The organism is Blautia sp. AM29-29 (genome assembly GCF_003480555.1).
Lineage (GTDB): Bacteria > Bacillota > Clostridia > Lachnospirales > Lachnospiraceae > Fusicatenibacter > Fusicatenibacter saccharivorans.
Window position 1 is genome coordinate 115,343 of the sequence record NZ_QUJD01000004.1, and the last position, 57,401, is coordinate 172,743.

Here is a 57,401-nt window from a genome sequence, read left to right on the forward strand (position 1 = left end):
CTGATGAATCATTTTCCATTACTTTTTACAGTTTTGTTACATAACCTTTCTCTATTATACACAAACCGTAAAAATAGTCCAGTCCTGTTTTCTTATGATTTTCTGAACTTTTTTGCAATTTCACATAGTTCTGAATAGTTACACAAAGCTGTGGAAGATTTCACCTTCTGGTTTTACGGTAAACGAAAGCCGTTTGCCTGTCCGCGGATGCTTCAGCTCGAGATGATGCGCGCACAGCGCCAGAGATCCTTTCTCCTTCGCCCCATATTTTGCATCACCCGCCAGCGGATATCCCGCATGGGAAAACTGGACGCGGATCTGGTGGTGGCGGCCCGTTCCGAGGTGGATCTGCACCAGGGTTCGGTTCTCCTGTGTCCTTATCACTTCATATTCCAGCACCGCTTTTTTCGCTCCGGCGGTGCCTGGCTGTACGACGCGGGATGTGTTGCTCCGTCCGTCTTTTACAAGGAAATCCTCAAACTTCTGCACGCCCTGTTTTTCGATTTTTCCCTCACAGACGGCGAGATACTCTTTCTTCATCGTCCCGTCCTTCACCTGCCGTCCCAGTTTTCCTGCGGCGTCTTTGTTTTTCGCAAACACCAGCACGCCCTCAACCGGCTGATCGAGCCGGTGAACGACCGCCAGATATGGAATCTGAGTCCGCGCCTGACCCGGTGTTTCCGCCCTTGCCTGCTTCGCCAAATAATTCAGCAGCGCATGCTCCAGATCCATCTGTCCCATCCGCGCATTCTGCACTGCCATACCCGCGTGCTTGTGAACAACAAGAATATCGTTATCTTCCATTAAAATATCTTCTCTGCAAAATCCAGCCACTTTCTTCTCCTGTCCTGACTTCTTATTTTCGATACACGGATTTCTCCGCTGTTATGCTTTAAGAAGTATGCACCATTTCCGCCGCATCTGTCAAGAAAAACATGCCCGGCGGACGAATTACACAACACAGAAAGCGATCGCCATACCAATCATTTTTTCTGATACAGCGACCGCTTTTTCTTTATTTTCCATATTCAGTTTTTTCTCTACTTTCAAGGATTTTCACTGGTTTTCTTTCTTTACCGATCTGTGATCTTTGTTTTCGCTTTCGTTTGATATTTCAAAGATCGTTTCTCTTCCATTTCCCTGTTGTAGATTTTCTTTTTTTCGGGAAGATGTTCTTTTTCAGAGGCTTTTCCTTTGCGGTTAAGATTTCCACTCCGAAAATCTTTTCCTTAGGATTTCCTAAGATCTGCTCTGATCTCATGTTTATCAAAAGGTTTTCTTTCGAACTTCTTTTGTATGGATCTTTATCTCAGGTTTTCTTTCCTTTCGGAAGTCTCTCATCTTAAGAACATCTTCCTTTTCCCTTTTTTTCCATTCTTCTATAGAAGATTTCTCGTCTCTTTCTATGAAAATGGTTTGTTCTCTTGAAAAGGGGGTCCCAAGTCTTTCTCTTTGTACCTCTTGGTTAGGTTTTTGTTTTCTTGTTTCTTTGTGATTTTAATATAACAGATTCGCCAGCATTTGTCAACACATTTTTAAAATATTTTTACTGTTTTTTTATATCGCTTTTCCTTTTCTTAATTATTGTGTTTATTTTCTGAATTTTATATTGTTTTCTGATATTTTATTTCAAATAAGTGCGCAGAAAAAGAGCTATGAAACAGACTTTTCTCCTGCCACACAGCTCTTTCTCAAATACTTATCCTCTATAATAGTTGATCAGGCATCCCTTGCGGATGATTTCTCTCTCATCATCGGTCAGCGCGCCTAACGTCATCTCGAACGGAACAAGTGCTCCGTCTTTTACAACGTACGCTTTGATCACATCGGCTTTCTCTTCCACTGCCTTGCGGATCTCCGGTACAAAGATGTAATCTCCGTTTGTAAACGGCAGATCTCTCTCCGGGATCAGGAATGGAAGCATGCCCCAGTTGATCAGGTTGGAGCGGTAGCGCTTCGTTGCATACTCGTTGGCGATGTTTGCCCAGCCGCCTAATACCTTCTGGCAGGAAGCTGCCTGCTCACGCGCAGAGCCGTCGCCCGGTTTTACAGCGAAGATGGTGGATCCGACACCGACGTTTGTCTTGTCGATATCCGGGTACTGGGTATGGATGGCTGCGAAGACCGGTTTCAGTTCCGGAAGTGCCTCTGCCGGGCAGTTTCCTTCCTGGATGGCTTTCTCTGCGACCTGTACTTCTTTTGCACGTCCCACGTAAGCCGGATCTTTTCTTGACAGGGTGAACTCTGCCAGTCCGAGCGGGTTGGAACGGAAGGAAGAAGTCTCGCCGGATGGAATCAGCTCGTCGGTTGTCGTAACCGGATCGTGGATCTCGGAAACAACCTTCAGAATCAGGTTCTCGGCAAGCTGCGGCATAGCCGGCCAGTCTTTGATGTTCGGTCCGAACTGGATTTCTACAGACGGATCTGCCACACCCTTGCTGTCGAAGACACGGTTCTCGTAAATCTTCTTGTCGAAATGGTATGCCGGTTTCGTGTATGTTCCGGTGAACTCGTCTGCTGCGGTCAGGAATCCCTTGTTTGCTGCGGTTGCTGCAATGGAACGTGCATCCATCAGGGCAACGGAAGAAATCTGACCGTTCTGGATCTTGGATCCCTCGCGGTTCGGGAAGTTTCTGGTGGAGTGACGGATTGAGAACGCATTGTTTGCCGGAGTATCGCCTGCGCCGAAGCACGGTCCGCAGAATGCGGTTTTTACGATCGCACCGGTTTCCAAAAGGTCTGCCAGTTTTCCGTTTCTTGCCAGCTCCATATAGATCGGGGTACTTGCCGGGTAAACACTTAAGGTGAACGCATCGTCGCCAATGCTGTGGCCTTTCAGGATATCGGCTGCGTCGCAGATGTTCTCAAATCCGCCGCCGGCGCATCCTGCGATGATTCCCTGGTCTACCAGGAGTTTTCCGTCGTGTACTTTATTTTTCAGAGTGAACGGAACTTTTCCGTCGAGGCTGATGGCTGCTTTCTTCTCTACATCGTTCAGGATGTCATCGAGGTTTGCTTTCAGCTCTTCAATGGTATAAACATTGCTCGGATGGAACGGCATCGCGATCATCGGTTTGATCTTGTCGAGTTCTACTTTTACAACGCCGTCATAGTAAGCAACCGCGCCAGGATTCAGCTCTTTGTAATCTGCGCTTCTGCCGTGGATCTGATAGAACTCGCTGATCTTCTCATCGGTTCTCCAGATGGAGGACAGACACGTTGTCTCGGTTGTCATAACGTCCACACCGATCCGGTAATCTGCGCTTAAGGAAGATACGCCAGGTCCTACGAACTCCATAACTTTGTTCTTTACGTAACCATTTGCAAAGACTGCACCGATGATGGCAAGTGCAATATCCTGCGGTCCTACGCCCGGCTGCGGTGCGCCTGTCATGTAAATTGCGATCACTCCCGGCATAGCGATATCATATGTTTTGGAGAGAAGCTGTTTTACCAGTTCCGGTCCGCCCTCGCCCATGGCCATGGTTCCGAGTGCACCGTAACGGGTGTGGGAGTCGGATCCGAGGATCATTTTTCCGCCGCCGGCAAGCATCTCGCGGGCAAACTGATGAATTACTGCCTGATGAGGCGGTACATAGACGCCGCCGTACTTTTTCGCACAGGTAAGACCAAACATGTGGTCATCTTCGTTGATGGTTCCGCCGACTGCGCAAAGGGAGTTGTGGCAGTTGGTCAGCACGTACGGTACCGGGAATTTTTCCAGTCCTGACGCGCGCGCGGTCTGAATGATTCCAACAAAAGTAATGTCATGCGATGTAAGTTTGTCAAATTTGATCTGCAGATTTTCCATGTTGCCGGAAACATTGTGGTCTTTTAAGATTCCATAGGCAATGGTTTCTTTTGCAGCATCCGCTGGACACGGCACAGCGCCGGTACGCGCTTTGAGTTCCGCGCGGCCTTCTTCTGTATCCGGGATGATGTCGATTCCGTTGACAAGGTATGCACCTGTGTTCAGTAATTCAATCATGTCGTTCCTCTCCTCTTGTTGTTGATAAAATGTCAGGGTCAAAAAGTCTTTTGACCCCTTCGATACCCGGATTGCTCCGTGCTTTGCACTCCCGCAATCCTGTACGGCTCTGAACGGTTTTACAGATTTTCGCTGTTGTTCATATACGTCATGTAGCTTACGACCATCATGGCAATTTTAAAGGTCAGCGCATCGTCAAATTTACGAATGTCGAGTCCTGTGCTCTTCTCGAGCTTCTCCAGACGGTACACCAGAGTATTTCTGTGTACATAGAGCTGACGGGATGTCTCGGACACATTCAGGTTATTTTCAAAAAATTTATTGATTGTGGTCAGTGTTTCCTCATCGAACGTATCCGGCAGATTTTCGCCGAAGACTTCGGTCATAAACATTTCGCACAGCGGAATCGGGAGCTGATAGATCAGACGGCCGATGCCGAGGTTGTTGTATGGTACCACGTTTTTGTCTGCGTAGAAAATTTTTCCTACCTCAAGCGCCATCTTCGCTTCTTTGTAGGAACGCGAAACACTCTTAATCTCGCTGACCGGATTTCCGTAAGAAACACGTACCTGGGACATTGCCTCTGCATTCAGCATATCAACCAGCATTCTTGCGGTCTGGTTCATATCCTCGAAGGTGTCGGTATCCTTCAGTTCTTTTACAATGATAATGCTCTTCTCATCGACTGCGGTGATGAAATCTCTCGGTCTTGAAGCAAAGAGGCTCTTTACTGTCTCCTGTGCGCTGATGTCTTTTTCCAGCTTCGTCTCTACCATGTAAACAACGCGGCGCACATCTGTGTCGATGCGAAGCTTTTTCGCGCGGTTGTAGACATCCACCAGAAGAAGATTGTCGAGAAGAAGGTTCTGGATAAAGTTGTTTTTGTCCAGACGCTCTTTGTATGCAATGATAAGATTCTGAATCTCACATACGGCAACCTTTCCGATCATATATGCATCGTCGCTACTTCCTTTAGAAATCAGAATATACTCCACATTCTGGTTGTCATATACTTTAAAATAATGATATTCCTGTACAATCTGGCTGTCCGCAGCGGATAATACAAAAGAACGGATGCTTTCTGCATCAATCGCGGTTTCCGGGAATGTGGTCACCAGCAGAACACCATCCGTATTCGTCACACATAAATCAATTCTCGTAATATTTCTTAATTCATCAAGGGTTTTCTGTAATACCTGACTTGATACCAAATCTGCCACTTCCTTTCTCCTGGCGTATTTTACTCCAGGGTGCGTCTTATCTATAACTATAGCTTATTTTTTTCTCATTGGCAACTATTTTTTGCTTCGCAAAAGGAGGGCGGTGCATATGCAAAAAGGACCGGCATCCGAACGGATGCCGATCCTTTTCTCTATGTTTGCGCATACGCGCTGATGTTCATATGGATTAGTTGGTAATGGTGATCTCTGTCTCTTTGTCGAACAGATGAACTTTCTCCATATCCAGAGCAAATTTAACGGTATCACCGCTTCTTGCAGTTGTACGAGGATCTACGCGGGCTGTCATTGGGAAGCCTTCGCAATCGAAGTACAGGTAAACTTCTGCACCTAACAGCTCGTATACGTTGATCTTGCACTCAACTACGCTGTCTTTGGAAGTTTCGATGAACATCTGAGAATCATGTACGTTCTCAGGACGGATACCCATAACAACGGTCTTTCCGTCATATCCGCCGTCGATAACAGCTTTTGCTTTGGAAGCCGGCAGTTTCATGTTGTATTTACCAACAGTAAGAGTAACGTCGTTTCCGTTAACTTTTACTTTTGCATCCAGGAAGTTCATCTGCGGAGATCCGATGAATCCTGCAACGAACAGGTTGCCCGGTGCGTTGTACAGGTTCTGCGGGGTATCTACCTGCTGAACAACTCCGTCTTTCATAACAACGATTCTGGTACCAAGTGTCATAGCCTCGGTCTGGTCATGTGTTACGTAGATGATGGTAGCGCCCAGTCTCTCATGCAGTTTGGAAATCTCGGTACGCATCTGTACACGAAGTTTTGCATCCAGGTTTGACAGAGGCTCGTCCATAAGGAATACTTTAGGATCACGTACGATTGCACGTCCCATAGCAACACGCTGTCTCTGACCACCGGAAAGAGCTTTCGGTTTACGGTCAAGCAGTTTCTCCAGGTCAAGGATTTTAGCTGCTTCTTTAACCTGTTTGTCGATCTGATCTTTCGGAACTTTTCTCAGTTTCAGACCGAATGCCATGTTATCATATACGGTCATGTGTGGATACAGAGCGTAGTTCTGGAATACCATTGCGATATCACGGTCTTTCGGCTCTACATCGTTTACTACTTTATCGTCAATTTTCAGAGTACCATCGGAGATCTCCTCAAGACCTGCGATCATACGAAGTGTTGTAGATTTACCACATCCAGATGGTCCTACGAAGATGATAAACTCTTTGTCAGCGATTTCCAGGTTGAAGTCTTTTACTGCTTCAAAACCGTTCGGATATCTTTTTGTAATGTGCTGTAAAGATAAACTTGCCATTTTTGAATCCTCCCTAAATGAACATCATGCGTTTTATTATGAGTTTTGCATTTGCATCTCTCTTGCTTATGGGATTAGTATACCTTTTCTACCCGCATTCGACCATGCCACAATTACACAAACTTTCCTCCGGCAGATTGGCAATTCTGCTTTCGGATTTTCTCGAACCGTTCTCTTCTGTCCACTTTGCACAAACAAAATGTTCACTCTTATACAAAATGACGAAACGAAAAGTTTATATTCTCTTCATTGCATTTTTCTGAAAAATTCGCTATACTTTTCTATGATGTCTGCCAGCCGGAACGTTAATCGGCGGCACACTTAATTCAACAGAAAAGAGGAACAAATTATGAGTTTTTTCAGCCTGGACAGTAAGTTCTCGCAGATTATGGGCCGTGTCTTCGACCTGATGATGCTGAACATTATTTTCCTTATTATGTGTATCCCGATTGTGACAATCGGCGCCAATTTCACAGCAATGTACTACGTCACGCTGAAGATGATCAAAAATGAGGAGACGTATATCTTCCGTACCTACTGGAAATCCTTCCGCGAAAACTTCAAGCAGGCAACTGCCATCTGGCTCATCCTGCTGGCGGTTCTGATTGTTCTGATTCTTGATCTTCTGCTGGTCATGAGAATGCCGGGTACCATCACCTACCTGCGTTTTGTTTTCCTGGTACTGATCTTTTTCGAGGCCATGGTACTTTCCTATGTATTTCCGGTACTGAGCCGCTTTGACAATACTGTAAAAAACACGATCAAGAACTCCATCCTGATGGCAATCCGCCACCTGCCGTGGACCATCATGATCCTGCTCGTCAATCTCTGTCCGCTGCTGATCTATGTATTCTCCACGACAAAGATTGTCAGCTATCTGATTCTTCTGATGTTCCTTCTGGGCTTTTCCACGGTAGCGCTTGGATGCTCCTGGTTCTTCGTAAACAAAATCTTCCCATTCTATATGCCTGAGGAAGAAAACGAGGTTCTGACACCGGAAGAAGAATCCTTACGGGCACTCGAAGCAATGGACAGACCAAGCCCGCTGACTGAACGTTCCGATGACGCTGCTCCGGCTGAAACTACCGATGCTGCAGAAACTGCTTCGGAAGAGGAATCTGCAAGCCCGGCTGAACAGACAGAAACAGACGAAACAAACGAATAAATAAACTGCATTTCATAAACAACTCCCCGCCGGGAACCGCATCTGCTGCGTGTTTCCCGGCGGGGAGTTGTCGTTTTCTATTCTCTTTTATTTTTCAACACTTCTCAGGCATCCTGCTGTGCTTCCTCCTGTACCGCTTCCGGTACGATCATCGGAGGCATCGGTTTTTTCTCCTTTACAGCTTCATCAAACGTAATCGTAACCTTGAACAGGTCGCCGTCCAGATAAATGTTGAAGCTTCCATGCTGCAATACCGTTAGGTTCTTTGCGATTGAAAGACCCAGGCCGCTGCCCTCGGTGCTCCGGCTGACATCGCCGCGGATAAAACGCTCCGTCAGTTCATCTGCCTGGAAGTTCAGCGGGTTCTCGGAAATGTTCTTAATCGAGAGCTGAATCTTTCCGTCTTTTTTGATGGCATCCACATAAACCCGTGTTCCCGGCATGGCATATTTGCAGACATTTACGTACAGGTTCTCAAGCACGCGCCAGATGCGGCGGCTGTCCGCACGGATCAGAAGCGGTTCCGGCTGGAGAATACAGATCAGGTCGAGATTGCGGCCTTCGAACCGCTCCGCAAATTCTCCGTTCACCTGCTGTACCAGTTCATTCAGGTTCAGGTTCATGAATTCCAGTTTAATATTTCCGGAGCTGATCTTCGATGCCTCGACAAGGTCCTCCGTCAGCTGTTTCAGGCGCTGTGATTTTTCGTCGAGTACGCGGATATAATCTTTCGCTTTCTCGTTTTCAATATTTTCCCGTTTCAGCAGATCGACATAATTAATAATAGAAGTAAGCGGTGTCTTGATATCGTGGGATACGTTGGTGATCAGATCCGCTTTTAAGCGCTCGCTCTTCATCTGCTCCTGCACTGCCGCTTTCATTCCCTCTCCGAGCGAATTGACAATTCCGGCAAGCTGAAGGTTGTCTTCCCCCTGCAGCTCCGTCAGGTCAATCTTGTAATCCAGATCGCCCGCAGCAATCTCTTTTAAGCCATGTTCAATCTGTTTTCTTCCGGATGCCTCGCGCAGCAGAAGAAGCAGCACTGCGGCATCCATCACCAGGGTAAGGAATACGCCGAACATTCCGAAGCCGCAGCAGAGAATGATCTGCACGCCGCAGAAAACGCAGAACATAAGGATCGTTCGCTCCGACTCCTGTCTGCCTTCATAGAAGGTTCTTCCGGCAGACACGATCCGGTGGCCGACGCAGTACAAAAACGACTGTTTCCAGACGTTGCGTGCTTTGATCCGGCGCACCAGTGAGCAGTACGGAATCAGTGTGATCAGAAATCCGGCGAGGATGCCCGATGCGGCCACCAGGCTTCGCCATGTATCTGCTTCATTTCCATAGGATCCGCTGTAGATGTAGTTTCCGTCAAAATTCTGGATATAATGAACGCCGCCGTAGGAAAGTTCGATGCAGACAGCAACGATTCCAACTGCTCCCATCACAATCAGGATGGCGGCTGCAGCTGCGATTTCCGTGTACCACTGATCGAAAAAGTAAAGGCGGATTTCTTTGTTTTTTCCATTTCTTCCTGCCTGCAGTGTGAACAGGACCAGGCAGACCAGCGTTCCGATTCCGCCAACTGCAATCATCAGAAGAAGGAGCTGCATTTTCGGAAGCCACTGGCTGTAGATCTCACTGTACTGGGAGAAATAGTCGCTTGCTGCCAGATCCGGATCCAGTGCAACAAAGATCTTCTGATAATTATCTGCAATCTGATTGTTCAGTAGATAGCTTCTCGCTGCTTCCACGGCCGGGCTGTTTTTTCTTGTTGCATAAGAACGGACTTTGTCGGCACCGCCGGTCCGGTCAACAGCAAAGGCGAACGGATAGGGCGATTTCTGCGCAATGGCTGTTGTGTAACCATTTTTCCAGGAATCCACATTCGTATAGATATTTCCTTCTTTATCCTCCAGACAGTACCAGAGATTGGCATCGTCCGCATCGACGCTGATGCCGCTCTCCTGGTTTTTAAAAGCAGCAACTTCTTCCGTGACCCCGGAAAGTGTCATATACAGATCGCGGATGGATACCTTTTTCAGATTTGCCGCCGCGTACTCATAGAGGTACGTTCCCGCTTTCGTTTTCTGCGTTTCCAGGCTCATTCCCTGATCGTATAGATACAAAAACTGGGAGGAAACATCAGCAGGATCAATTTTTTTCTCTTTCAGGCTTTTCACTGCATTATCGGAAGGAAAGTAGACCTCGCCGTCCGGGGAAAAGCTGTCAAACGTCTCTGCATCTGCCGCGCTCACTTCTTCGGTGAGTGCGGCTACATCCGTCTCTTCTGTTTCCTGGCTCACGTCAGTTCCATCTTCGTATGCAAGATAGGCTTCTTTGTCAATTCCGGCATCGTTCGTCGCATAATTGTCCGCAGTATACGCTGCCACCTCATTGAGGTCTGCGCTGCTGCCGTCATCGTACATCTTGACAAGCTGGTCAATGGTGTACGTTGTACTTATCCCGCCGCTTCCCTCTCCATCGGTTGCAAAGGCACGGTAATCAATCTCTTTTGTTCCGTCGTATCGACCGTTTGTGCCGAATTTACTCATATCATTATAGTAGCTCATGACGTTATGAAGCTGCCGCTGCACCAGTGTGCCGCATGCGGTGGTTTCTTCAAACGCATACTTTTTTGCTGCCGCATTCGGCGTCAGGCCGACGCTGGAAAGCATCAGTGTCTGAATGCCCCCGAACAGCGCACTGGCGGCAAAAACGATCAGCAGAAGAAAAACGATCAGCTTCCCCGTCAGGCTGTAGAGTTTTCGTTCTTTCACAATTATTCACTCCTTATTATTGTTTCTCAATCTTATACCCAATTCCCCATACAACTTTCAGATAGCGCGGCTCCTTCGGGTTGATTTCGATTTTCTCACGGATGTGACGAATGTGGACCGCAACGGTGTTGTCCGCACCGATCGCCTCCTCGTTCCAGATGCTCTCGTAGATCTGTTCAATCGAAAATACCTTGCCTGGATTTTTTACCAGCAGCAGGAGAATGTTATATTCGATCGGGGTCAGTTTGACTGGTTCACCCTCGACGCTGACTTCTTTTAAATCGTCATTGACGAGAAGCCCGCCGACCTGATACACATTTTCTCCGTCGTCCGCCGGAAGATTTCCAAGTTTCGTGTAGCGCCGCAGCTGAGATTTCACCCTCGCCACCAGCTCGAGCGGGTTAAACGGCTTCGTCACGTAATCATCCGCGCCGATGTTCAGTCCCAGAATTTTGTCCACATCCTCTGATTTTGCGGACAGAATAATGATCGGAATACTGCTCTTTTCCCTGATTTTCAGCGTCGCACGGATGCCGTCCAGTTTCGGCATCATGACGTCGATAATCAGCAGCTGAATCTCCTCCCTCTCGAGCATCTGGATGGCCTGCATGCCGTCATATGCTTTCAGCACATGATAGCCCTCCTGGGTCAGATAAATCTCAATGGCGTCTACAATCTCTCTATCATCATCACATACTAAAATGTTGTACATTTCTTCTTTCTCCACCTTTCATTTTTTCTTTTCCGGCACTTTTTTTCCGCGCCGGACCTCCCACATGATTCAAAGATGATTGTACCGCAAATTCCCTCAAGTTGCCAGATGTCTTTTGTTTTCATCCTTACTGTACCAAAGGAATCTTTAGGTCCGCAAAGGAAAATCTTAAGTTTCTATAAAGTTTTGTCTGTGAATTCAGAGCTCAAACATTTTTTAGACAATTGCAATTATTTTCTTAGCACATCCTGCTTGCCGTCTATGCGGATCTCAATAATTTAAAGATCATCAACGACCGATACGGGCATGAAGAAAGGGACTTCTCCATCCGCCTTGTCGGACAGTTTCTGCAGGATTCCATCGGCAAACGCGGTGTCTGCGGACGCATCGGCGGCGATGAATTCGCATATCTTGTTCCGTGTTCCGACGAAACAATGTCCAGGGATCTGTACCGGACGCTGCACTCCGCATTCGACATTTTTAATAGAACGAACGAAAAAGCATATAATATTACCGTTTCCACCGGCTTTTATCTGCTTCCGAAAGACATGGATTCCACACTTCCGGAGATGCTCGCGCATGCGGATGCAATGCTTTACGAGGAGAAACAGAAACGAGATAAGAATGTTGCGAAAATTTTACCAAAATAGGAATTGATTTTTTTCTGGAAAGCAGTTAGAATACTTGAGGGATGATTTTTGAATCCCGTATTTCAAGCGAAACAGACCGGCAAAAACGGCTGTTTGATCAAAAAATTTCTAAAAAAAAGGCAGGTGAACAGAATGGATAGTTGTGATTCTCATGGGCGAAGTACCAGCATAGGACGGGAACCGGAAAATATGCAGGATGACGGCCATCCTTCTGTCCTGCTTTAATCTTAAATATTTTCCCTTCTTATCCTATGAAAACCCGAAGTAAGACACATGATCCAAACCAGTTTTGAAACGTAATTCTCTGGTTCTTTTTTCGTGTGCTTTTACTGCCCTGTGAGGGTTCCAACATGCTTTTTCGCACCGACAGCACGCATGTTTTTTTCTGCTGTCAAAAAAAAGAATGGAGGATAACGAAAAAATGGAAAAACGAGTACAGGATTATACCCAGGAGATCCTGGATACAATCCGCAGTAACTCTTCTCCGGCTGTCATGGGCAGCCGCCTGGAAGATTACCACGAAAATGACCTGGCAGATGTTCTGCCGCTTTTAACGGTTCCGGAGCGATGCAAACTGTACCGCATTCTGGACACGGACATGCTGTCCGATATTTTTGAGTATGCTGAATCCGACAACGTAGCCGAGTACCTCGAAGAGATGGATGTCAAAAAAGCCGCTTCCATCCTCTCCAAAATGGAGACCGATGCACTGGCCGAGGTTCTGCAGAAACTCGACAAAGCAAAGAAAAAACTTCTGATCGAACTGCTCGATCCGGAAGTACGCCACGATATTGAGATGATCGCCTCCTTCGATGAAGATGAAATCGGTAGCCGCATGACGACAAACTGCATCATCATCCGCGAGGATCTGAATGTCAAACAGGCGATGAGCAGCCTGATCGATCAGGCCGCAAAGAACGACAACATCTCTACCATCTTTGTTGTCAATGCGCAGCAGAAATTTTACGGAGCGATCGATCTGAAAAACCTGATCATCGCAAGACGCGACGAGACGCTCGAGGATCTGACCGTAACTTCTTACCCGTACGTATATGCAGAGGAGCCGATCAACGAGTGTATCGAAGAACTGAAGGATTATTCCGAGGATTCTATTCCGGTCCTCGACAATGACAACCGCCTGCTCGGTGTCATCACATCATCAAACATCATCGACCTGGTTGATGATGAGATGGGTGAGGACTACGCGATGTTCGCAGGTCTGACCGCAGAGGAGGATTTAAAAGAGCCGTTAAAAGACAGTATGAAAAAACGTCTTCCATGGCTGATCATCCTGCTCGGTCTTGGCATGCTGGTTTCTTCTGTAGTCGGTATTTTCGAACAGGTTGTCACAACCCTTCCGATCATCATGACCTTCCAGTCCCTGATCCTTGACATGGCCGGAAACGTTGGTACCCAGTCCCTGGCTGTTACCATCCGTGTCCTGATGGATGAGTCCCTGACCGGAAAACAGAAATTACAGCTTGTTTTCAAGGAAATGCGCATCGGTTTCTGCAATGGTCTTCTGCTTGGTGTTCTGTCCTTTGCTGTCATCGGACTTTTCATCTTCTTATTCAAAGGAAAGACCATGATGTTCGCATTTTCTGTTTCCGCCTGCATCGGTATCGCGCTGCTGCTGGCTATGCTGATTTCCAGTGCCGTCGGCACCTGCATTCCGCTGTTCTTTAAAAAGATCCACATCGATCCGGCGGTTGCTTCCGGCCCGCTGATCACAACGGTCAACGACCTTGTCGCTGTCGTTACATTCTATGGCCTGAGCTGGCTGTTCCTGATCGAGATGCTGCATCTCGCAGGCTGATCTTTTGATACGACTGAAAAATTTTTAAGAGGCAGATATCAACTTTTTCTGGTTTCGGAAAAAGCTGATATTTGCCTCTTATCTTTTCTCTTCCCTTCTTTACATTCCAAACAGAAACCGATATAATAGCAGGTAACGGTGCTTTTATGCTTTGACGTTTCACAGTGCCGCAAATATTTTGAAATGAGGGTTTTTGAAAACATGATTGTCAATCTCATCACCACAGTCTACAACTTTCTCTGGGGCGATCTTTTTACGATTCCGCTCCCGGGCGGCGGCAGTCTCGGAATCTCCCTTCTGATTCTTCTGCTGATCCCAACCGGCATCTATTTTACGATCCGGACACGTTTTCTTCCTATCCGTCTGTTCCCGGACATGATCCGTGCCCTGTCGGAAAAGAAAAATGAAAAAAGCAGCCTTTCTTCTTTTCAGACACTGATCGTTTCCACCGCAACGCGTGTCGGTATGGGAAATCTGGTCGGCGTTGTCGCTGCAGTCTCCGCCGGAGGCGCAGGTGCTGTGTTCTGGATGTGGGTGACGGCTATCATCGGCTCGTCTACCGCGTTTATCGAAGCTACGCTCGCACAGCTTCACAAAGAAGAAGATCCTCTGTACGGCGGCTACCGCGGCGGTCCTGCCTACTACATTCACGATCTGGTTGAAGACCACCTCAAGAAGAAAAAACGATACGTTCTGCCGGCTGTTCTGTTTGCCATTGCCGGTCTGATCTGCTGGTGCGGTATCAGTCAGGTAATCAGCAACTCCGTGGCTTCTTCTTTTAAAAATGCATTTTCCATTCCGCCGCTTTACACCAGTATCATGCTGGTGATTCTTTCTGCAATCATCGTACTGCGGAAAAATGCAACCGTAAAGGTGCTGGATTTTATAGTTCCTGTCATGGCAGTCTGCTATTTCTTTATCACACTGTTTATCATCGCAGTCAACCTCCGTCAGATTCCTTCTGTGTTTGCACGCATTTTTGAGGAAGCCTTCGGACTTCGTCAGATGGCAGCCGGCGGTTTTGGTGCTGTTCTGATGAACGGTGTAAAGCGTGGTCTGTTTTCGAATGAAGCCGGTTCCGGCTCCGCTCCATGCGCCGCTGCCGCCGCAGAATGTGACCGCCCGGCCAAAGCAGGCCTTGTACAGGCGCTCGGCGTTTTTGTTGACACAATCGTCATCTGCAGCTGCACCGCAATGATTATGCTGCTTGCACCAAAGGATCTGATTAATGGCCTTTCCGGCATGGATCTCTTGCAGACCGCCATGCAGTATCATCTGGGAAAATTCGGTGTGATTTTTATCGCACTTACGCTGTTTTTGTTCAGCTTTTCCACGTTCCTCGGCATTTTGTTCTATGCAAGAAGCAACGTTGCCTACCTGTTCGGTGACAAGTGGTGTTTCCAGACCGCTTACAAGGTTCTTGCACTTGTAATGCTGTTTATCGGCGGTATTGCCGCATACACTTTTGTGTGGGATCTTGGTGATGTCGGCATCGGGCTGATGACAATTTTCAACATTATTGCACTGTATCCACTTGCAGGTGAGGCGCTTTCCGAGTTAAAATCATATGAGGAGTCGAAGAAATTGTAAATCCTGTGGATTGCTGTTTCGGACCGAAAAAGGGGTTTTAGAAAAAGGAGGTTTTTACACATGATCATTGAACCATCAAACTACACGTATGAGACAATGCCGGACTACACGGACGCGGTAGACGGCGCCGTGGAAATTCCGGTGACCGGAGAGGAAATGGAGATCCGCTATGCGCATGAAGTTGTCTACGACGAGGCGCACAATCTTCATCTGGAAATTTTCACACCATTCCAGATGGCGCACCCGGAGCGCACCTGGCCGTGCATCACATTTATTCAGGGATCCGCCTGGATGAAACAGTATGTCTACCAGAAGGTCGGCATGATCGCCCGTCTGGCGCAGCGCGGCTACGTTGTTGCAATCGTCGAATACCGTCACAGCGGAATCGCACATTTCCCAGCGCAGATCATCGACGCAAAAAATGCGGTACGTTTTCTGCGTGCGCATGCGGAGGAATACAAGCTGAATCCATCGCAGATGTTCCTAATGGGAGATTCTTCCGGCGGACAGGTTTCTTCCGTTGCCGGCATGACCGCAAAGAGCGGAAAACTTGACGAGCCGATCAATGAGGAAAGCTGCGAGGTATGCGGTATTATCGATCTGTACGGAGCTGTTGATGTGACACTGCCGTACGGCTATCCGATAACGCTGAACCATCAGAAACCGGACAGCCCGGAGGGCATGCTGATGGGCTATGACATTACCGAGCATCTTGAGGAGGCTAAGGCAGCCTGCTCCAAAACATACGTGAACGAGGATTTCCCGCCGATGCTGATCGCACACGGCACCAAGGACACGATGGTGTTCTGCCAGCAGAGTGTCGATCTCTACCACGCATTAAAGGATGCCGGAAAAGATGTACAGCTGTATCTTCTTCGCGGCGCAGACCACGGCGGTGCAGCATTCTGGACCGAGGAAATGATTACCGTTTACGATAACTTCTTCAAAAAATGTTTGGGTGAATAACATGAGGATTGCTTACTGCGAAGATGAACCGGCGCAGCGTTCCCGGATGGAACTGCTGCTCCACACCTTTGCGGAGCGAAAAAGGCTTCCTCTTACCGTGGAAGCCTTTTCAGACTCCGCTGCTTTTCTGTTCCACTACCCTGACTCGTATCCGTTCGATCTCATCTTTCTCGATATTGATCTCGGCGGAATGGACGGCATGGCGCTGGCGCGGAAAATCCGTGAGACGGACAGCGAGGTGCCGATTCTCTTTCTGACGAACCACAGAGAATACGTTTTCGAAGGGTATGAGGTGCAGGCGTTCCGGTATCTCTTAAAGCCGGTGACGGAAGACACACTGTTTCCGCTGCTCGACGAACTGCAGACGATGCGCGGACAGGAAAAGCCGCATCTGCTGCTTTCACTTGGCGGGGAGACGCAGAAGCTGTTCCTCTCGGATCTGCTTTTTGTGGAGTCCGATAATCATTATCTGACGCTGCATACGGCCGCCGGCACGGAAACGTTTAAGAAAAATCTGTCGGAGTTCCGCGAAGAGCTTTCCGCCGCATGGCAGGCTTCTGGTGGGACAGGAGAATGTTTTGCGGCAGCACACCGGAGTTATCTTGTGAATCTCGCTCATGTGGAGCGGATCACGCGGACGGAATGTCTCTTGTCGGACGGAACAAAAATTCCGGTCAGCCGCGGATGCTATGCATCACTCAACCAGGTGTTCCTGCAGTTTTACCGGCCGAATGCGTTTTAAAGGTTTTGCATTTTTTAATTTCCAATTCCGAACGAACCGAGGTGATGTTTCATGGCGCACATTCCATTTTTATCCCATTATCTGGAACGCAAAAATATCGAATACCAGAACCAGCTTCTCGCCCGCCAGGTCGAGGAAGTGCAGAATATCTATCTGACAATGCGCGGCTGGCGTCATGATTACCACAATCATCTGCAGTCAATGAAGGCATATGTTGAGATGGGACAGTATGATAAGCTGCAGGAATATCTCGGGCTGCTCGAAAATGATCTCGATCAGGTCAACCAGCTCTGCGACTCGGGGAATGTGAATCTCGATGCGATTTTAAATTCCAAAATTTCACTCGCCGAAAAGAACGGCATCCGCGTGGATTACAAGGCAGCCTGCCCGGCCAATCTTACGGTGAGTGATATTGATCTCTGCGCGCTGATCGGAAATCTGATTGACAATGCGGTGGAAGCATGCGAGGGCCTTGCGGATCCCTATATCCGGCTTTATATTGGTGTGCTGAAAAACCAGCTGTATATTTCCGTTACGAATGCAACAAAGGATACTGTGCGGAAGCTGGACAGCGAGTATATCACCACGAAGCGCGGAAATCACGGGCATGGGCTGAAACGGATCAATCTTGTTGTGGAAAAGTACGAAGGATATATCAACCGGCAGAACGAGCCCGGCGTTTTCGTGACGGAGATTATGCTGCCGCTGTAAAAAGCTCTTTCCAGAATTTTTTGATTTTGTCCGATGATTCTACAGAAAAATTTTGCAGAACGTGAACACTTTTTTTGCTGTTCGCGTTCTTTTTTGTTCCATTTACGTACTTTTCCCCCGTGTTTTGCATGAATATGGTAGGATAACTACAGTTCACGAAAGACATGTGACAGAGGAGGTCTTTATGTATTCATTATGGTCTAACTACATTTATATTCATCGGGAGCTGTGGCATTACAGCAAAAAGCCGTTTCTCTTTCAGGCACTCGAAATCGTCTCACAGGTGCTCACCGGCTTTTTCGGGATTCTGCTTCCTGCCGGGATTCTCCTGTTTCTGGAACAGAGCAGCGGCTTTTCCGGATTTGCACTTGGAACGCTCGTTCTCTTTCTTTGCTATGCCGTTGTTTTTGTCAGCCACACCTTTCTGCAATCGCGGAACGCCTGGCAGTATACCGAATTCCGGACCGGCTTTTTTACGCGCCGCCTTCTCTGTCATTTCATGCAGATAGATTATGCGGTTCTGACAGAACCAAAAACGCTGCAGCTCGCCGAAAAAGCCGTCGGAGCCACCTGCAGCAACTGGGTCGGCGTGGAAGGCATGTTCCGATACGATGTCACAATTTATTCTTCGTTTCTTGGGCTGATTCTCTACGCAGGACTGATCGGAACCGTCCATCCGGCTATCATTCTTCTGCTGCTTGTGCTCTCGGTTCTGCAGTTTCTCAGCTACCGCCGCGCGGCTTCTTACGAAGTCCGCCGCAGAGACGATCTGTCTGAAATTGAAGTATCGCAGCGCTATTTCCAGAAACAGTCGTACAACACATCCGCCGGAAAGGATATCCGTCTGTATCAGCTGAACGGATGGCTCGATGGTGTTTATCGCCAGCTCAACAAGCGGTATCAGAAAATTCTGTTCCGCATCCGCAGCGCCTACTTTGCAAATGATCTGCTGACACTTACACTACAGCTTCTGCGCGACGGAATCTGCTATGGCTTTCTGATTTACCGTCTATCCCACGGCACGATGACCGTATCCGGCTTTGTGCTTGCGCTCGGTGCCGTCTCCGGTTTTTCTTCATATTTTAACGAGATCACCGCCGCGCTCTCCAAATCCGTGCTCTGTCTCGAGCAGATCCGCTGGCTGCGGGAATTCTTCGATCTCCCGTTCCCTGCAGGCCACACGCTGCCGTTCCGGCCGGAACTTGCGGAAGAAAAACCGCTGGAAATCTGCTTTTCCCACGTCTCGTTTTCCCATCCGGGCGGCGATAAAAGGATCCTCGATGATGTCAGTTTTACACTCCATGCGGGCGAGCATACGGCACTTGTCGGCATCAACGGCGCCGGAAAATCCACCATTGTCAAGCTGATCTGCGGGCTATATCAGCCAACGGAAGGGAATATCACCATCAACGGCATTCCCCTTGGCAGTCTGAATCCGGCACAGTATTACAAAGCAATCGCGGCGGTCTTTCAGGACCCGTTTGCACTCTCGTTTTCGATTGCAGAAAATGTGAGCTGCTCCCCACTGGAAGAGACCGATCGTAACCGTTGCCGAGAAGCACTCATCCGCGCCGGACTCTGGGAAAAAATTGCAAGTCTGCCGCAGAAAGAAGAAACCTATCTTGGCAAGGATATGGCGGACGACGGCATTACGCTTTCCGGCGGTGAAATGCAAAAACTGATGATGGCGCGGGCACTCTATAAAAATTGCCATCTGCTCCTGCTCGATGAGCCGACGGCTGCGCTCGATGCAATCTCGGAAAATAAAATGTACGAAATCTACAGCACACTGCTGAAAAATAAGACTGCGCTTTTCATCTCGCATCGTCTTGCATCGACACGCTTCTGCGATACGATCCTGTTTCTCGAAAACGGAAAGATCAAAGAATGCGGAACCCACGATGAGCTGATTGCCCTCGGCGGATCGTATGCGCATATGTTTGAGGTGCAGAGCCAGTATTATCAGGAAACGGAGGAAGATATCTGATGAAAATGAAAGAACGGTTTCATGCCATCTGCCGCTTTTTAACTATGGTGAGCCAGGGCAATCACCGCGTGCTGTTCTGGCTTCTCGGAAGCGCTTTTGCAGCTGCAACGCTGCCGTATCTCTCCTTGTTTTTCTCGGCGCGAATTTTGAATTTACTGCTTGCAAAGTCGTACCGCGCCTGTCTGTATACTGTTGTCGTCTTTCTGCTTACGCAGTATGGGCTGGGATTGTTTGAAAAAATCTGCCGTCAGTATCTCGACGGCCAAAAAGAACTCTGTCTTGCACGCACGGAACAGAAAATCACCGCAAAGGCGCTGGAGCTGGAGTTTGAGAAATTCGAAAAAACAGAGACGATGGATGCCATCCGGCGCACCAACGTCTCCTCCATGGGATCGGGAAATGTGGGTGACCAGCTCATTGTCATTCATACGCTGATCACTTCCCTGCTCTCGGTTCTCTATGCCCTGTTTTTCCTGCTCCGTCTGTTTCTTCTGTCCGACAGCAGCAGGAATAACTTTTTCACCTCGTCGTTTTCGATGCTTGCACTGCTCCTGCTCTGTGGTGTGCAGCTTGCACTTTCCTCCCGCATCAACCGCAGGAGTACGCAGAAAAAGATAGAGCTGAACCAGGGCAACGACCATTCCAACTCGGTTGCCAATTATCTCGTTAATGTGATGCTTGAAGAACGGCGCGCGGACGATATCCGCATCGGTCATCTCGATCATTTTCTCGACGTACAGTTTGGAAAAGCCATGGAACACTTTCTGCCGATGTACCTCGACTTCGCCCGCTTCTCCGCCATCACAGACGGAAAAAACGCGCTGCTTTCGCTCCTTTCCAATTTCGCTGCGTACCTTGTGATCGGCGCCAGGGCTCTGTACGGCGTTCTCCCCATTGGGGATGTTCTTCTGTATGCCGGTTCCGTGACACGCGCCATGAGTGATCTTCAGACATTTCTCGCAACCGGATCGGAGTTCGACTATATCAATTCCTATCTCTCGACCTATGAGGATTTCATTGCGCAGCCGTCTATGGCCTACGACGGTACACTGCCGATTGAGAAACGCGACGACGGCCAGTACGAATTTGCATTCCACGATGTCTCATTCTCTTATCCCGGTACGAATATTCCGGTACTCGAACATGTGACACTGTCCTTTGCCGTCGGCGAAAAAACCGCCCTCGTTGGCCGTAACGGAGCCGGAAAGACAACACTCATCAAGCTGCTCTGCCGCCTGTATGAGCCAACTTCAGGTTACATCACCCTGAATGGCATTGACATCCGCAAATATAGCTACAAAGAGTACACGCAGGCATTCTCCGTCGTTTTCCAGGATTTCCACCTGTTTTCCCTCCCGCTCGACGAAAACATCGCCGCCGGAACCGAGATTGATGAAGCTGCTTTGCAATCCTCTCTTGCAAAAGTCGGTCTCACCGACCGTGTACAGCAACTCCCGCAGGGCGTCCGCACCCGCCTTTACAACAACAACGGCTCCGGTGTCGACCTTTCCGGCGGCGAGGCCCAGCGCACCGCCATCGCCCGCGCCCTCTACAAGGATGCCCCGTTCGTCATCCTCGACGAGCCGACCGCAGCCCTCGACCCGATCGCTGAGGCCGAAATCTACAAACAGTTCAGCCAGATGACCGCCGGTAAAACGGCTGTCTACATCTCCCACCGCATGAGCAGCTGCAAATTCTGCGACCGCATCATCGTCCTCGACCACGGCCGCATCGCCGAAGACGGAACCCACGACACCCTCCTCGCAAACCACGGCATCTACGCCAATCTTTACGAAACCCAGGCCCAATACTACACCTGAGTCCTCACCCTCCCGTCCCCCACAACGTAAATGGGAGTCAGAAAAACACAACCCCTGGCAGTTCGTGCTAAGAACTTCCAGGGGTTGTGTTTTTCTGGCTCCCCTCCACTTATTTCAGGAATGCAAACGGCTCCTCATCATGAATAAAATGCATCAGATGATAAGAACACATAATTGCTACATTTTCTTCCTTTAAGATTCTCTTTGCCTCCTCGCGGTCAGCAAGGACAACTTCGATCACTTCGCTCTCTTCGAGGTATTTGCGGCTGATCTCGCCCTCGCACCAGCCGTAAACGGCAGAGCATGCTTCATCGGTCAGGCCGATTGTGGTGAAGAACGGTTTCTCGTAGCAGGGATCTACTTTCAACGGGTGAAACGTAAGACCGGTCTCCTCATGCATCTCGCGCACGGCAGCCTCATGGAACTCCTCGCCCGGTTCCACCAGGCCTGCCGGGAATTCGTAGATGTAGTCATCAATGGAAACGCGGTACTGGCGCACCAGGACAATTTTGTCGCGTTTTTCCCCGTACAGACTGTACATCAGCACACCGTCCGGCGTATTTTTCCTTGTTTTAATCTTCATCTGCTCGATGGATTTTGCGCGGGAAGCCACGTAATAGCGGAAGTGATGGTTTACTTTGTTTGTCCCTTCCACCAGGTAAAGATTTACGAACGGATTTTCCGTCTGTTTTGTGATTTTTTCAACATTCGGCATAAGTAACAACCTCTTTCTTTTCTCTTTTACTGGTCAAAATCAGCCTCAAACACGCCCTCCGGGGTGCGCATCGTCAGCACGCCGAGGTTGAATTCATCATCCATCACCGTGATGTGGTACTCGAAAATCACATCATCATCAAATTTCGATAATACCACATAGGAACCGTTCTCTTTTCCCTCGATCTGGTCGCAGATGTCATCGTAAACATCGCTTCCCGAAATCGGCCGCGGATAGCCGGATTCTTTAATTTTCTTTTCAATCATTTCATATAATTCGTTCATGTTCTGCCCTCGTTTTTCTTTTTATCGGTTATGTTTCATTGTACCACGAAAAGACCCGCGGGGACAATCCATTGCGGCGATTCACCGTGAACTTTTTTTATTTTCATACATCTTCTGGTCCGCCTGTTTCATGATGACGGATTCCGAGATTTCCATGTTTTCCCGGACCATTCCGCCGACGGTGCCGTTGATTCTGTTGTACGCCGTCATGATGCCCTCTGCACCGCTCTCCTCAATACATCTGCGGAACGGCTCGAGATACAGCTCATATTTATTCCGCGGGTCAATCGAAGAGTTCTTCCAGCCGCGGCCGACCTCGGTGTTGTTTCCATAGAAGTGTTTCAGGGTTGATGCACAGCGCAGATATTTTGGATCGTCGCCCTGCATTCCCTCGATGTAAGCGCCGGCCATTTTTCCGGTCAGCACAGGGTTCTCGCCGTAGCACTCCTCGTTTCTTCCCCATCTCGGATCACGCTCGAGGTCAACGGTCGGTGCCCAGCGGCTGCGGGAAGGATGTCGTCACGTCCGGCTTTCCTTTACGATCTCAACCGCCTCTTTCACCAGCTCTTCAATGCGGTCGAATTCGTTGTTTTCAATCATCGTATTTTTTACCATCCAGCTTCCGCCGCATGCTGCGATGCGGTCGTATGCCAGGTATTCTCTTACATTCTGCGGGTTGATGCCGCCGGTCGGCATGAATTTCATCATGGTGTACGGTGCTGCGATGGCACGGATGTATTTCAGTCCGCCTGCCGGTTCTGCCGGAAAGAATTTCACCATGGTGAGCCCAAGACCGATTGCCTGCGCCATCTCAGTCGGGGTCACGATGCCCGGGATCACTGGTACTTCGTGTGCCTGGCACCATTTTACTACCTCCGGGTTGAGGCCCGGGCTGACGATAAATTTTGCTCCGGCTTTCACGGCGCGGTCCGCCTGCTCGGTTGTGAGCACAGTTCCGGCTCCCACCAGCATCTCCGGGAATTTTTCGCTCATAATGCGGATGGATTCTTCTGCCGCATCGGTGCGGAAGGTCACCTCGGCGCAGGCAAGTCCGCCCTTGCAGAGAGCTTTGGCAAGCGGCTCTGCTTTTGCTGCATCCTGTAAAACGACAACCGGCACAATGCCGTATGTTCCAAGCTGTTCGAGAATCTGATTCATGATAGCTGTTCCTCCGTTTTGATCTTTATCTGAAATTTATTCTGCATTCTGTTTTTATTTTATTCCCTTGTATCATAACCGGACAAGTTGTTTTTTTCTATTGTGCGAATTGCCGAATACATTGTAAAACTTGCTGTTTTGTGATATGCTGGGAATTGTTGTTATGGTTCAAAAATATCATTTTTTTGCAAGGATGCTTTTATTATGAAAGAAAAACTGCAGACGAAATTTGCCACCCGGCAGTACATGATTTCGGATACGTTTGAGTTATACTATTACAGCACCGACGATGTGCCCGGCGTAAAAGAACATACGCATACGCATTATGAGTTCTATCTCTTTCTCGAAGGGGCGATCTCACTGGAAATCGACGGAGTGCTCTACACACCGACGCCCGGCGATCTTCTTCTGATTCCGCCCGGCGTGCCGCATCATCTGGTGATGCACGACCTGTCTGTGCCGTACCGCCGCTTTGTTTTCTGGGTCAGCGCCGCTTTTGCAGAGCAGCTCTGCGCCCGTTCCGCCGACTACGTTTACCTGATGGAATACGCTGCCGAAAATCAGAAATATCTGTTCCCTCTCGATTCCGTCGAGTTCAACACGATCCAGTACCGCACCATCCGCCTGATTGAGGAAATGCGGTCCGATCATTTTGGAAAAGAGACGCAGATTTTTCTCTACGTCAGCGACCTGCTGATGCAGATCAACCGAACGGTGTATGAGCAGCATCACCCGCTCACCCGGAAAGCACAGCTCTCGCTGTATGAACAGCTCTGTTTCTATATTGATGAGCACCTGTCCGAGGATCTGTCGCTCGAACGGCTGGCGGCGGAACTTTTTGTGAGCAAATATCACATTGCACACGTTTTCAAGGATGAAATCGGCATGTCGATCCACCAGTACATTTCCAAAAAGCGGCTGGCAAGGTGCCGTGAAGCGCTGCTCGGCGATGTACCGGTCACAAAGGTGTATCTGCTGTTCGGATTTCACGACTATTCGAGTTTTTACCGCGCGTTTAAAAAAGAGTACGGGATCTCGCCGAAGGATTTTAAAGAACTGCATACCGTTACCAGCGATTAACACGGTCGTTCCAAATGCACTGTTCACTTTGTACTTTTCAGGAGGATTTTTAATATGTTTCAGATGTGGGGAAAATTAGTGGAAAACAATCATATTCTTCAGGATCTTACCGTCTGCATCGACGATGAGGATACCAGAACGCACAAGGTCTTCCGTGCGCTCGATGAAATCTGTGATGCCTGGAATCTGGCTAAGCCGATCTGGCTCGATACGAATATTTCGGAGTTTAAACGGAGATCGAAAACGCGGTTCACACAGGATAATTTTATTGAATCGCTGGAGTTTGATTATCTGGAAATTCAGATTACAGAGGAATAATGTTCTCTCGTTTTTGCAGCGAATAAAGCAAATGCAAAAGCCGGGCATCCGGCGGAACTTGGGAGCGGCTGTTCTTGCAGTCCCCTCTGCGGTTCCGTCGGATGTCCGGCTCTTTTTATGTATTTTGTCCCTGGATTTGTATCCCTTTTATACCACGCGGTTTTCCATGCCGCCTTCCAGGTACGAAGCAATATTTTTCTGCACCAGCCCGATCAGGCGCGTGCGGGCTTCCTTCGATGCCCAGGCGATGTGCGGCGTGATGTACAGGCGGTCGTCGTCCGCCATTTTCAGTAACGGACTGTCACTGCGGATCGGCTCGCTGGAAAGTACATCGAGCGCTGCTCCGGCGATCAGGCCCTCGCGCAGGGCACAGCAGAGGTCACGCTCATTCACGATCGAGCCGCGGCCGACGTTGATCAGAATTGCGTTCCGCTTCATGTTGGCAAACGTTTCGATATTCATCAGGTTCTCGGTCGCCTCATTTAACGGGGCGTGGATGGAAACCACATCAGAATCCTTCAGCAGACGATAGAGATCGACCCGCTCGTAGTCCGGATCGTCGTGTGTACCGGAGGTGGAGTAATAGATCACACGGCAGCCGAATGCCTGTGCAATCGAAGCCACTTTTCTGCCGATCGCGCCAAGGCCGATGATGCCCCACGTCTTGCCCTCCAGCTCGGTGAACGGTCTGTCCATGCAGGTGAAAAGACTGCTGGCGGCGTAGCTGCCGTTTTTTACGTAATCATCGTAATAACGGAGTTTTTCTGCCAGATAGAAGTACATCGCAAAGGTGTGCTGGGCCACGCTGACGGTGGAATAGCCGGCGACGTTCGTCACGGCGATGTTGTGGCGCTTCACATAATCGAGATCGATGTTGTTGATGCCGGTTGCGGTGACGCAGATCAGTTTCAGGTTCTCCGCGCCGGACAGGGTGCGGCTGCACATGCGCACCTTGTTGCAGATGACGATATCCGCCTCCCGCACACGCTCCGGGCATTCCTCCTCCGTTGTTTTTTCATATACTGTCACTTCTCCAAAACGGGAAAAGCCGGACAGATCCATGTCCTTTCCCAGTGACTCTGCCTCAAGAATTACAAGTCTCATGTTGGTTCCTCCTTTTGCAGATGATGATTCTGCTTTATCCGGGAAAGCAGTGCCGCCTGTCTGTTTTGAAAGACGGCACTGCCTGAAATATTTTTATCTTAGATACCTGCGGACTGCCGATTCGGAAATATGGTCATGTCGATATGCCATGCTCCCCGGCCTGATCCCCTGGTATTTACACGTATTCGCTGATAATCTCCCTCATCAGCTTCTCTTCCTCGGGCGTCAGCATTCCGGCAAACCTGCTCTCGGCCGCGGCGGTCTGGCGGATGCCCTCCCTGACTTTCGAAATCCTCGCTTCTTTTTCCGGATCTGCGAACAGTTCATTCCGCTCTTTGGCGGACTCGCTTCCCGCAGTCTGCGGTTTTGCTTTCGCCGCTCCGGTTCCTGCCTGTGCCATGGTTTCCGCCTGCACCGGCTGCCGTTCGGTCTGCTGTACGGTTTCCAGCACCGCACTCTGTTTCGTCGCTGCAAACTCATTTTCCAGATAGTCTGTCCAGCCGTTCAGCAGAATTTCCTCTTTTCCGCCGAAATCCAGACAGAGCCGGAAAAAGACAAGGCCTCCGGCGAGCGCGGTGCCCGTTCCGAGGTAGCGCATCAGCTCCGCCTCTCCATAACGGTATCGGTAGATCGCCCACAGCGAAAGAATCGACAGCGCCAGAACCGTGAGGATCATATTCTGGCTTCCGCGCAGAAGCGTCGGGACTGCCATTCCCGCTGACCTGCCCTGTGCAATCTGGCTGCGCATAAACGCCCCGGCATTCGAAAAGGGATGCGCTTTTCTCTGACACGTTTCCAGCACCGACCTGGTCCATTTCGACTTTGGTTCCTTCAGCCTTCCGAGATCGCGGATGGCCCGGGTGTAGAAACGGTTATTCCAGAACAGGCACCACACACCGGCGATTCCTGCTGCTATCATTGCGTATAAGAACACATTTTGTTTCACACAAAACTCCAGCATTCTTATTCCCCCTGATGATTTTTGAATTTGCCTGTCATGATCATATGCCGGTGCTTCCGTTGCGGTGCATCGGCGGATGCCGCGGCAGAATTTGCGCGCACAGGATTCTTCCGCTGGCATATCGGCAGTGGAGACGTGTTACAGTTCACAGGTACCTGGGAACTGTAACATTCGCAGCCCTCATTGAAAATTTTGCTTCGCAAAAGGAGGGCTGCTCACACCTGAATCACTTTCTTACGCAGCAAAACAGCAAGTGTTTTACTGCTGAGCAATCCGTAGTGAGCATCTTCTTGTTCCGATGTGCCACAGTATAGCACTGCCGGAAAAATTTGGAAACAAAAAACGTTCGTCAAATTCTTTGTGATTCTGTGCTTTTTCGCGTGAATTTTTATTTTTCGTTCCTTCAGGGGACTGCTTTCGTGCCGGTTCGCGTGGTTTCGCTGGTTTTCGCCTGCCCGTTTGTCGATTTTTTCTTCTTGCTTTTTTTAGATTACAGGCGTTTTACCATTTCCTGCAGCAGGTTGACACAGTGGCGGGCTGCCTCGCTCTCAAAGGTCGGGTAGTCCATTGTTGCGCTGTCGTCTGCTTTGTCGGAGATGGCGCGGAGTACGACGTATGGAATCTTGTTCAGATAAGCGCCCTGCGCAATCGCAGCGCCTTCCATCTCGGCGCAGGAACCGTTGAATTCCTCGATCAGATGGTTTTTCACTTCTTTGCTGGAAATAAACTGGTCACCGCTGACCACGCGTCCGCGGAATACCTGGATTTCCGGATTGACTTCCTTGCAGACTTCCTCTGCCACCTCTGCGAGGTGCTCGTCTGCCGGGAAGCTCAAAACGCCCATCTGCGGAATCTCGCCGAGCGGGTATCCGAAGATGCGCACATCCATGTCGTGCTGAACAGCATCGGTCGAGATCACGATATCGCCGATGTTGATTTCATTCCGCAGGGAGCCTGCGATTCCGGTGTTGATGACACAGTCCATGCCGTAATCATCTACAAGAATCTGCGTGCAGATACCGGCGTTTACTTTACCGATTCCGCTGCGCACAACAACCACTTCTTTTCCGTTCAGGTAACCGTGATTGAACTCCATGGATGCTTTCGTGCGGATTGTAACATCCGTCATCATTTCCTTTAAGCTTGCAACTTCAACTTCCATTGCACCGATAATTCCAATTAACTTCATGTTTATGATATCCTCCAATAACTTTACATGTACTCTCCGATTCTTTCTGTTCTTGCTTTTATGAAATCATTTTTGTCAGCGGTCAGCCGCTAAAGTAAGAACGGAAAACTCCGGGAGTCCATTTTCTTCTCCTTCTGGTTTCTTTGTAATTCCTGTTACAGTATACAATAAATTTGGGATCTGTGGTATCTTTTTTCTTTGCTGTTTTCGTAATCTATGGTATAATAGCAGGAACCGAAGAATTATCGTGGCTAAAGTTCACGATAATGTTCTAATTTTTTATTCACAAAGGAGGATCTTATCGATGGAATATACAACAAAAGGTACCTGTTCCAGAAAAATTCTGTTTGAGGTAGAAGACGGTAAAGTACACAACGTACAGTTCGTAGGCGGATGCAACGGAAACACACAGGGTGTTGCAAGACTCGTTGAGGGCATGGACGTAAACGAAGCCATCTCCCGCATGAAAGGCATCGACTGCAACGGACGCGGAACATCATGTCCAGACCAGCTTGCAAAAGCACTGGAACAGGCAATTCAGAAATAACTCTTTTTAACGCTTGCTCTTTTTTATAATAAATCCCCGGGAATGCTCACCCGGGGATTTTGTAATTTATGCACTTCTGTTTTTTCTTTTCTGATGCAGCACAGCCTCCCTGCCGCCTGCTTTCTGCCGCTCTTTCTTCTATATATAATAGCGCGGTCTTTCTTCCTTCCGGTCGCTGAAACAGTTTTATCTGTCCCATTTGTCGCAGAGACTGTTGATCTGATCGGCAAATTTCGAAAGGTCTTTGTTAGCACCGCCTTTGTTTCTTGTAATGACGGTGAGCAGCCGCTGACCAGCCGCAACGAGACGATCGAAGACGGCATTTCCGCTGCTTCTCGTGCGCAGTGTTCCTGCGTTTGCCGTTGTTTCCTTCTGGATCGGAATGCCGACAGTTTTCTCGATAAATTCATTTTCTTTCAGATCAAATACGGTTCCGGAGAACGGAGCCATCGCCGGGTAGCGGAATTCGTCCCACAGTTTTTCCGCAAAAATTTCCGTCACTTTATCTTCGCCGTGCGTTACGAAAACGCGGTCCGGTTTTGCCTGCAGACTGCCCGCCCATTTGAGCAGTCCTTCCTGATCTGCGTGGCCGCTCATGCCCGGGAACTGGATGATGTGTGCGTTCACATGAACCTCTTCCTGGAACAGCTTCACTTCCTTCGCGCCTCCGATCAGCGCCCGTCCCAGTGTGCCGACGGCCTGATAGCCGACGAAAAGAACCGTGCTCTCCTGCCGCCAGAGGTTGTGTTTCAGATGATGCTTGATTCGTCCCGCATCGCACATGCCGCTCGCGGAGATAATGACCTTCGGGGTTTCGTTGAAGTTGATGGCTTTCGATTCATCGGATGTAATCGAGAGCTTTAAGCCCGGAAACAGAATCGGGTTAATGCCCTGCGCAAGGAGCGCTGCAGCATCGGAATCGTAGCACTCTTTCTGGTGATCGCGGAAAATATTGGTTGCCTCAACGGCAAGCGGACTGTCCACGTAAACTGGGAATTCGCCGTGGCCGTGAACCAGATGTTCTGCCTTAATTTCACGAATAAAGTACAGCATCTCCTGCGTTCTTCCAACAGCAAACGACGGGATCACGAGGTTGCCGCCGCGGTCGAGCGTTTCCTGAATGATTTTTGCCAGCTCCGGTACATAATCCGGTTTCGGACCGTGGCTCCGGTCACCGTAGGTGGATTCCATAATCACGTAATCAGCGCTCTCTGGGTACTCCGGGTCGTTGATCAGCGGCTGATGGATATTTCCGATATCGCCGGAGAAGAGCAGTTTTTTCGTCACACCGTCCTCTGTCAGCCACAGCTCAATGGATGCGGAGCCGAGCAGATGACCGGCATCGAGGAAACGGATCTGAATGCCGTCCGATAGTGTCACACGCTGATGATACGGAATGCCCTCCAGCAAGCGGATCACGCCGAGGGCGTCCTCCATTGTGTATGGTGTGACGTAATCTTCTTTTCCCGCCCGACGGTTCTTGCGGTTCCGCCACTCGGCCTCGGCGAGCTGAATGTGTGCACTGTCGCGGAGCATGATGTCCGAAAGCGCTACCGTCGCCGGAGTCATATAGATTGGGCCGCGGAAGCCGTGCGCATACAGCAGCGGCAGATTTCCGGTATGGTCGATGTGCGCGTGCGTGATCAATACAAAATCAAGCTGGGATGCCGGGACCGGAATTGGTTTGTTTTCGTAAATATTCGGTCCCTGTTCCATACCGCAGTCCACTAAAAACTTCTTTCCGGCAGCCTCCAGATAATAACAACTGCCCGTCACTTCATGTGTTGCTCCAAGAAATGTAAGACGCATAAGATGCCTCCTGTTCTCCCGTTTTGTTCGGGGACAAAATGTTGTCACTACGGGTCAAAACACGCGTTATGCGTTTGGCCCGTTATCGCGGCCAGCAGTCATCAAGTTCTCATGCCAGCATGGTCTTTGACGCGTTGTCCGCGAAAATAATCTGAAATTTCTTTTGTATTTTATGCTTATTCTCTCTTTTTTGATTATTATAGCATAATACCTGGCAGATTCCAACGGAATTTTAAGGCAGATTGCACAACAATCTTGATATTTTTGTTCAATTATGGGCATCGGCCGCCGGAAGTGCATAGAAAAGAGGCACCGGTATTCCTGCAGTAATACCGATGCCTCACTTATCGGGGTCAGCCGATGTTCCGTATGATCACTCACACGCTGAACATAGTAACACATGATGACTCAGATCTGTGTTGTGGTTGGAAAAAGGAATTTCGACGCGTTGAAAATCCTGAAAGATCTGCGTTTTCGTCTTAATATATTCATTGTTATAAGGTTTCTATAGGGGACTGGCCCCGAAAGGGGATGAGGGAGTGTAAACTGGATTGGGTTAAAAATTTTGTCCGCTAGTTTACGCTACCTCTTTTGCGCTTACACATTTCAATAATCTACTCTCTTTGAATATTAATGATCTCATGTAATTTTTTATCCAATGTAAATACCGTCAGTTCTGCTTGCTCCATTTTCAAGAACTCCATTTTTTGTGCAGGAATGATATCCTCTCAAACGATAATAGTAACCTTTTTCTACTTTGACTTGTTGATTTAAATACAAAGATGATGTATTATAATCTACATTTTCCCACTTTTTGTAACTGTAAAAGTCTTCTGAGCCGCTAGAACGTTCCAAATAAACATTTAACTTCACAGTTCCACATGTTACATTACATTCTGTTCCAGCACCAATTCCAACATATCCTCCTCCATTATTTGTTATTCTTACAAACCCCTGATGAAGATATGTACTTCTTGCCACACTCTGATAATTTCCGATGGATTCCATCTCATTTGTCAACTCAGATCCATCAATTGTATGGCCCAAATAATCTAACGCTCCTGCTTGTGCATTTACAGTATTTAATGACATTGTCAAAACGAGCATGGCGCAAAAGAGTAAGCTTTTTAAATTCATAACCTTTTTCATACTTCCTCTTTCCCCTCGTCTTCACCTACATAATATATACGTTAAGTCGATAAAATAATTACACATTATACTGCATTTCACTTAAAATTTTTAAAATCTCTTCCTTTTTTATCTGACCACTTAATTGATAATATACATCCTTATATTTCCATAATGCATAGTAATTTTCTTCGTCATTTTCAGAAATTGTTCCCATTTCAACTTCAATTACATCATCAAGCGTTTCTACTTGAACCTTTTCTCGATCTTTCCAATTACCCTGTGACAAATCTTTTTCATTTGCAGCCAAGTGAAAATATACAAACTGATTGTTATATTGATACTTAATTATTGCCATTTGTGTTGCGTCTAATATCGTTGCTTGATTATACTCCATACCTTTCGGAATATAATAAAACTCTGGAACATCAATATGTAATATTTCTCTTATTTCCTTCGCTGCTTCATCTAATGTATTCGCCGAATATTTTCTATCTTCACCATTATTCGTTCCTGTCGCATCCCCGCCATTCCAAACTTCATGTACACTCTCCACCAATCGAATCCGATTCGCCTCGCTCGTCATACTAGCTCCAAAAACGCACGCCCCCACAACCAACACAACACCAGCCGCCTTTGCCGTCCGTACCCAGTGTTTTGTTGTTTTCGCTCTCTTCGCAATCTTCTTCTGTCTCTCCGCCTGCTTTTCGCGTTCTGCCTTTCTCTCCACGATCTGGCGGCGGATCTCCAGTGTTTTTTCTGTCGGGTTGCCTTCCGCGTCCGCGAGTCCTTCCTTCTGGAGTCGCTGCTGGAAGCGCTCGTACATTGCGTTCAGTTCTTCCTCTGAAAGTGCAGGCGCAGCCTCCGGCTCCTGTTCTGTTGCTGTGTTTCCTTCCTCTGCCTTTACAACTGCCGATTCCCCTTCCACCGTTTTCGAATCCGCAGCCATTTTTTCTTCCATCGTCTGCTCCAGTTTCTTTTTCAGCTGTTCTTCTTTTTCTATCTTTTTCATCTTCTTCCGTTCCTCGGCATTTTCCATGTTGTAACCGCTCTTGACTTTTTTTCTTCTTGAGGGGATAATAAAAGCCAAATGATATTATCAAATTCCAGGGAGGAATTCTCATGAAGCATATTGTTCTGACAGGCGGAGGTACCGCCGGCCATGTTACCCCGAATATTGCCCTGATTCCAAAATTAAAGGAAGCAGGTTATAAAATCTCTTATATCGGTTCCTACGACGGTATGGAGCGCAAGCTGATCGAAGATCTCGGCATTCCGTATTACGGAATTTCATCCGGAAAGCTGCGCCGCTACTTCGATCCGAAAAACTTTTCCGATCCATTCCGCGTCGTAAAAGGCTACTTTGAAGCAAAAAAACTGCTCAAAAAGCTGAAACCAAACGTTGTCTTCTCCAAAGGCGGCTTCGTTTCGGTACCGGTTGTCCTTGCCGCCAAAGCATGTAAAGTCCCGGCGCTCATCCATGAATCGGATATGACGCCTGGCCTGGCAAATAAGCTGTGTATTCCGTCCGCTGCAAAGGTCTGCTGTAATTTCCCGGAAACCGTTAAATGTCTCCCGGAAAACAAAGCCGTTCTGACCGGAACGCCAATCCGCCAGGAACTGCTGTCCGGCGATGCACGGGAAGGCCTGAAGTTCTGCGGATTCAATGCCGCAAAACCGGTTATTCTCGTCATCGGAGGAAGCCTCGGTTCCGTCGCTGTCAATCATGCGGTCCGTTCTATTTTACCAGAACTTCTGAAAGATTTCCAGGTGATTCATCTCTGCGGTAAAGATAAACTGGATGCATCCTTAAATGGTACCGAAGGTTACGTTCAGTTCGAGTACATCAAAGATGAGCTCCCGGATCTCTTCGCCGCAGCAGATCTGATCATCTCCCGCGCCGGCGCAAATGCGATCTGCGAAATCAGTGCTCTGGCAAAACCAAACATTCTGATTCCGCTTTCTGCCAATGCCAGCCGCGGAGACCAGATTTTAAATGCGCGTTCCTTTGAGCGTCAGGGTTACAGTAAAGTTCTGGAAGAAGAATCCGTGAATGCGCAGACTCTTCAGTCCGCAATCCGTGAGGTTTACGAAAACCGTCAGACCTACATCAATGCGATGAAGAAGAGCGGCCACACCGATTCCATCGGCCGCATCCTTTCCCTGATCCAGGAATGCGAACGCAAATAGTAACTACAGAAATCCCCTTTCTCTGGCTTTGTCAGCAAAGTGCTGGCAAAGCCATTTTTTCGTCCGGGTCATTTTCACCCGCAGATTTCCTATGGTGATACCCATTTCGGATGCTACTTCCTTTTCCGAACGCTCATGCACCTTGATTTCACGCGTAATATAATAACCCGATTCATCATGATCTTTCAGTGCATCCATCACTTCCCGAAAAAAATGATTTCTCTCCTGCTTTTCTTCCTCTGCAAGCGTCGGAAGTTCCATCTCTTCCGCCCGAAGATCCTCATCCAGTTCGTTCCAGTCAAAACGTTGTGCTTTTCTTTGATAATCAATTCCCAGATTCTTTGCAGCGACACGGACCCAGCCTTCTACTCTGTCTTCATCCAGCGCATCAATATTCAGGTACAGTTTCACCATCGTTTCCTGTGCGATATCATCCGCATCGGCTTCATTGTGCACCACCTGCATTGCGGCTGAATAGGCTGTCATTACATACTTTTTATATATTTCTGAAAAGTTATTTTTGTCCATTGTTCTCCGCCCCTGTTCGTCTGTCATTGATTCTTTTTCTGGCTGCTGCCAGCCTTTTCTCAGGCCTTCAGCTCTGCCGTCACGCTCTCAATGATCTGCTCTTTTACCGCATCCTCGAGAGTTCCCTGCTTCCATGCAGCAATACCGGCATTGTCACCTTCATATCTTGGAATCAGATGCATATGGAAGTGGAATACCGTCTGTCCTGCTGCCTCACCATTGTTCTGTACCAGATTGAAGCCATCAGAATGAAGCGCTTTCGTCATGGCCGTCGCCATTTTTTTGCCGAGAATCATTGCTTTCGCTGCGGTTTCATCCGGAATTTCATAAATGTTTGCAAAATGCTGTTTTGGAAGAATCAGCGCATGTCCTTTCGTTGCCGGTCCCTGATCCAGAATGACACGGAACTCATCGTCCTCATACAATGTCGCGGTTGGAATTTCTCCGTTTGCTAATTTACAAAAAATACAATCCATGATCTTTTTCTCCTTTACTTTTTTTAATTCTTCTGTTGTTCCGAATCCCGTTCTGCACGGTTCCGAACAACTCTATTTTCTCACTATTTGTCGAAAAATGTCAAATAATGCAGAACGCTTTTTGTTGCGCGCTCCCCCTTTTCAATGCTAAACTTTTGCCTAATCAAAAATCATTACCTACGCATCATAAGGAGGATACGGCTATGTCAAAAGAACCAACAACCAATTCACAGGGCTTATCGGAAGAATGTCACGCTATGATTTCCCGGATTTCACATGAGGTTCGAAATCCTGTTGCGGTTATCCACAGCTTTCATCAGCTTCTTCTTTTAGCGCATCCGGAGCTTTCCAACGATCTCTATTTTCAGAAAATCCAGGAAAATATGGCTTTTCTGAACTCCCTGCTCGATGAGCTCTCCTGCTATAATCATTCATATCGGGCGGTACGCGCTTACGTGAATCCTTATCTTCTGCTCCAGAATCTCTGTGCCGATACCGGCGTTCTCCTCGAAAAACAACAGGTTTCCATTGAACTTGTCAAGGAATCTGCCATTCCGCGCTTTGCCCTTGATACCACGCAATTTCGTCAGCTTTTTCTGAACCTGATCCGAAATGCGGCGGAAGCAATGCCTTCCGGCGGAACGATCAAAATCTCTCTCTGTTTCGACGGTGACTTTCTGACCATCCGTGTGCAGGACACTGGCTGCGGAATCCCCGCCGAGGATCTGCCGACTCTCTTTGACCTTTTTGTCACACATAAGAAAAACGGAACCGGCCTTGGACTTGCCATCTGCAAGGAAATTGTAACCGCACACGACGGCACGATTTCCGTTTCTTCCGTTCCCGGGGAAGGAAGCACCTTTACGGTCGTTTTCCCCTTTTCCTGATCCTTGCCATTCCCGGATAGAGAACCGCCATCAGGACTGCACCTGCCAGAAAACCGCCGATGTGTGCGAAGTTGTCCACATTTGAAGACTGGAATCCGACCAGCAGCGAAAGGACAGCCATGACGGCCATCCGCCGGAAGGTGAGATCCTCCAGCCTTCCTTTCCGAAATGCCAGAAGAACAAGCATCGCTCCGACTGCAGAAAAAATCGCTCCCGAAGCGCCGGCGGAAACTGCCGGTGCTTCCCCTGTTTTCATCAGGAACAGTTCATGCAGATACGAGCACAGATTTCCGACAAGTCCGCCACCCAGATAGATGACCAGATAACGGATCTTTCCAACTGCGCGTTCCAGGTAATCCCCAAGGAACAAAAGAAGCAGCATGTTGTTGATCAGATGCTGGATGCCAAAGTGAAGAAACATACTCGTAAACAGGCGATAGTATTCTCCGCTCTCAATCAGCGGCGCATACGCCGCACCGCAGTCCATCATATGTCTGGAGCTCTCTGTCCCTCCGGTCAGTGTGACTGCAAGGAATACCAGAATATTGCATACGACGATGACCAGATTGATGCTGTTTTTTGACCTCTTCCACATACGGTCCACGATATCTTCGTTCGGATCGTAACTGTTTTTCCTTTGTTCTTCCATTACATCATTTCCTTATCTGTGCTATTTTTTTATTATAATTTAATTCACTTGTAAATGCAAGAAATCGTCAAATTTTTTTCTTTTTTGATAAACGTTTTTCGACAATTATTGACGCTTCACGACGGCTTTCGACGTTTTATGACATTATTTTTTACATTATTTCTTTTTTTAATTTTATGCATAATTTTCTTTTCTATAATATTTTTGTTTCATTCGCATAACTTTTTTCTTTGATCATTCTGCCATATTAAAAATAACGCATCCAGCGCTTTCTCCAAATCGAAAAAGTGTAATGCGTCATTTTTCTCTAATTTCTGTTTTTCTCTCCCGCCTTATACCGGTATTTCTTCCCGGCAAATGAGATATCGTCTCCATCCTCCAGCTTCTTTTTTGTCTCGCCCATCAATGGAACGCCATTCACCGTTGTTCCGTTCCGCGAATTCAGATCCAGCAGATAATCTCCCTCTTCTGTACTGACCAGCTTTGCGTGAAGGCGGCTTACCGTACGGTATGGCAGAATTACATCTGCCGCCGCTGACAGTTTTCCAATCAATGTGCTTCCGCGTTCAATCGGAATCAGCGGAAGATCAATCGGATCTATCGGAATCAGATATGCCCTTCCCTCATCCTCCGGGCTGGTCAGCAGTTCCGTTTTTCCAAACAGATCCTCTTCATGCCCCTCCAATTCCATCAGGCTGTGCATCTTTCTGTTTTCCTGTTCTTCATTCTTTTCCCATGTTTTCTCTTTTTCGACTGAGGAATCCCTTTTCCACCCCTGCTGTTCTGTATCGCTTTTCGGATTCCATGTTCCATCTTTCTGTTTTAAGCCCTTCCGATTCTGATATTCCGAAAATACATCTCCTGTTTCTCCTTGTTTCCGGATTCCTGCGGCCTTCCCATAGCTTCCTGTTTCTGTTCCCGACTGCCGCTTTTTCCATCGACTGACAAGTTCCAATGCCAGACTTACAATTCCCACAACAGCCGCCGCTCCTCCCAGCACCAGATACCAAACAGTTTCGGCCTGTGTCCACCGCAGTGCCAGCACACCTCCCAGAAATCCGATGCAGATCACTGCTTCCACAATATTTTTCCAGCGTCCCTCATCCTTTTCTTCCTCCGCTTCCACAAAAAAATTTTCCGCCGCTTCCACTTCTTGTTCTTCCCAAAGTGTTTCCTCCATCTGTACAGGCGGATTTTCTTCCCTGGGACGCTCTTTTCCCTCCTGCTCCGTCGTTTCTTTCTTCTCTTTCCCTGTCTGATATAAGAGTGCCTGAATCATCTCAACCGAAAAGATCTCCGCCGAAATCTCCCGATACAGTCCATACCCGAGTACCACCGCATCCTGCTCCTGGTGATCCAGCTTCGGCAGCAGATATTCCATCAGCTCCCGGATCTGCTTCTGAAAACAGCCTGTGTGTCCCTGCTTTCCCGGCAGATAACAGAAGGAAAAGTTCTCCAGATTTGCATCTGCAAAAACCAGCTCCGGCTGCAGAACGAGGCCGTCCGGTGCAAGCAGGTACTGCCCCAGTTCTTCGAGAAGATCCAGCAGCTGTTCAAACAGTTTCCGCAGCGCCTCCGCCCCAATCGAGCGCTGTTCAAACACACTCTGAAGTGACTGCCTTGATGTCACCTCATAGTAAAACAATGTTTTATCATCCATTTTCCCGATTTTGCAGTCCAAAAGCCCTGGGATTGCGTTTGTCAGCAGCATACGGATCTGATACGACGCCGTGTCCGGCTCTTTTTCCTCCTGTAAAATAACATACGTATGGTTCAAATCTCTTTTATAATCAATCTGCATTTCTCCGCTTCCGTCCTTACTTCTGGTTCCAGATCTGTTTTACTGCCCGTATCTTCCGGATCGTTTTCACCGGATTGTTTCTCCTGCTTTCACTCAAAACCGAATATTCCCACGCGTTCCGACTCCAGATTGGCAGAATGTTTCCTTCTGCTTTTATCTGAATCTCTTTTTCTCTGCACACCGTCTGTACGGTCACCGATTCAGCCGGAAGCGGTATCTGGGAAATCCACCATTCCATCCGGCTTTGGGCGGCTGCCTCTCCTTTTTCCACAGACAGGCGGCCTTCACTGGCGGCAAGCATTGTGCTTTCATATGCCGCAAATGTATACCAGCTCCGTGCGTGCACAAAAAATGTCAGCGACAGCAGAAGAAAAATCACCATCAGAACAAGCGGCACGACCAGAACTGCCTCTACCGTAATACTTGCTTTTCTCATTTTCACTTTCAAAGCATTCCGCACCTCCCCACAAATCCAAGCAGCAGAAACGGCACCAGCGGTATAGAATCCTGTTTCCGTATTTTCTTCCGCATCAGAAGAACTCCGCAGAGTACCGAACAGAGAATGAGTCCCAGCGTCAGAACGCCGAACGTCTGCCCAAATCCCAGCCAGATTCCAACCGTCAGAAGCAGAAGGCCGTCCCCGTATCCCACCTGTTCCCGTGATATATAACTGAGCGTCAGAAATCCCGCTCCCGGCAGCAGGGACAGCAGCCATTCCAGCCACGATGTCTGTTCCACCAGAATCTGCCATCCAATGCCTGCAAGGAATAAAACACCGGTCAGGACAAGGCTGATCTGCCGTTTCCTCACATCCATTCCGGCAAGAATCCCCAGATACAGCAATATAATTGCACTCTTTACTTCTTCCTGATACACAGCCGCGGCCTCCTTTCCGCAAACCCGAGTTTCTGTTTACCGTCCTTCTTTCCGGTCTCACCCGGAAAGAATACACCTGCTCTGCTCATATCCGGCTTTCTTACGCCGCCTTTTTCGCGCATTTCGAGCACTGCGGCAGTCCATCCGTCTGTTCCAGTGCTACAAGTTTTACTTTACGTTTCAGCCCTTTGCAGGAAAGACTGTTATGATACCGGTTTCCGTATTTCGTATAGTAAACTTCCGCACCCGCAGCGCCATTTCCCACGCACTGTTCGCATTCCTTATATTTTTCTCCATCCTGATTCCGTTTCCACGCAAGCGCACCCGGTGAGGAAACCTGGATCGAAAGATTGATATGACTGCACGACGAATCGGTATGATACACACTGCCGTTCTCAGTCACCCACACCATCTGTTTTGCTTCGCCCTCTTCTTCATCCGCCTCCTCTTCTGTCTTTCCGCAGAACAGATGCACTTTCGCACACGCTGCAATTCCCCGGTTCCGCACCGGAACGAGGCGGTTTCCCATTTTCGGCCAGTAAATCGCTTTCAGTTCCAGCCATCCATTTTTCACACGGCTTCCTGCCAGTGTCACCATTCCATTTTCGCGGATTTCTTTTGGAATCTTTGCTTCTGCATAAGCAATGCACGCGGCCGTTTCCGGTATTTCATACGTTTCTTTTCCCGTCTCATCCACCGCGTAGGCACAGACGGAAAGATACCGCGCGGACTCCTGCAGAGATACCGTCAGCATTCCATGCAGCCGGTAAAGATCCACGATTTTTAATAACACAAGAACCGCGATCAGAAAAACAGGAAGTGCCAGTGAAGCTTCCACCGTCAGGCTTGCCCTGTTCCATTTTCGTTTTACAAAAGGCTGCTCTCCTGATCCGGATTTATAAAAATTCCCGGAAGAGTGGATAAGTTTTTTGATAAGGTTCCAGAAATAAATGTGCCGTTCAGAAGAACACCCTTTTGTATCCCTGCCGGAGTCATCCCATTTTTCAGGCTGCTCCCTGCATCTCATATCCATAATTTCTCGTAATCTCATACTCTCGTTTCCCAATTACCGCCGTAAAACCGGCTTCCAGTTCATCGACACAGCAATCCAGTCGGAAACCCGGCTGCTGCTGTTCTGTCCGCATATTGTATTCCACCAGATCCATCGCTCCAAACGTTACCGCTTTTCCCGATTTCTGCATCAAAAGCAGCCGCAGATAATCGGAATACTCCATGCCGCCCGGTGCATTTTTTCTGCTCTGATCCCCTGTTTCCAGCAGTTTCGGAAGCTGTTCCAGAGAAAGCTGCCACGATTCTGCCGTTTTGAACAGTGCTACTTTTCCACCATCCAGCAGTTCCCGCAGATCCAGAATGCTTTCTGCAAATGCCCAGCACACGGCAAGTGCCATTTTCACAACCGGCATCGCCGCCGGAACTCCAAATGACGCGGCAATTACCCCCGCCATTGCTTCCATCTCGCCCTGCTTCTGCGCATCTTTCGCCAGATACACCAGATTTGCCGCCTCCCGCAGCGCCAGCAGACGGTTCACGGTTCCCGCCAGATTATCCTGGTCACTGTTTTTTCCGCAGAGCACATATTCCACCTGGCACTGCAGCCCTTCCTTCTTCTCCTTGCTGGTATAGCACGGAAATTTCCACAGAATATATTCGGACGAAAGCATCTTATCCACAAAGCTCAGTTCTTTTCCACACTCTGCCATGCCAAACCCGCTCTGCAGCTCCCGTTTTGATGCAAGAAACGATACATCCGTTTCCCCCTGCGACAGTGCCTGCCCTTCCGGGAGGACCAGTCCTAAAATTCCCATTTTCATTACTTTTTGAATGACCTCAATCGGATTCACAAAATCTTCCGGTACCGGCTGCTTCTGATCCGGTTCCGAAGGCGTGCCGTTTCCAGATTCTCCTTCACCTTCTGTTTTTTCTGTTCCCTCTTCTGGCTGTTTGGATTCTTCATACTGTTTTAAAACCTCCTCTTCCTCGTAACCGCTCTGTCCGTCCTCCTGACGTTTCACGGTTTCCTGTTCTCCTCTTAATTTCTGGGAAAGCTGCTGTATTCCATAAGTTCCAAGGCTGGCTTTCATTGCCTCACAGATCTGACGGGAGAAAGCACTTCCCTCCTCGTCTGTCGCAAGACGATAGCCGCCGAGATAAACTTCTGTAACCTGTCCGCCAGATAAACTGCCTGATAGAATTCCCATCCCCGATGCAGTGGGGGACAGAACTTCTCCCGCAGTTTCTGCGACTTTTCTGCTCATGGTTTCAGGTTTCCAGACACCGCTCTTATCCCCGCCGTTATAAAAAAACAGCTCGTACTGTCCCAGCAGTGTTCTGTCATACCCGGCAAACAGAGAATACAGTCCCTGTTCCATTGCGCAGGCCGTCATCACCCGTGCATGGGCATTTCGCACCGACGCAATTGTCCCGGAAATCAGGGAAAGCATCAGTATCAGAACGAGACACAAATATGCTGTTATGCTTCCGGCTGCCCATCTTTTCTGTCTTTCTGTTTCCCTCATGGGATACAGCTCCTTCCACTTTACTTTTACTTTTTCGAACTTTAGATGCCGTGGATCGGATAAAGGATATACCGAGACACAGATATGCAAATGACATATAGGTCCGTACCGGCTTCTAAATTTTTCTTTGGAGTTCCGTATTGGACATTTTCCCGTTTATACGGTGTTGCTCTGGTTTGTGACTTTCTCCATCAGACTGTTGACCAGACTCACAAGCTGCTTTTTAAAGATTAGTACGAGTCCGATCAGCACAACGAGAATCAGAATCACTTCCACAACACCCACCGCATCTTCCTCTTTCCAGAACTCCGATATCAGCTTCATAATTCCCACCTCCCTCTCTTTACCAGCTGTTGTGGGGATAAAAACATCCCCTATGCATAAAAGGACAAAAATGCCGGAACCGTGAGTATGACCAATACAACCGCAAGCATCATGCCCATCGGAAGAAGAAGCTTTGTCGATGCCTTTTCTCCTGTTGTTTTCGCCTGCCTTCTTCTCTCCTCAAAGGCCTCCTGCGATTCCTGTTTCAATAATTCCAGCAGTCCTTTACTGCCTTTTTTCAGATTCTGCGTCAGCAGAACAGCAAGGGAACGATACGCTCCGGTTCCCATACGCATTCCCATGCGCTGGTACGCTTCCTGCTCGGAAACACCGTTTTCCATCTCCTGGCAGGTAAATACAATCTCTTCATAGGCAAAACGTTTCTGCCCGCCAAGCGCCAGATTTTTCCGGTAATCCACTGCAATCCGCTCGAGTACTTTCCGCATCCCAAGCCCGGCACCCAGAAGAAGAACCATTTTGCTGACAATTTCGGGATAATCCCGCAGCATCTGTTCTTCTCTTTTCTGCCTTTCTTTTTCTTGTTCCCTTCCTTTTGCCGCCCAGCAGACTGCTCCTGCCGCCGCGGCAAGTGCCATAAGTTCCAGACCTGTCAGATCCGGCACTTTTGACCATGTTACAGTTTCTCCGTTCAGTGTCTCCGGCAGATAATAGGCTGTTTCTTCGGGATGCGCTTCGTTTTCTTTTTCCACTGCTTTTTTCAGTGCCCTAAGAACCGCATCCCGCCCTTTTATCTCCGGTGGATAGACCTGAACCTTCCGTATATATTCTGTTGTTTCCCCCTGAAGTTCCAGTTCCGCTTTCAGCGTAACCTCCACTCCTTCTTCGGGAATCTCGTCTGACAGCAAACCCCGGCTGTCAATCAACAACGGCCTGTCTGTTTCCCAGCTAAGCGCCACCGGGCTTCCCGGTATTTCCGTAACCAGATCCATGTTTCTGTTTACCGTATGAAAAGACAGATTCTCACCTAAGATGATTTCATCCAGCGCCTCTATCGCCGCACTGAACGCCTCTTCTATCTCTTCTGCGCTGTAAGCTCTTGCAGGTACAGACAGTGTAATTCTTTCCGGTTTCTGATTTCCAACAGAAACCTCAAGTTTTTCCTCTGTCGGTTGGCTGCCTAAGGCACCCCGTTCCAGTTGAAGTTCCGCTTTTTCATCTCCTGAAACTTTTCGCACTCCGATCGGAAGGCAGAGTGCAGTGCCCGCTATAAACCCTGTCGCTGCAAGGCAGAAAATCCGTCTCACCAATTTGTGATCTTCCGCCTTTTTTCTCATCCGGAAATACCAGATGAACAGCCCCGCCCATGCGGTCAGACAAATCCACAACATTTGATTCCTCCCCTTTTTTGCGGACGAATCGTTATGATTCGCAGTCTTACTTTTTAAACTTCAATTGCTTCTTAAAACTCAATGTCCAGAATCTTCTTTCCAAGCACCCATGCCGCCAGATACACGGCAAGGCATCCGCTCATGAAGAAAACCCCGATTACATTCCCATACATCACACTTAAGAATTCCGGAAAGGAAAGCTGTACATATCCCAGAATTCCAAACGGCACAACACTCATAATATTCTGCTCGAACCGCCGGGAAGAAACGCCCGCACGGATTTCCCGCATCGTGTCAATTCTCGTACAGAAAATATCCCACGTATTCTGAAAGATCTCGCAGACATTTCCTCCTGTCCGCTTCGCAATCACCAGTACACTTGCAAACGTCGCAATATCGTCAATGCGGCTTCGCACCGCAAGATCCTGAAACAGTTGTTCCACCGGCACGGAAATCATCATTTTATGACGCATCCGGCGCAGTTCCTGTACCAGAATGTTTTCTTTTCCCAGCGACTGTTCCAGCTGTCCTGCCGCCTCCAGCACTGCATTTTCCATGGAATAGCCGGAACGCAGTGCCGTGTGCATCCACGCAATCAGATCCCGGAAGCTGTCGTACAGCTCCTCTTTCCGTCTCTGAATCCGGTTTTTCCGATACGTGTGAAAACATACGATTCCAACCGGAACCACAGCAATGCATGTCCACCACGCCCGGTAACAGAGCAGGTTCACAGCGGCGGCAATCCCAAGACTGATTCCCGCTATTTCGAGATATTCCCGACCGGTAAATTCCCAGGTCTGATAGTCGATCCCCTTCGTCTCCTTCTCCTCTGCCATGCCCGTCTTTGCCTGGCTTCCCGCACGTATTCTCATCCTGTTTTCCCCTCCAGTTTTTCTCTGTGTACCAGTTCGCCTGTCTTTTGCAGGCCTCTCCCATATTCTCTTCGAAACAAAGAAACCGTTTTGATTTCGTCCTCCTCCATCCCTGTGATCTCTGCGATCTCCTCCACCCGACGGCTTCCATCCTCCCCGCGTCCTAAATGCACGAGAATTTCGATTCCCGATGCAATCTGGCGGCGGATTGCTTCCAACGGGAGCTGCACTCCCATCAGCACCATCGTTTCCAGACGGGAGATCATATCTTTCACGCTGTTTGCATGTGCCGTGCTCAAAGATCCCGCATGCCCGGTATTGAGTGCGGATAATAATTCAAACGTTTCCGCTCCGCGCACTTCGCCGATAATTACGCGGTTCGGCCGCATACGCAAAGCTGCGCGGATCAGATCGCGGATCGTAATTTCTGTTCCTGATTCCAGATTTGCCTCTTTTGCTTCCAGCCGCACCAGATTCTCCACACCCTGGATCTGCAGCTCTGCATTGTCTTCGATGGTTATGATGCGCTCGCCCTTTGGAATGTAGGCGGAAAGCGCATTCAGAAATGTCGTTTTGCCAGATCCGGTCGCCCCGCCGATCATCATGCTGTAGCGGGTCCGGACGAGGGCCTGCAGAAACTCTGCCGCCTCTTTTGTAATACTCCCGATGGAGACCAGAAATTCCATCGTCACCGCCTGCTCCGGAAAGCGGCGGATGGTCAGAATCGGTCCGTTTAATGCGACCGGTTTCATGACAACGTTGACGCGGTCTCCATTTTCCAGCCGTGCATCCACAATCGGATTCTGTTCATTCACCACGCGGTTGCACCGGCCTACAATCTGCTGAATCACATCCTCCAGCTTTTCTGCGGAGGTAAAGCTTTTGCCGTATCTCTCGATTCTGCCGTTCCGTTCCACGAAGATATGCTGATAACCGTTTACCATAATTTCGGTAATTCCCGCATCTTCCAGCAGCTCCTGCAGGACATCGAGCCTCCGCACACTGTAGAACAGCTGTCTGCGCAGCTCCGCCTTCTGTGCCACCGGAAGATACCGTGTTTCTTCTTCCCCTAAAATCAGACCGTCAATCTCTTCGAGAACCTCTCCGTCATCCGGTTCGGATGCGATATCGATCCGCTCCATCAGTTTTCTCCGCAGAATTTCCGGCATTGTCATGTTTCTTCTCCTCTTCTGCCGTCCCGCAGAATCTGACGCACATAGTCGCCCAGCTCGCTCCAGACAAGCTCCTCAAAGTAGGCTTTTCCCGTCCGGTTTGCCGTGTGGAACGGAACGTGGATTTTCCGCATCTTGTCCAGCACCGACTGGCAGTCCCACCGGCGCAGCAAATTTTCAAACTGCTCCATTTTTGCCGCAGAAATCACATCATTCCTTATCGGAACGTAAATTTCATTGCAAAAATCCAGGATCTGATACAAATCCGCCACGCCATCCCCGAGGTCGAGAATCAGCACTTCATAACTGCTGTTCTTCTCAATCTCCTGAAACAGCCATTTCCATTCTTCATATTTTGCAGTCTGAATGTCCATCGGCGATGCGGCGGGCGGCAGATAATCCAGGTTCTGCATCGACTGGACCATTCCGCCCAGTTTGTAGATGATGCCCTGATTTTCCTGTCTCGCATAATACAGAATATCGCTCATCCCCCTGTCGTAACTGCATTCCAGCAGCCGTTCAAATCCGGAATAGCTCTCCATATTGAGATACAGCACTGCCCGCTCTTTTGCCAGAATCTGCCCCATCGTCAGGGCAAACGAGGTCTTCTGCGTCCGTCCGACCGGCGAATAAATGCCGATGATGCGCATTTCCTTTTTCGGCAGCAGTGCAGGCGATGTATCGACACCATTTTCTACGCCGTAGCACGCCATGACCTCGCGGATCACCTTTTCCGACGACTGGTATTTGTAGACCGCCGGATACTGATCCAGCACCGGACTGTGTACGCCCTCAGACAGAATGATAATCTGACGGATCGGATACCGGCGGATCTCTTCTTTCATCGCTTTATCCGAAATCAGAAGAATCTCTGTTTCGTTATTCTTTGCGAACTCCAGAAACATCTCCGCACTGGAAAATGCATGCACTTCGAACGGAATATTTCTCTTCTGGTTCAGATATTCCATAAAATTGCGTGCATATTCCATTTCCGTATCACAGACTGCAAAAACACTCTTTTTCTTTGCAGTATTCAATAAAATCCCCCAATCCAGAGCAGCACTCCCATCAGCACGGGAACGGAAAAATGGATGCACTCCATCCCCCACTTCCCATCGTAATAAGGAACCGGCTCTGTTTTTTTCTGGTATTTTCTTTTGGTAAAATAAGTTTGGAAATAATTGAAAAATTTGGTAAGACGCTGCGGTAAGTTTCCGCAGACGAGAATAATTCCGATAGATAAGACCGCTCCAGACAGGAACGACACAATCATACATTTCAGGATCGCCGGTACACCGAGAAAGCCTCCAACAGCGGAAAGGAGCTTGATATCTCCCGCGCCCAGCATATGAAAACAGAACAGAATGTAAAGTGCGAGTATCGGGAAAAGCATCCCAAAAAGAAAAATACCCGCTCCCGCGGCGCCATAGCGGATGAGCTGTGTAACCAGCCCGGCGATCCATGCGGTGATAATCCATTCATTTGCAATTCTGCGTGTTCTTAAATCCATCCATACCGCCCCTGTCGCAACTGTCAGTACCAGACAGTGCTGCAAAGACATTTTGTCTCTCACCTCCCGTTTCGTTTGGGTCAACTTGATTGTGAGGTCATTATAGTTGCCTCTTTTCGATTTGTCCAGCGGTTTTCAGCAACTTTTTCCGGTTTGTGAATTGCCTCCAAAAACGGGATGAAAATTTCTCACACCAAAAAGAAAAATCGTGTGAAAGGTTTTCCGTTTTTCGCGGATTCGTAGAATCGTATCGCAATTTCACCGCTGCTTTTTGGCTATTATTTTATGATCCTTTTTTGAAAGAAATTTTCCAGCCGCATCACAGCAAAAAGAAACAGACCAGAACTTTTTTCTTCGTTCTGGTCTGCTTCCATACAGTTTTTTCTGTTTTTACTGAATAAAATCCGCATACTCCGCTCTGCTGACCTTTTTCAGATCCTCCGGCGCCATGCACAGCGTGGTTCCGATTCTTCCCCCGCTCACGTAAACTTTATCAAATTGTGCCGCACATTCCTGAATCACGGTCGGATACTGTTTTTTCATTCCGATCGGGCTGCATCCGCCGCGGACGTATCCGCTGACTGCAGTGATATCTTTGACATGGATCATCTCGATGGATTTCTCCCCCACCGCTTTTGCGGCTTTTTTCAGGTCTACTTCCTCTGCAATCGGAAGCACCAGCACATAATACTGCTTGCTTTTTCCCTGTGCCACAAGCGTTTTAAACGACTGCTCGACCGGCGCGCCGGTTTTCTCTGCTGTGTGAAGCCCGTCGATAAATTCATCGCATTCATATTGAAGAACTTCGTATTTGATTTTCTGGCGGTCCAGAATCCGCATTGCATTTGTTTTGATTTCTTTTTCTTTTGCCATTATTTTCTCTCCGGTGCTCCCTGCAGTGCATACAGTTCTTTTTTGAGCTGTTTGATTTCTTTTTTCATCTCAATATTTTTCTGTTTCAGCCGTACGACAGCATCCCCGGCTTCTTCCGGTTTTACAGAAAGTAAACGTGCAATGCCGAGGGTATTGATGTGTTTTAAGCAGTAATCTGCATACGCTTTTTCACCGGAAAGCATGGTCACGCGGACGCCGCTTTTGTATTTCTGGGCACTTAAGATTTTGATCAGACGGATTTCCCCTGTTTTTGCAACGTGGGTTCCGCAGCACGCACAGCTGTCGCAGCCTTCGATCGTCACAATCCGCACCTGGCCCTCGATCTCTTTTTTGCTCCGGTAATCCATGGTTTCCAGCTCTTCCTTTGACGGATAACTGATCGTAACCGGAACATTTCGAAGCACGGCTTCGTTTGCCTCCTGCTCCACATCGTAGAGCTGCTCCTCGGTCAGAACGCCGTCAAAATCAACGGTAATGACATCACTTCCCATATGGAATCCAACGTTGTTGAAACCGTAAATCCGATGCACGATACCTGACACGATATGCTCTCCGCAGTGATTCTGCATATTGGAAAAACGTTTTTCAAAGTCAAGTTTTCCAACTACCGTTTTGCCCGGCTCGAGCGGTGCTTCCACGGTATGCCAGATTTCGCCGTCGATTTCCTGTACATCCGTTACAAAAATTCCATCCAGCGTTCCCTCATCTGCCGGCTGGCCGCCGCCCTCCGGGAAAAATGCGGTCTGATCCAGCAGCACGCGGTACATGCCGCCCTCGCAGACGCTCCGTTCTACGGTTGCCTCAAATTCACCCAGGTACGCATCCTGATCAAATAATCTTGTTGTGCTCATAATTTTTCCTCTTTTCCGTCTATTCGTTTACAATGTCAATCTGGCACATTTTCATAGCTTCCAATGCATTTTTATGACTCTGCGGCGTTACGCCCGCGCACGCGGATGCATCGACCGAAATCGGCACTTCCGGATAAAATGCTTTCAGCAGCATGGCATTGGAAATCACGCAGATGTCGGTGCAGAGTCCCACGAGTTCAATGGATTCCGGCACGCCGCCTGCCAGTTTTTCGATCTCCTCCGGCAGATTTTTTGCACCGAAGGTGATTTTATTCGTCACCACGGCCTGTTTTTTCTCCGCCATTTTCTGAATTGTATCCTGCAGTGCATGACCCTTCGTTCCTTCGATACAATGCTCTACCGGAAGTTTTCTGCCCTCGGAAGTGTTCAGATAGTCTGCAAAATGTGTATCTCTGGTGCAGATGACGGCTCCGTCAAACGAATCCATCACCTCTGCAACACGGTTCACAATTTCAACCGCTTCTTTTGTGCCAAGACTTCCGTCAATAAAATCATTCTGCATATCTACTACAATCAATACCTTCATGCTATATTATCCTTTCGCCTGCTGTCATCCTGTTGATCTCATGCCGGATTTTTTTCTCATTCCGGCAGCCTTTAAAATTCCGTTTTTTATAAATGCCGCATCCAGTCAATCGCAAGAGAAATCCAGCTCTGGCACTCTTCGCGCACGGCATTTTGATACTCATAGCTCTGTGTCTCTTCGTTTGCAAGCCCAAGGCCATGGCCGCCGACCGGATAAATATGCATTTCTACCGGAATCTCCAGTGCATGCAGTGCTGTAAAGAACAGAATGGAGTTTTCTACCGGCACACAGTCGTCCGGCGCGGTATGCCACAGAAACGTTTTCGGTGTATCGAGAGTGACCTGATTTTCCAGAGACATTTCATCTACAAGGTTATCATACTGATCGCCCAGCAGATTTTTAAAGGAATCGCGGTGTGCCTTCGGACCGGATGTGATTACCGGATAGGATAACAACAGTCCGTTCGGGCGAAGCTGCTTCGCGTCTACTTCAAGCTCTTCTGCAAGAAATGTTTTCTTTTTCCAGAATACACCGTACGATGCCGCCAGATGGCCACCTGCGGAAAATCCGGCTACTACTACTTTGTTCGGATCAATGTGATATTCTGCCGCATGCTCCCGCAGATACGCAACAGTCCAGGCAAGCTGGCGAAGTGCGGTCGGGTAATGAGCTGCCGGTGCAACGCTGTAGCGCAGAATAACGGCATGATAACCTGCTCCTAAAAACCTCATCGCAATCGGCTCTGCTTCGCGGTCGGAGACCATTCCATATCCGCCGCCCGGGCAGATCACGATGACCGGACGCACACGGTTCGGATCAATTTCCTGTGAATTGTCCAGAAAATACGTGTATAATTTTCCGATTTCTTCTGTATCCTTTACTTTGACATCTAATACCTGATAATTCATAAGTTCTTCCTTTCCCCCATTTTTCCTGGCACGGCCACAGCCGTCCGTTTTTACTCTGTTGTCATTATACCGTATCAGCGCAAAATATCAAGCGTATCGCACCAGACACTTTTTTCTTTTCAAACCCAACTGCTCATAGTATAATAAATTGTAACTGTTCAGAGCCAAATAAAATTTCAAAAAACAGGTATAAAATGCTTGCATTTTTAAAACTGTTTTTGAAATTTTATTTGACGGATACGCCACACCGACGAAATGCGTAGCATTTTGGAGGCTGACTCTGAACAGTTGCAATAAATTTATATTTGCATGTTTTTGAGCGGCAAAAATAACACATAAAGGAGTATATTGCAATTATGGATTCCAATCTTATTGTCCTTACCGATCAGGACGGAAATTCTGTCCGTTTTGAGCTTCTGGATATCGTAGAATACAAGGAGGATGAGTACGCCGTTCTCTATCCGGCCGACGGCGGCGATGACGAACCGGTACACATTCTGCGCATCATTTCCGAGAATCTCGATGTCAACGAAGCCGAGTTCGAAGGCCTCGATGACGATGAACTGATCGACACCATTTATCAGATCTTCCGCGAGCGCAACGATCTGGACGACTGATTCTGCCACGCAAAAAGAGCAGCATTTTTACCTTTCACACGCCGGTAAAATGCTGCTCTTTCTTTATTCTAATTTTTCCTCTTTCTGAGGGGCATTACAATTTATACTGCATAAAATTCCCATTGTGCACAAATCCAAAATCTGTATACAACTTAACGCCCATATCCGATGCCGTAATCTGTATTGTTCCGCATCCATATTCTTTTGCATCTTCTATCACACGGGACAGCAATTCTTTTGCAATACCTCTTCTTCGATACGCCGGATCTGTAAACATACTGGACAGTAATCCAATTCTGCCGCTCGGGCATCCAAAGTATGGAGGTTTTTCTACAAATGACATTCCACTTGTTGCGATGATGCTCTCTCCGTCAACAGCAATCCAAGATACAAAAGTACCATCCGCCATATGACGTTCATAGTAATCTTTTAACGCAGGTGCTAAATCAATTTCTTCTTTTGCCCCCTCTTCGCGAAGCTGATGGATTCTCATCTGAATGAAAAAATCCAGTTCCTTTTGGGTAAGTCTTTTATATTCGATTGCCATTTTTATTTCCTTCTGCTTATTTTCTCACATCCAGCACCTGCACATACGGGTCGTCCTTTGTGCATGGTTTCCAGTCGTCTTTTCCCTCTGCGTTCGGGTTTCCGGTTTTCATGAAATTGGTCCAGTCGTCCATCATTTCTTTGCTGAGGGCATAGTCGCCTTCGGTTTTCGGGCGCCAGCTTCGGCCCAGGGTTCCGAACATGTACCAGAGTTCGGAGGAATGGAACGCTCCGGCGTCGTCACCTAACAGGGCACGGGTGAAGTAGTAAACGTAAGCCGGTTTTCTTCCGAGTTTTTCCAGCGCAATGCTCCAGTTGATGCATCCCTTATAGATGCCGCCGTGCTCGCCTTTTTCTTTCATCTCCGGGAACACGCCGATGTCGTCTGCGGTTGATCCGAGCATATATGGGATGTCCTTGATTTTTCCTTCGGTTACGGCATCGTTATAGCCGCAGGTCAGCAGATGATTGTCGATGTTCGGTACGAAGCTCAGCATTCTCGATGGATTTACGCGGCCAAACTCCTCCTGCAGCTCCACAATTTTCTCAGCCGGAATCGCACGCAGTTCTTCCAGCGATTTTGCTCCGCTAAGCTCTATAAATTCCTGGCCGATGGTTTCTGCCTCGGAAAGCGGCATATCGCGGTTCAGTCCGGTGTCGTAGCCGCCGGCGCTCTGGAAAATGGCTTTGCTGATCCAGTTTTCAGTCAGCGGAGAACTGACGAGTGTCTGTACGCTCATGCATCCCGCGGACTGGCCGAATACGGTGATATTTTCCGGGTCGCCGCCGAATGCTGCGATATTTTCTTTTACCCATTTCAGTGCTGCGATCTGGTCGAGAATCGCGTAGTTTCCGCTTCTTCCGACACCGCTCTCCTCGGACAGCCACGGATGTGCCAGAAATCCGAAAGCACCGAGACGGTAATTGATCGTAACGAGAATCACGCCGCGTTCGCAGTAAGCAGATCCATCAAATTCGGATTCGTGGCTGAAGCCGTGCATAAACGCGCCGCCGTGAATCCAGAAAGCAACCGGCAGTTTTTCATCCACTGTATTTGCCGGTGTCCAGATATTTAAGTACAGACAGTCCTCACTCTGCTTCATGCCGAATTCCGGGTCGAGATAAAACTCTTTTCCATAGAAGGAGTCCGGCTCATGCTCGGTCTGCGGGCAGACGCATCCGAAATGATCCGCCTTATAAACGCCCTCCCAGCACGCCGGCTCTTCCGGCGGGCAGAATCGTTTTTCGCCTACCGGCGGCTTTGCGTACGGAACGCCGCGGAATACCGTGTAGCCGTCTTTTTGCACACCATGAATCTGTCCATATTTTGTTTTTGTCTCTGTAATTGCCATAAGTAAAAATCCCCTTTCCATTTCTTATAACTGTGATAAAAACCCTCATACAGATTTAGTATAGCAAATCTTTTTCTTCGCTTCTATATGCACAATTCCAAATAATGGCACCCAGTTTTGTAACTATTGATTATTGGTTATGCAGACATTTAAAAATCCTCTTGATTTATTAGCACACAGAAATAATAATATTTTGTATATAAGATTGACTTATTATCACTGACAAAAACCTTTCATGACTGATCTGGTTTACTTTGACCGGTTTTGGTGCTACACTTTTCTTTGCTTCAAAACGACATATTTCATAGTGAGGAGGAGTATTTAGTATGAAAGCCATTTTAACAGATCTTCTGGCAATCATCGGCGTTGTGCTGAATGGTCTGCCGCAGGGTCTTCTTGCTCTGACGTTTGGATTTGCATCGGTTCCGACGGCGCTGGCATTCTTTGTTGGTGCGGTGGGCAATACGATTACGCAGAGTGTCGCACCAATTTCCTTCCAGGCGGAGACGATCACTTACGCCGGAACGGCTGGAAAAGACCGTTCGGAACGCTGTACGATGATTTTTATCGGCGGTGTGATTATGGCTCTGATCGGAGTGTTTGGACTGCTGACAAAAATCGTAAACTTTGTAGGTGAGGATGTTGCCTATGGAATGATGGCCGGTGTCGGTATCATTCTGGTAAAGGCCGCGATCGATATGATCAAGAGTGATGCCATTTCCGGCGGTGTTTCCCTGGCCGCAGCACTGATCACCTATTACTTTACCAAAGCCAGTGCCAATACCCTGGTTTATACCATCGTCATTTCCGTTGTAGCATCCTGCATTGCCAATGCATTTTTCAACAAAGAGAAATCCAGCATTGTCGTAGAGGATGATAAATTTGTCCGCCAGAAATTTACAATCAATGCCAACGTAATTCTCGGCGCACTCGGTATGGTCTGCCTGAACATTGGTTCCAACATTTCCTTCGGCGGAATTACCGCAGGAATGGCAACCGGTGGAAATTACAACGTCGATAACCTGACCGTGATTTCTTCCCTGGCCGATATGTTTTCTTCCTTTTTCGGAGGAGCCCCGGTTGAGGCAATCATTTCCGCAACTGCCAATGCACCGCACGCTGTATGGGCTGGTGTCATCATGATGGTTGTGATCGGTGTAATTCTGCTTCTGAAACTGCTTCCGAAAATCGGAAAATTTGTTCCGTCTTCTTCGATCGCAGGTTTCCTGTTTGTACTCGGTATCTTCAAAACCGTTGTACTGGATGCGCCGTCTGCCTTCGCTGTCAATGCAGCCGTCGGCGGAACCACAATGGTTGTCACTGCAGTAACAAACCCGTTCCTCGGAATGCTGGCCGGTGTTGCTGCAAAACTGCTTGGATTATAAATTCAGTAACATAAGAGGAAAATCGTATGAAAGAATACAGCATGGAGCTCTGCGGAGTGAAAAGAACACTTCCATTTATCCCGATCAGTGAGGAGATGGCGTTTGCAAGCTTTGTTGTCCTTGGTGACACCGAGCTGGTAAGTGCATGTGCGCCGGAGCTGGTCGCAAAAATCGGAGAAGTCGATGCCATTGTCACCGCAGAAGCGAAAGGTATTGCCCTAGCGTATGAAGTAAGCAAAGAGCTGGGCCATAAAGAATTTATCGTTGCACGAAAAAGCACAAAATCCTACATGAAAGATGTGGTTTCCGCATCCGTTCATTCGATTACAACAGCGGGTGAGCAGCATCTTTATCTGGATGGAAAAGACGCAGATAAAATCCGCGGCAAACGTGTCTGCCTGCTGGATGATGTCATTTCCACCGGCGAGTCCCTGCACGCACTGGAATGCCTGATGGCGAATGCCAGTGCAGAGGTTGTAAAAAAAGCAGCGATCCTTGCTGAGGGCGATGCTGCTGATCGAAAAGATATTGTATTTCTGCAGAAGCTTCCGTTATTCAAAAAGACGGGCGACGGAGAGTACGAAGTCATCGAATAATTGCCAATCCTTCTAATGCATATAGAGAATAGAAAAACGGTGCAGTTCTGAATTTCTGCCATGAATTCAGAACTGCACCGTTTCTTTTTAAAAGAGACGCAGAAGCATCATATACGAAATGGTTCCAAGAAGGATGGAGACGAGGGTCTGGTGTTTCCATTTGTAGGTGATAAAAACGACCGCTGCTGCGAGCAGTTTCGGTACTGCGGCAGAGATACCGCCGGTGGGAATATCTTTCATACAGTAAATGATCAGTACCGCCATGATGGCAGACGGCAGTGCCTGGCCGAGTCGTTCGAGTGATGCGGGCATTTTACGGCTGCCGGAAAATGCAAGAAACGGGAGTGCACGGAGTCCGAAGGTGATCAGAGCGGAGACAGCGACAGCGTGTGCTTCTCTGCTTTTTCCCATTGGTCAATGAAGATAATGAGAAACAGGGCTGTCATACAGAAATCAAGGCCCGTCAGGTCAAATGGAACGATCTGGCCTAAAATGCCGCCAAGAACCGAACCAACTATCCAATAGCAGCGGCTGAACAGAGCGACGAGGAACATGGTGTCCTCTTTTTCTTTTTTCGGAAGATCTAAGGTACAGTTTACGGCGTATGTCTCATCGGTCATCGTGTGAATCATGTACAGCTTGCGGCGCCCCATCTGTTTGAATTCCTTCAGGAAGGTAATGCTGTAAAAACTCTGGCGGCTGTTCATCAGAAGTGCAGTGAGCGCAATGGTGATGAGGGAAGCGCCGCTAGAAAGAAACGTAATCAGAACGAACTGGAACGCGCCCGTATAGACCGTCAGACTTACCAACAGTGAATCATACCAGGGAAAGCCGGCGGATGCCATCATCATGCCGTAGGCCATGCTGACGAAAACGTAGCTGCAGAAAATCGGGATGGATTTTACGAAAGCAGTTTTTAAGGTAGTGGAAGAAAATCGTTTCATAGATAAAATATCCTCACGTAAAAATAAATTTTAAAAATTAAATTTATCATACTATCTATATCATAGTGAGTCAATAGGAATACCATTTTACGCCAAAAGAAACGGATGACCTTCATCACCCGTTTCTCTCATTCTGCTCCAATCAATACATTCTTCCCCGCAAATGCAAACCCATAATGCCGGATCCTTTCCTGCGGCACGCCAAGGGCCACCAGTTCTGCGTCGTATTTTTTATCCACGATCTGTTTTAAAGCCTCCTGCACCGCATCTTCCAGTGTCTCCTTTTTTACCCGGCTGCAGACTTTAAATTCAATAATAATCGCCGGATCTTTTTCTCTATTCTTCGGAATCATCATCACATCATACCGTCCAAATCCACTTTCCCGATTCGACCGGATCTGATAACACTCCGCACGCTCTGCCATCAGTCCCAGGACGAAGCCATGATAGAATCGTTCCGGCTCCAGACTTTCACTGTTCTCTCCGCCAACGTCAAAATGGCTGAAGGTTGCAAGTGACACTTTATTCATATAATAATTCATCGCTTCCAGATCGCCCTGCATCAGTGCTTTCACAAAGCTGCTGTACCCAGCTTCCGATGCTTCAAACCATCCGCGGAACATATCATCAAACATGCTCACCGTTTCCAGATTGGTGATACGGAGCTGATACCACGGCTTCAAAGTAATTCCGCGATACTCCACCTCTTCCGCTTTCAGATAACCGCTCGCGAGAAGCAGACTCCAGATTGCATTTTCATTGTAATCCAGCTGTTCAAACACCATCTGCTCATCAAAGTTCACCGTGACTGCCTGTCCGTTCAGTAGATCTTCCATATACTCTTTGATTTCCGGCGAGGCGGTGCGGATCAGCTTTCCTGCCAGACCGTTCGAACTCGTATCTGCCCAGTACGGGCGCAGTTTCTTTTCTTTTAAATAATTGGTAATCGACCATGGATTGTAGATATCGCGGTGTCCGCCAAAGATAAATCCATCATACCACTGCTTCACAACGTCCTTTTTGTCTCCCATTCCGAACTCGTCCAGAGATGCAAAAACTTCCTTTTCGGTAAATCCAAAACAGTCCGCATACAGATCCGATGTCGTCGTCACCACACGCAGATTATTTAAGTCAGAAAAAATACTTTCTTTCGAAACCCTCGTGATTCCGGTCATCATCGCACGTTCCAGATAAGGATTCGTTTTAAACGTCGCATTAAACAGACTCCGCACAAACGTTGTAAATTCCGCCCAGTAGCCATGGACATACGCTTCCTGCATCGGCGTGTCGTACTCATCCAACAGAATAATCACTCTTCTGCCGTAATACCGCGCCAGATACATACTCATATTATTGAGTGCCGCTGCGGCCTCCGCATCGCCCATATGCAGATTGACCTCGTTGTATGCTTTCTTCTCATTTCCGCTCAGCAGATCCCCATCCAGAAGATACCGGTTTTCTTCATATACTCTCGCAATCTGCTGTTTGATCTGGATTTTCGCTTCCGAAAGCTGATCTGCTTTCACGGCTGCAAAACTCAAAAAGATCACCGGATATGTTCCCTGAAGTTCCCGATATTTTCCTTCTTCCCAAACGCCAAGTCCTTCAAACAGATCGCCCCGGACGGCATATTTATTAGAGAAAAAGCAGTCCAGCATGCTCATATTCAGTGTCTTGCCAAAGCGGCGGGGGCGGGTGATCAAGGTGATTTCATCCCCGTTTTCCCACCAGTCCTTGATGAAGTGAGATTTATCCACAAAGAAATAATGGTTTTCCCTTAAGGATGCAAAATTCTGTTTTCCTATACTGATTACTTTTTCCATCCATCACACCTGCTTTCGGAATTT

The 57,401-nt window shown here is 48.3% G+C and carries 55 protein-coding genes and 1 pseudogene; 17 read left to right on the top strand and 39 right to left on the bottom strand.

Annotated elements, in window-relative coordinates:
* Positions 1-138: 138 nt before the first annotated feature.
* From DW769_RS04250 to DW769_RS04265, 4 genes are all read right to left on the bottom strand, one after another.
* Positions 139-804 (bottom strand): RluA family pseudouridine synthase, encoded by a 666-nt coding sequence (locus DW769_RS04250; RefSeq protein ID WP_055265689.1) that lies wholly within the window; start codon positions 802-804, stop codon positions 139-141.
* Between the two features lie 895 nt (positions 805-1,699).
* Positions 1,700-3,988: a hydratase gene (locus DW769_RS04255; RefSeq protein WP_195997431.1), complete on the bottom strand. Its 2,289-nt coding sequence runs from the start codon at positions 3,986-3,988 to the stop codon at positions 1,700-1,702.
* Positions 3,989-4,107: 119 nt separating this feature from the next.
* Positions 4,108-5,199 carry a PucR family transcriptional regulator gene (locus tag DW769_RS04260; RefSeq protein WP_055219318.1) on the bottom strand — a complete coding sequence of 364 codons (1,092 nt, stop codon included), beginning with the start codon at positions 5,197-5,199 and terminating at the stop codon, positions 4,108-4,110.
* A gap of 196 nt (positions 5,200-5,395) precedes the next feature.
* Positions 5,396-6,508, bottom strand: a complete 1,113-nt coding sequence (locus tag DW769_RS04265) for an ABC transporter ATP-binding protein (protein ID WP_055219170.1) — start codon at positions 6,506-6,508, stop codon at positions 5,396-5,398.
* A gap of 349 nt (positions 6,509-6,857) precedes the next feature.
* Between DW769_RS04265 and DW769_RS04270 the strand changes: the two genes are divergently transcribed.
* Positions 6,858-7,673 (top strand): YesL family protein, encoded by an 816-nt coding sequence (locus tag DW769_RS04270; protein WP_070100805.1) that lies wholly within the window; start codon positions 6,858-6,860, stop codon positions 7,671-7,673.
* Between the two features lie 104 nt (positions 7,674-7,777).
* On the opposite strand, the gene DW769_RS04275 is transcribed toward DW769_RS04270, so the two are convergent.
* Together DW769_RS04275 and DW769_RS04280 are read right to left on the bottom strand one after the other, a co-directional pair.
* Complete coding sequence (locus DW769_RS04275; protein WP_117509947.1) at positions 7,778-10,456, bottom strand: sensor histidine kinase; 2,679 nt, start codon at positions 10,454-10,456, stop codon at positions 7,778-7,780.
* A 16-nt stretch (positions 10,457-10,472) separates the two neighbouring features.
* Positions 10,473-11,168: a response regulator transcription factor gene (locus DW769_RS04280; protein WP_022461396.1), complete on the bottom strand. Its 696-nt coding sequence runs from the start codon at positions 11,166-11,168 to the stop codon at positions 10,473-10,475.
* A gap of 248 nt (positions 11,169-11,416) precedes the next feature.
* Between DW769_RS04280 and DW769_RS04285 the strand changes: the two genes are divergently transcribed.
* From DW769_RS04285 to DW769_RS04320, 8 genes are all read left to right on the top strand, one after another.
* On the top strand, positions 11,417-11,818 hold the full coding sequence (locus DW769_RS04285) for a GGDEF domain-containing protein (RefSeq protein ID WP_179973075.1): 402 nt from the start codon (positions 11,417-11,419) through the stop codon (positions 11,816-11,818).
* A gap of 421 nt (positions 11,819-12,239) precedes the next feature.
* Entirely contained in the window at positions 12,240-13,634 is a 1,395-nt protein-coding gene (gene mgtE / locus DW769_RS04290) for a magnesium transporter (RefSeq protein WP_022461398.1), read from the top strand.
* A gap of 201 nt (positions 13,635-13,835) precedes the next feature.
* Positions 13,836-15,224 (top strand): alanine/glycine:cation symporter family protein, encoded by a 1,389-nt coding sequence (locus DW769_RS04295; protein ID WP_055226893.1) that lies wholly within the window; start codon positions 13,836-13,838, stop codon positions 15,222-15,224.
* A gap of 60 nt (positions 15,225-15,284) precedes the next feature.
* Positions 15,285-16,190, top strand: a complete 906-nt coding sequence (locus DW769_RS04300) for an alpha/beta hydrolase (protein WP_118601528.1) — start codon at positions 15,285-15,287, stop codon at positions 16,188-16,190.
* Between the two features lies 1 nt (position 16,191).
* A complete protein-coding gene (locus DW769_RS04305) occupies positions 16,192-16,932 on the top strand; it encodes a LytR/AlgR family response regulator transcription factor (RefSeq protein WP_118601527.1) in 741 nt (246 codons plus the stop codon).
* Between the two features lie 51 nt (positions 16,933-16,983).
* Positions 16,984-17,643 (top strand): sensor histidine kinase, encoded by a 660-nt coding sequence (locus DW769_RS04310; protein ID WP_055219159.1) that lies wholly within the window; start codon positions 16,984-16,986, stop codon positions 17,641-17,643.
* A 184-nt stretch (positions 17,644-17,827) separates the two neighbouring features.
* Complete coding sequence (locus tag DW769_RS04315; protein WP_118750012.1) at positions 17,828-19,630, top strand: ABC transporter ATP-binding protein; 1,803 nt, start codon at positions 17,828-17,830, stop codon at positions 19,628-19,630.
* Positions 19,630-21,450: an ABC transporter ATP-binding protein gene (locus DW769_RS04320; protein ID WP_118601525.1), complete on the top strand. Its 1,821-nt coding sequence runs from the start codon at positions 19,630-19,632 to the stop codon at positions 21,448-21,450. Before DW769_RS04315 ends, DW769_RS04320 begins: the two co-directional genes overlap by 1 nt.
* A 109-nt stretch (positions 21,451-21,559) precedes the next feature.
* On the opposite strand, the gene DW769_RS04325 is transcribed toward DW769_RS04320, so the two are convergent.
* From DW769_RS04325 to DW769_RS04340, 4 genes and pseudogenes are all read right to left on the bottom strand, one after another.
* Positions 21,560-22,165, bottom strand: coding sequence for an NUDIX hydrolase (locus DW769_RS04325; protein WP_055219153.1), 606 nt, complete (start codon positions 22,163-22,165; stop codon positions 21,560-21,562).
* A gap of 26 nt (positions 22,166-22,191) precedes the next feature.
* Positions 22,192-22,449, bottom strand: a complete 258-nt coding sequence (locus tag DW769_RS04330; RefSeq protein WP_022461406.1) for a hypothetical protein — start codon at positions 22,447-22,449, stop codon at positions 22,192-22,194.
* Between the two features lie 81 nt (positions 22,450-22,530).
* Positions 22,531-22,938, bottom strand: a pseudogene (locus DW769_RS04335) (glycoside hydrolase family 3 N-terminal domain-containing protein); the annotation flags it as partial.
* A gap of 30 nt (positions 22,939-22,968) precedes the next feature.
* Positions 22,969-23,607 carry a bifunctional 4-hydroxy-2-oxoglutarate aldolase/2-dehydro-3-deoxy-phosphogluconate aldolase gene (locus tag DW769_RS04340; protein WP_118601524.1) on the bottom strand — a complete coding sequence of 213 codons (639 nt, stop codon included), beginning with the start codon at positions 23,605-23,607 and terminating at the stop codon, positions 22,969-22,971.
* Between the two features lie 204 nt (positions 23,608-23,811).
* Between DW769_RS04340 and DW769_RS04345 the strand changes: the two genes are divergently transcribed.
* Positions 23,812-24,687 (top strand): AraC family transcriptional regulator, encoded by an 876-nt coding sequence (locus DW769_RS04345; RefSeq protein ID WP_118667008.1) that lies wholly within the window; start codon positions 23,812-23,814, stop codon positions 24,685-24,687.
* Positions 24,688-24,741: 54 nt separating this feature from the next.
* A complete protein-coding gene (locus tag DW769_RS04350; RefSeq protein WP_055219147.1) occupies positions 24,742-25,005 on the top strand; it encodes a hypothetical protein in 264 nt (87 codons plus the stop codon).
* Between the two features lie 147 nt (positions 25,006-25,152).
* On the opposite strand, the gene DW769_RS04355 is transcribed toward DW769_RS04350, so the two are convergent.
* The 3 genes from DW769_RS04355 to DW769_RS04365 all read right to left on the bottom strand — a co-directional run bounded on the left by DW769_RS04355 (position 25,153) and on the right by DW769_RS04365 (position 28,259).
* Complete coding sequence (locus DW769_RS04355; RefSeq protein ID WP_118659452.1) at positions 25,153-26,109, bottom strand: D-2-hydroxyacid dehydrogenase; 957 nt, start codon at positions 26,107-26,109, stop codon at positions 25,153-25,155.
* Between the two features lie 175 nt (positions 26,110-26,284).
* Positions 26,285-27,070, bottom strand: coding sequence for a hypothetical protein (locus DW769_RS04360; RefSeq protein WP_117802479.1), 786 nt, complete (start codon positions 27,068-27,070; stop codon positions 26,285-26,287).
* A 490-nt stretch (positions 27,071-27,560) separates the two neighbouring features.
* The gene (locus DW769_RS04365) at positions 27,561-28,259 is read right to left on the bottom strand and encodes a 5'-methylthioadenosine/adenosylhomocysteine nucleosidase (RefSeq protein WP_118750013.1); all 699 of its coding nucleotides are present in this window, start codon (positions 28,257-28,259) and stop codon (positions 27,561-27,563) included.
* Positions 28,260-28,563: 304 nt separating this feature from the next.
* Here DW769_RS04365 and DW769_RS04370 point away from each other — a divergent pair, with 304 nt between their 5' ends.
* Positions 28,564-28,806 carry a TIGR03905 family TSCPD domain-containing protein gene (locus tag DW769_RS04370; protein WP_022461364.1) on the top strand — a complete coding sequence of 81 codons (243 nt, stop codon included), beginning with the start codon at positions 28,564-28,566 and terminating at the stop codon, positions 28,804-28,806.
* A 186-nt stretch (positions 28,807-28,992) separates the two neighbouring features.
* On the opposite strand, the gene DW769_RS04375 is transcribed toward DW769_RS04370, so the two are convergent.
* From DW769_RS04375 to DW769_RS04385, 3 genes are all read right to left on the bottom strand, one after another.
* Positions 28,993-30,615 carry an MBL fold metallo-hydrolase RNA specificity domain-containing protein gene (locus DW769_RS04375; RefSeq protein WP_022461365.1) on the bottom strand — a complete coding sequence of 541 codons (1,623 nt, stop codon included), beginning with the start codon at positions 30,613-30,615 and terminating at the stop codon, positions 28,993-28,995.
* A 651-nt stretch (positions 30,616-31,266) separates the two neighbouring features.
* Entirely contained in the window at positions 31,267-31,764 is a 498-nt protein-coding gene (locus tag DW769_RS04380; protein WP_118750014.1) for a DUF6147 family protein, read from the bottom strand.
* A gap of 58 nt (positions 31,765-31,822) precedes the next feature.
* On the bottom strand, positions 31,823-32,782 hold the full coding sequence (locus DW769_RS04385) for a DUF4367 domain-containing protein (protein WP_118750015.1): 960 nt from the start codon (positions 32,780-32,782) through the stop codon (positions 31,823-31,825).
* Positions 32,783-32,865: 83 nt separating this feature from the next.
* Here DW769_RS04385 and DW769_RS04390 point away from each other — a divergent pair, with 83 nt between their 5' ends.
* Positions 32,866-33,933, top strand: coding sequence for an undecaprenyldiphospho-muramoylpentapeptide beta-N-acetylglucosaminyltransferase (locus DW769_RS04390; protein WP_118750016.1), 1,068 nt, complete (start codon positions 32,866-32,868; stop codon positions 33,931-33,933).
* Positions 33,934-33,936: 3 nt separating this feature from the next.
* Here DW769_RS04390 and DW769_RS04395 read toward each other — a convergent pair whose 3' ends face one another.
* Both DW769_RS04395 and DW769_RS04400 read right to left on the bottom strand, forming a co-directional pair.
* Entirely contained in the window at positions 33,937-34,488 is a 552-nt protein-coding gene (locus tag DW769_RS04395; protein ID WP_055219133.1) for an RNA polymerase sigma factor, read from the bottom strand.
* A gap of 32 nt (positions 34,489-34,520) precedes the next feature.
* The gene (locus DW769_RS04400) at positions 34,521-34,937 is read right to left on the bottom strand and encodes an HIT family protein (protein WP_172680766.1); all 417 of its coding nucleotides are present in this window, start codon (positions 34,935-34,937) and stop codon (positions 34,521-34,523) included.
* Positions 34,938-35,140: 203 nt separating this feature from the next.
* Between DW769_RS04400 and DW769_RS04405 the strand changes: the two genes are divergently transcribed.
* Complete coding sequence (locus DW769_RS04405; protein WP_055219129.1) at positions 35,141-35,824, top strand: two-component system sensor histidine kinase NtrB; 684 nt, start codon at positions 35,141-35,143, stop codon at positions 35,822-35,824.
* Here DW769_RS04405 and DW769_RS04410 read toward each other — a convergent pair.
* From DW769_RS04410 to DW769_RS04485, 16 genes are all read right to left on the bottom strand, one after another.
* Complete coding sequence (locus DW769_RS04410) at positions 35,799-36,473, bottom strand: rhomboid family intramembrane serine protease (protein ID WP_199681637.1); 675 nt, start codon at positions 36,471-36,473, stop codon at positions 35,799-35,801. The genes DW769_RS04405 and DW769_RS04410 overlap by 26 nt on opposite strands.
* Positions 36,474-36,780: 307 nt before the next feature.
* Positions 36,781-38,274 carry a DUF6382 domain-containing protein gene (locus tag DW769_RS04415; protein ID WP_118750017.1) on the bottom strand — a complete coding sequence of 498 codons (1,494 nt, stop codon included), beginning with the start codon at positions 38,272-38,274 and terminating at the stop codon, positions 36,781-36,783.
* A gap of 16 nt (positions 38,275-38,290) precedes the next feature.
* The gene (locus DW769_RS04420) at positions 38,291-38,716 is read right to left on the bottom strand and encodes a TadE/TadG family type IV pilus assembly protein (RefSeq protein WP_279220876.1); all 426 of its coding nucleotides are present in this window, start codon (positions 38,714-38,716) and stop codon (positions 38,291-38,293) included.
* Positions 38,717-38,718: 2 nt separating this feature from the next.
* Positions 38,719-39,150, bottom strand: a complete 432-nt coding sequence (locus DW769_RS04425) for a prepilin peptidase (RefSeq protein WP_022461943.1) — start codon at positions 39,148-39,150, stop codon at positions 38,719-38,721.
* A 100-nt stretch (positions 39,151-39,250) separates the two neighbouring features.
* Positions 39,251-40,201: a TadE/TadG family type IV pilus assembly protein gene (locus DW769_RS04430; protein ID WP_147342475.1), complete on the bottom strand. Its 951-nt coding sequence runs from the start codon at positions 40,199-40,201 to the stop codon at positions 39,251-39,253.
* Positions 40,155-41,687 (bottom strand): DUF5702 domain-containing protein, encoded by a 1,533-nt coding sequence (locus DW769_RS04435; protein ID WP_055226610.1) that lies wholly within the window; start codon positions 41,685-41,687, stop codon positions 40,155-40,157. Before DW769_RS04435 ends, DW769_RS04430 begins: the two co-directional genes overlap by 47 nt.
* Before the next feature lie 156 nt (positions 41,688-41,843).
* A complete protein-coding gene (locus DW769_RS04440; RefSeq protein WP_022461946.1) occupies positions 41,844-42,011 on the bottom strand; it encodes a Flp1 family type IVb pilin in 168 nt (55 codons plus the stop codon).
* Between the two features lie 50 nt (positions 42,012-42,061).
* On the bottom strand, positions 42,062-43,360 hold the full coding sequence (locus DW769_RS04445) for a type II secretion system F family protein (RefSeq protein WP_055219115.1): 1,299 nt from the start codon (positions 43,358-43,360) through the stop codon (positions 42,062-42,064).
* Between the two features lie 71 nt (positions 43,361-43,431).
* Positions 43,432-44,232 (bottom strand): type II secretion system F family protein, encoded by an 801-nt coding sequence (locus DW769_RS04450; protein WP_055219113.1) that lies wholly within the window; start codon positions 44,230-44,232, stop codon positions 43,432-43,434.
* Positions 44,229-45,407 carry a CpaF family protein gene (locus DW769_RS04455; RefSeq protein WP_118700799.1) on the bottom strand — a complete coding sequence of 393 codons (1,179 nt, stop codon included), beginning with the start codon at positions 45,405-45,407 and terminating at the stop codon, positions 44,229-44,231. Before DW769_RS04455 ends, DW769_RS04450 begins: the two co-directional genes overlap by 4 nt.
* Positions 45,404-46,441 (bottom strand): hypothetical protein, encoded by a 1,038-nt coding sequence (locus DW769_RS04460; RefSeq protein WP_226906364.1) that lies wholly within the window; start codon positions 46,439-46,441, stop codon positions 45,404-45,406. Before DW769_RS04460 ends, DW769_RS04455 begins: the two co-directional genes overlap by 4 nt.
* Positions 46,438-46,965: an A24 family peptidase gene (locus DW769_RS04465; protein ID WP_118750019.1), complete on the bottom strand. Its 528-nt coding sequence runs from the start codon at positions 46,963-46,965 to the stop codon at positions 46,438-46,440. Before DW769_RS04465 ends, DW769_RS04460 begins: the two co-directional genes overlap by 4 nt.
* A gap of 339 nt (positions 46,966-47,304) precedes the next feature.
* Positions 47,305-47,787: a Cys-tRNA(Pro) deacylase gene (gene ybaK, locus DW769_RS04470; RefSeq protein WP_055219087.1), complete on the bottom strand. Its 483-nt coding sequence runs from the start codon at positions 47,785-47,787 to the stop codon at positions 47,305-47,307.
* Positions 47,787-48,659: an alanyl-tRNA editing protein gene (locus DW769_RS04475; RefSeq protein WP_055219085.1), complete on the bottom strand. Its 873-nt coding sequence runs from the start codon at positions 48,657-48,659 to the stop codon at positions 47,787-47,789. Before DW769_RS04475 ends, ybaK begins: the two co-directional genes overlap by 1 nt.
* Positions 48,660-48,678: 19 nt before the next feature.
* On the bottom strand, positions 48,679-49,206 hold the full coding sequence (locus DW769_RS04480) for a cysteine hydrolase family protein (protein WP_118640913.1): 528 nt from the start codon (positions 49,204-49,206) through the stop codon (positions 48,679-48,681).
* A gap of 86 nt (positions 49,207-49,292) precedes the next feature.
* The gene (locus DW769_RS04485; RefSeq protein WP_118640911.1) at positions 49,293-50,114 is read right to left on the bottom strand and encodes an alpha/beta hydrolase; all 822 of its coding nucleotides are present in this window, start codon (positions 50,112-50,114) and stop codon (positions 49,293-49,295) included.
* A 356-nt stretch (positions 50,115-50,470) separates the two neighbouring features.
* On the opposite strand from DW769_RS04485, the gene DW769_RS04490 reads away from it, so the two are divergent.
* The gene (locus tag DW769_RS04490; protein WP_022461956.1) at positions 50,471-50,731 is read left to right on the top strand and encodes a DUF1292 domain-containing protein; all 261 of its coding nucleotides are present in this window, start codon (positions 50,471-50,473) and stop codon (positions 50,729-50,731) included.
* A 94-nt stretch (positions 50,732-50,825) separates the two neighbouring features.
* On the opposite strand, the gene DW769_RS04495 is transcribed toward DW769_RS04490, so the two are convergent.
* Together DW769_RS04495 and DW769_RS04500 are read right to left on the bottom strand one after the other, a co-directional pair.
* Positions 50,826-51,278 (bottom strand): GNAT family N-acetyltransferase, encoded by a 453-nt coding sequence (locus DW769_RS04495; protein WP_117761906.1) that lies wholly within the window; start codon positions 51,276-51,278, stop codon positions 50,826-50,828.
* Between the two features lie 16 nt (positions 51,279-51,294).
* Entirely contained in the window at positions 51,295-52,629 is a 1,335-nt protein-coding gene (locus DW769_RS04500) for a carboxylesterase/lipase family protein (RefSeq protein WP_117761905.1), read from the bottom strand.
* Between the two features lie 326 nt (positions 52,630-52,955).
* On the opposite strand from DW769_RS04500, the gene DW769_RS04505 reads away from it, so the two are divergent.
* Positions 52,956-54,014, top strand: a complete 1,059-nt coding sequence (locus tag DW769_RS04505; RefSeq protein WP_117761904.1) for a benzoate/H(+) symporter BenE family transporter — start codon at positions 52,956-52,958, stop codon at positions 54,012-54,014.
* A gap of 26 nt (positions 54,015-54,040) precedes the next feature.
* Complete coding sequence (locus DW769_RS04510) at positions 54,041-54,610, top strand: phosphoribosyltransferase family protein (protein WP_117813466.1); 570 nt, start codon at positions 54,041-54,043, stop codon at positions 54,608-54,610.
* An 87-nt stretch (positions 54,611-54,697) separates the two neighbouring features.
* Here DW769_RS04510 and DW769_RS04515 read toward each other — a convergent pair whose 3' ends face one another.
* From DW769_RS04515 to DW769_RS04525, 3 genes are all read right to left on the bottom strand, one after another.
* Positions 54,698-55,021: a branched-chain amino acid transporter permease gene (locus tag DW769_RS04515; protein ID WP_117509970.1), complete on the bottom strand. Its 324-nt coding sequence runs from the start codon at positions 55,019-55,021 to the stop codon at positions 54,698-54,700.
* Positions 54,976-55,554, bottom strand: coding sequence for an AzlC family ABC transporter permease (locus DW769_RS04520; RefSeq protein WP_117509971.1), 579 nt, complete (start codon positions 55,552-55,554; stop codon positions 54,976-54,978). The genes DW769_RS04515 and DW769_RS04520 overlap by 46 nt, the downstream gene beginning before the upstream one ends.
* A gap of 128 nt (positions 55,555-55,682) precedes the next feature.
* A complete protein-coding gene (locus DW769_RS04525) occupies positions 55,683-57,377 on the bottom strand; it encodes an AAA family ATPase (RefSeq protein WP_117509972.1) in 1,695 nt (564 codons plus the stop codon).
* Positions 57,378-57,401 lie beyond the last annotated feature (24 nt).

Excerpts from the sequence above, each read along its gene's own strand:
- DW769_RS04250 (WP_055265689.1), bottom strand. The coding sequence starts at position 804 with ATGGAAGATAACGATATTCTTGTTGTTCACAAGCACGCGGGTATGGCA.
- DW769_RS04255 (WP_195997431.1), bottom strand. The coding sequence starts at position 3,988 with ATGATTGAATTACTGAACACAGGTGCATACCTTGTCAACGGAATCGAC.
- DW769_RS04265 (WP_055219170.1), bottom strand. The coding sequence starts at position 6,508 with ATGGCAAGTTTATCTTTACAGCACATTACAAAAAGATATCCGAACGGT.
- DW769_RS04270 (WP_070100805.1), top strand. The coding sequence starts at position 6,858 with ATGAGTTTTTTCAGCCTGGACAGTAAGTTCTCGCAGATTATGGGCCGT.
- DW769_RS04280 (WP_022461396.1), bottom strand. The coding sequence starts at position 11,168 with ATGTACAACATTTTAGTATGTGATGATGATAGAGAGATTGTAGACGCC.
- mgtE (WP_022461398.1), top strand. The coding sequence starts at position 12,240 with ATGGAAAAACGAGTACAGGATTATACCCAGGAGATCCTGGATACAATC.
- DW769_RS04295 (WP_055226893.1), top strand. The coding sequence starts at position 13,836 with ATGATTGTCAATCTCATCACCACAGTCTACAACTTTCTCTGGGGCGAT.
- DW769_RS04300 (WP_118601528.1), top strand. The coding sequence starts at position 15,285 with ATGATCATTGAACCATCAAACTACACGTATGAGACAATGCCGGACTAC.
- DW769_RS04305 (WP_118601527.1), top strand. The coding sequence starts at position 16,192 with ATGAGGATTGCTTACTGCGAAGATGAACCGGCGCAGCGTTCCCGGATG.
- DW769_RS04310 (WP_055219159.1), top strand. The coding sequence starts at position 16,984 with ATGGCGCACATTCCATTTTTATCCCATTATCTGGAACGCAAAAATATC.
- DW769_RS04315 (WP_118750012.1), top strand. The coding sequence starts at position 17,828 with ATGTATTCATTATGGTCTAACTACATTTATATTCATCGGGAGCTGTGG.
- DW769_RS04320 (WP_118601525.1), top strand. The coding sequence starts at position 19,630 with ATGAAAATGAAAGAACGGTTTCATGCCATCTGCCGCTTTTTAACTATG.
- DW769_RS04325 (WP_055219153.1), bottom strand. The coding sequence starts at position 22,165 with ATGCCGAATGTTGAAAAAATCACAAAACAGACGGAAAATCCGTTCGTA.
- DW769_RS04330 (WP_022461406.1), bottom strand. The coding sequence starts at position 22,449 with ATGAACGAATTATATGAAATGATTGAAAAGAAAATTAAAGAATCCGGC.
- DW769_RS04340 (WP_118601524.1), bottom strand. The coding sequence starts at position 23,607 with ATGAATCAGATTCTCGAACAGCTTGGAACATACGGCATTGTGCCGGTT.
- DW769_RS04345 (WP_118667008.1), top strand. The coding sequence starts at position 23,812 with ATGAAAGAAAAACTGCAGACGAAATTTGCCACCCGGCAGTACATGATT.
- DW769_RS04350 (WP_055219147.1), top strand. The coding sequence starts at position 24,742 with ATGTTTCAGATGTGGGGAAAATTAGTGGAAAACAATCATATTCTTCAG.
- DW769_RS04355 (WP_118659452.1), bottom strand. The coding sequence starts at position 26,109 with ATGAGACTTGTAATTCTTGAGGCAGAGTCACTGGGAAAGGACATGGAT.
- DW769_RS04360 (WP_117802479.1), bottom strand. The coding sequence starts at position 27,070 with ATGCTGGAGTTTTGTGTGAAACAAAATGTGTTCTTATACGCAATGATA.
- DW769_RS04365 (WP_118750013.1), bottom strand. The coding sequence starts at position 28,259 with ATGAAGTTAATTGGAATTATCGGTGCAATGGAAGTTGAAGTTGCAAGC.
- DW769_RS04370 (WP_022461364.1), top strand. The coding sequence starts at position 28,564 with ATGGAATATACAACAAAAGGTACCTGTTCCAGAAAAATTCTGTTTGAG.
- DW769_RS04375 (WP_022461365.1), bottom strand. The coding sequence starts at position 30,615 with ATGCGTCTTACATTTCTTGGAGCAACACATGAAGTGACGGGCAGTTGT.
- DW769_RS04380 (WP_118750014.1), bottom strand. The coding sequence starts at position 31,764 with ATGAAAAAGGTTATGAATTTAAAAAGCTTACTCTTTTGCGCCATGCTC.
- DW769_RS04385 (WP_118750015.1), bottom strand. The coding sequence starts at position 32,782 with ATGGAAAATGCCGAGGAACGGAAGAAGATGAAAAAGATAGAAAAAGAA.
- DW769_RS04390 (WP_118750016.1), top strand. The coding sequence starts at position 32,866 with ATGAAGCATATTGTTCTGACAGGCGGAGGTACCGCCGGCCATGTTACC.
- DW769_RS04395 (WP_055219133.1), bottom strand. The coding sequence starts at position 34,488 with ATGACAGACGAACAGGGGCGGAGAACAATGGACAAAAATAACTTTTCA.
- DW769_RS04400 (WP_172680766.1), bottom strand. The coding sequence starts at position 34,937 with ATGGATTGTATTTTTTGTAAATTAGCAAACGGAGAAATTCCAACCGCG.
- DW769_RS04405 (WP_055219129.1), top strand. The coding sequence starts at position 35,141 with ATGTCAAAAGAACCAACAACCAATTCACAGGGCTTATCGGAAGAATGT.
- DW769_RS04410 (WP_199681637.1), bottom strand. The coding sequence starts at position 36,473 with ATGGAAGAACAAAGGAAAAACAGTTACGATCCGAACGAAGATATCGTG.
- DW769_RS04415 (WP_118750017.1), bottom strand. The coding sequence starts at position 38,274 with ATGCAGATTGATTATAAAAGAGATTTGAACCATACGTATGTTATTTTA.
- DW769_RS04430 (WP_147342475.1), bottom strand. The coding sequence starts at position 40,201 with ATGAGATTACGAGAAATTATGGATATGAGATGCAGGGAGCAGCCTGAA.
- DW769_RS04435 (WP_055226610.1), bottom strand. The coding sequence starts at position 41,687 with ATGAGGGAAACAGAAAGACAGAAAAGATGGGCAGCCGGAAGCATAACA.
- DW769_RS04440 (WP_022461946.1), bottom strand. The coding sequence starts at position 42,011 with ATGAAGCTGATATCGGAGTTCTGGAAAGAGGAAGATGCGGTGGGTGTT.
- DW769_RS04445 (WP_055219115.1), bottom strand. The coding sequence starts at position 43,360 with ATGTTGTGGATTTGTCTGACCGCATGGGCGGGGCTGTTCATCTGGTAT.
- DW769_RS04450 (WP_055219113.1), bottom strand. The coding sequence starts at position 44,232 with ATGAGAATACGTGCGGGAAGCCAGGCAAAGACGGGCATGGCAGAGGAG.
- DW769_RS04455 (WP_118700799.1), bottom strand. The coding sequence starts at position 45,407 with ATGACAATGCCGGAAATTCTGCGGAGAAAACTGATGGAGCGGATCGAT.
- DW769_RS04465 (WP_118750019.1), bottom strand. The coding sequence starts at position 46,965 with ATGTCTTTGCAGCACTGTCTGGTACTGACAGTTGCGACAGGGGCGGTA.
- ybaK (WP_055219087.1), bottom strand. The coding sequence starts at position 47,787 with ATGGCAAAAGAAAAAGAAATCAAAACAAATGCAATGCGGATTCTGGAC.
- DW769_RS04475 (WP_055219085.1), bottom strand. The coding sequence starts at position 48,659 with ATGAGCACAACAAGATTATTTGATCAGGATGCGTACCTGGGTGAATTT.
- DW769_RS04480 (WP_118640913.1), bottom strand. The coding sequence starts at position 49,206 with ATGAAGGTATTGATTGTAGTAGATATGCAGAATGATTTTATTGACGGA.
- DW769_RS04485 (WP_118640911.1), bottom strand. The coding sequence starts at position 50,114 with ATGAATTATCAGGTATTAGATGTCAAAGTAAAGGATACAGAAGAAATC.
- DW769_RS04490 (WP_022461956.1), top strand. The coding sequence starts at position 50,471 with ATGGATTCCAATCTTATTGTCCTTACCGATCAGGACGGAAATTCTGTC.
- DW769_RS04495 (WP_117761906.1), bottom strand. The coding sequence starts at position 51,278 with ATGGCAATCGAATATAAAAGACTTACCCAAAAGGAACTGGATTTTTTC.
- DW769_RS04500 (WP_117761905.1), bottom strand. The coding sequence starts at position 52,629 with ATGGCAATTACAGAGACAAAAACAAAATATGGACAGATTCATGGTGTG.
- DW769_RS04505 (WP_117761904.1), top strand. The coding sequence starts at position 52,956 with ATGAAAGCCATTTTAACAGATCTTCTGGCAATCATCGGCGTTGTGCTG.
- DW769_RS04510 (WP_117813466.1), top strand. The coding sequence starts at position 54,041 with ATGAAAGAATACAGCATGGAGCTCTGCGGAGTGAAAAGAACACTTCCA.
- DW769_RS04515 (WP_117509970.1), bottom strand. The coding sequence starts at position 55,021 with ATGGGAAAAAGCAGAGAAGCACACGCTGTCGCTGTCTCCGCTCTGATC.
- DW769_RS04520 (WP_117509971.1), bottom strand. The coding sequence starts at position 55,554 with ATGAAACGATTTTCTTCCACTACCTTAAAAACTGCTTTCGTAAAATCC.
- DW769_RS04525 (WP_117509972.1), bottom strand. The coding sequence starts at position 57,377 with ATGGAAAAAGTAATCAGTATAGGAAAACAGAATTTTGCATCCTTAAGG.